The 56,731-nt window shown below is 58.5% G+C and carries 53 protein-coding genes and 1 other RNA gene (1 of these 54 cut by a window edge); 28 read left to right on the top strand and 26 right to left on the bottom strand.

Annotated elements, in window-relative coordinates; translation table 11 throughout:
• Positions 1-50: 50 nt before the first annotated feature.
• Positions 51-1,166 carry a DNA replication/repair protein RecF gene (gene recF, locus BLW01_RS07305; protein WP_092568838.1) on the top strand — a complete coding sequence of 372 codons (1,116 nt, stop codon included), beginning with the start codon at positions 51-53 and terminating at the stop codon, positions 1,164-1,166.
• 3 nt (positions 1,167-1,169) lie between these two features.
• On the top strand, positions 1,170-3,590 hold the full coding sequence (gene gyrB, locus BLW01_RS07310) for a DNA topoisomerase (ATP-hydrolyzing) subunit B (RefSeq protein ID WP_092568839.1): 2,421 nt from the start codon (positions 1,170-1,172) through the stop codon (positions 3,588-3,590).
• Between the two features lie 122 nt (positions 3,591-3,712).
• Here gyrB and gmhB read toward each other — a convergent pair whose 3' ends face one another.
• The 3 genes from gmhB to glyQ all read right to left on the bottom strand — a co-directional run bounded on the left by gmhB (position 3,713) and on the right by glyQ (position 7,523).
• Positions 3,713-4,282, bottom strand: coding sequence for a D-glycero-beta-D-manno-heptose 1,7-bisphosphate 7-phosphatase (gmhB, locus tag BLW01_RS07315; RefSeq protein ID WP_092568840.1), 570 nt, complete (start codon positions 4,280-4,282; stop codon positions 3,713-3,715).
• A gap of 218 nt (positions 4,283-4,500) precedes the next feature.
• Positions 4,501-6,573 (bottom strand): glycine--tRNA ligase subunit beta, encoded by a 2,073-nt coding sequence (gene glyS, locus BLW01_RS07320; RefSeq protein ID WP_092568841.1) that lies wholly within the window; start codon positions 6,571-6,573, stop codon positions 4,501-4,503.
• 2 nt (positions 6,574-6,575) lie between these two features.
• Positions 6,576-7,523 (bottom strand): glycine--tRNA ligase subunit alpha, encoded by a 948-nt coding sequence (gene glyQ, locus BLW01_RS07325; protein ID WP_092568842.1) that lies wholly within the window; start codon positions 7,521-7,523, stop codon positions 6,576-6,578.
• A gap of 124 nt (positions 7,524-7,647) precedes the next feature.
• Here glyQ and rfaD point away from each other — a divergent pair, with 124 nt between their 5' ends.
• Together rfaD and waaF are read left to right on the top strand one after the other, a co-directional pair.
• The gene (rfaD, locus tag BLW01_RS07330) at positions 7,648-8,604 is read left to right on the top strand and encodes an ADP-glyceromanno-heptose 6-epimerase (RefSeq protein ID WP_092568843.1); all 957 of its coding nucleotides are present in this window, start codon (positions 7,648-7,650) and stop codon (positions 8,602-8,604) included.
• On the top strand, positions 8,597-9,631 hold the full coding sequence (waaF, locus tag BLW01_RS07335; protein ID WP_092568844.1) for a lipopolysaccharide heptosyltransferase II: 1,035 nt from the start codon (positions 8,597-8,599) through the stop codon (positions 9,629-9,631). Before rfaD ends, waaF begins: the two co-directional genes overlap by 8 nt.
• On the opposite strand, the gene BLW01_RS07340 is transcribed toward waaF, so the two are convergent.
• The 4 genes from BLW01_RS07340 to BLW01_RS07355 form a co-directional block, all read right to left on the bottom strand.
• Entirely contained in the window at positions 9,621-11,105 is a 1,485-nt protein-coding gene (locus BLW01_RS07340; protein WP_092568845.1) for a sulfatase-like hydrolase/transferase, read from the bottom strand. The genes waaF and BLW01_RS07340 overlap by 11 nt on opposite strands.
• A 235-nt stretch (positions 11,106-11,340) precedes the next feature.
• Positions 11,341-12,399: a glycosyltransferase family 4 protein gene (locus BLW01_RS07345; RefSeq protein WP_092568846.1), complete on the bottom strand. Its 1,059-nt coding sequence runs from the start codon at positions 12,397-12,399 to the stop codon at positions 11,341-11,343.
• Between the two features lie 3 nt (positions 12,400-12,402).
• Complete coding sequence (locus tag BLW01_RS07350) at positions 12,403-13,191, bottom strand: glycosyltransferase family 2 protein (protein ID WP_092568847.1); 789 nt, start codon at positions 13,189-13,191, stop codon at positions 12,403-12,405.
• On the bottom strand, positions 13,192-13,908 hold the full coding sequence (locus BLW01_RS07355) for a 3-deoxy-D-manno-octulosonic acid kinase (protein WP_092568848.1): 717 nt from the start codon (positions 13,906-13,908) through the stop codon (positions 13,192-13,194). It abuts the gene before it with no gap.
• Between BLW01_RS07355 and BLW01_RS07360 the strand changes: the two genes are divergently transcribed.
• From BLW01_RS07360 to waaA, 3 genes are read left to right on the top strand one after another with little or no spacing between them, the layout of a single operon-like run.
• Complete coding sequence (locus BLW01_RS07360) at positions 13,907-15,004, top strand: glycosyltransferase family 9 protein (RefSeq protein ID WP_092568849.1); 1,098 nt, start codon at positions 13,907-13,909, stop codon at positions 15,002-15,004. The genes BLW01_RS07355 and BLW01_RS07360 overlap by 2 nt on opposite strands.
• Positions 14,994-16,424 (top strand): bifunctional D-glycero-beta-D-manno-heptose-7-phosphate kinase/D-glycero-beta-D-manno-heptose 1-phosphate adenylyltransferase HldE, encoded by a 1,431-nt coding sequence (hldE, locus tag BLW01_RS07365; RefSeq protein ID WP_092568850.1) that lies wholly within the window; start codon positions 14,994-14,996, stop codon positions 16,422-16,424. Before BLW01_RS07360 ends, hldE begins: the two co-directional genes overlap by 11 nt.
• The gene (waaA, locus tag BLW01_RS07370) at positions 16,424-17,749 is read left to right on the top strand and encodes a lipid IV(A) 3-deoxy-D-manno-octulosonic acid transferase (RefSeq protein ID WP_092568851.1); all 1,326 of its coding nucleotides are present in this window, start codon (positions 16,424-16,426) and stop codon (positions 17,747-17,749) included. Before hldE ends, waaA begins: the two co-directional genes overlap by 1 nt.
• An 8-nt stretch (positions 17,750-17,757) precedes the next feature.
• On the opposite strand, the gene rpiA is transcribed toward waaA, so the two are convergent.
• Positions 17,758-18,432 (bottom strand): ribose-5-phosphate isomerase RpiA, encoded by a 675-nt coding sequence (gene rpiA, locus BLW01_RS07375; protein ID WP_092568852.1) that lies wholly within the window; start codon positions 18,430-18,432, stop codon positions 17,758-17,760.
• 153 nt (positions 18,433-18,585) lie between these two features.
• On the opposite strand from rpiA, the gene ilvA reads away from it, so the two are divergent.
• Entirely contained in the window at positions 18,586-20,100 is a 1,515-nt protein-coding gene (gene ilvA / locus BLW01_RS07380) for a threonine ammonia-lyase, biosynthetic (protein WP_092568853.1), read from the top strand.
• Positions 20,101-20,353: 253 nt separating this feature from the next.
• Here the strand turns inward: ilvA and BLW01_RS07385 are convergent, their stop codons facing one another.
• The 3 genes from BLW01_RS07385 to BLW01_RS07395 all read right to left on the bottom strand — a co-directional run bounded on the left by BLW01_RS07385 (position 20,354) and on the right by BLW01_RS07395 (position 21,552).
• Complete coding sequence (locus BLW01_RS07385) at positions 20,354-20,989, bottom strand: 5-formyltetrahydrofolate cyclo-ligase (RefSeq protein ID WP_092568854.1); 636 nt, start codon at positions 20,987-20,989, stop codon at positions 20,354-20,356.
• Between the two features lie 35 nt (positions 20,990-21,024).
• Positions 21,025-21,209: non-coding RNA, 6S RNA (gene ssrS, locus BLW01_RS07390), on the bottom strand.
• A 46-nt stretch (positions 21,210-21,255) separates the two neighbouring features.
• Positions 21,256-21,552 (bottom strand): cell division protein ZapA, encoded by a 297-nt coding sequence (locus tag BLW01_RS07395; protein WP_092568855.1) that lies wholly within the window; start codon positions 21,550-21,552, stop codon positions 21,256-21,258.
• A gap of 130 nt (positions 21,553-21,682) precedes the next feature.
• On the opposite strand from BLW01_RS07395, the gene BLW01_RS07400 reads away from it, so the two are divergent.
• Genes BLW01_RS07400 through BLW01_RS07415 form a run of 4 tightly spaced genes read left to right on the top strand, consistent with a single transcriptional unit; the run spans position 21,683 to position 26,069 of the window.
• Positions 21,683-22,276, top strand: a complete 594-nt coding sequence (locus BLW01_RS07400; protein WP_092568856.1) for a UPF0149 family protein — start codon at positions 21,683-21,685, stop codon at positions 22,274-22,276.
• Between the two features lie 5 nt (positions 22,277-22,281).
• Positions 22,282-23,613 (top strand): Xaa-Pro aminopeptidase, encoded by a 1,332-nt coding sequence (pepP, locus tag BLW01_RS07405; protein WP_373294178.1) that lies wholly within the window; start codon positions 22,282-22,284, stop codon positions 23,611-23,613.
• Positions 23,606-24,817: a 2-octaprenyl-6-methoxyphenyl hydroxylase gene (gene ubiH, locus BLW01_RS07410; RefSeq protein WP_092568858.1), complete on the top strand. Its 1,212-nt coding sequence runs from the start codon at positions 23,606-23,608 to the stop codon at positions 24,815-24,817. Before pepP ends, ubiH begins: the two co-directional genes overlap by 8 nt.
• A 10-nt stretch (positions 24,818-24,827) precedes the next feature.
• The gene (locus tag BLW01_RS07415) at positions 24,828-26,069 is read left to right on the top strand and encodes a UbiH/UbiF/VisC/COQ6 family ubiquinone biosynthesis hydroxylase (RefSeq protein WP_092569028.1); all 1,242 of its coding nucleotides are present in this window, start codon (positions 24,828-24,830) and stop codon (positions 26,067-26,069) included.
• Here BLW01_RS07415 and BLW01_RS07420 read toward each other — a convergent pair.
• The 3 genes from BLW01_RS07420 to gpmI all read right to left on the bottom strand — a co-directional run bounded on the left by BLW01_RS07420 (position 26,066) and on the right by gpmI (position 30,226).
• Positions 26,066-27,358, bottom strand: a complete 1,293-nt coding sequence (locus tag BLW01_RS07420; RefSeq protein ID WP_092568859.1) for a S41 family peptidase — start codon at positions 27,356-27,358, stop codon at positions 26,066-26,068. The genes BLW01_RS07415 and BLW01_RS07420 overlap by 4 nt on opposite strands.
• A 116-nt stretch (positions 27,359-27,474) precedes the next feature.
• Positions 27,475-28,623 (bottom strand): murein hydrolase activator EnvC family protein, encoded by a 1,149-nt coding sequence (locus tag BLW01_RS07425; protein ID WP_229806446.1) that lies wholly within the window; start codon positions 28,621-28,623, stop codon positions 27,475-27,477.
• A gap of 22 nt (positions 28,624-28,645) precedes the next feature.
• Entirely contained in the window at positions 28,646-30,226 is a 1,581-nt protein-coding gene (gene gpmI / locus BLW01_RS07430) for a 2,3-bisphosphoglycerate-independent phosphoglycerate mutase (RefSeq protein WP_092568860.1), read from the bottom strand.
• A 220-nt stretch (positions 30,227-30,446) separates the two neighbouring features.
• Between gpmI and BLW01_RS07435 the strand changes: the two genes are divergently transcribed.
• The 6 genes from BLW01_RS07435 (at position 30,447) to ruvX (ending at position 34,365) form a co-directional block, all read left to right on the top strand.
• Positions 30,447-30,869: a rhodanese-like domain-containing protein gene (locus BLW01_RS07435; RefSeq protein WP_092569030.1), complete on the top strand. Its 423-nt coding sequence runs from the start codon at positions 30,447-30,449 to the stop codon at positions 30,867-30,869.
• Positions 30,870-30,932: 63 nt separating this feature from the next.
• Positions 30,933-31,454 carry a protein-export chaperone SecB gene (gene secB / locus BLW01_RS07440; protein ID WP_092568861.1) on the top strand — a complete coding sequence of 174 codons (522 nt, stop codon included), beginning with the start codon at positions 30,933-30,935 and terminating at the stop codon, positions 31,452-31,454.
• A gap of 9 nt (positions 31,455-31,463) precedes the next feature.
• The gene (locus BLW01_RS07445) at positions 31,464-32,201 is read left to right on the top strand and encodes a 16S rRNA (uracil(1498)-N(3))-methyltransferase (RefSeq protein ID WP_092568862.1); all 738 of its coding nucleotides are present in this window, start codon (positions 31,464-31,466) and stop codon (positions 32,199-32,201) included.
• 87 nt (positions 32,202-32,288) lie between these two features.
• Positions 32,289-33,272: a glutathione synthase gene (gshB, locus tag BLW01_RS07450; protein ID WP_092568863.1), complete on the top strand. Its 984-nt coding sequence runs from the start codon at positions 32,289-32,291 to the stop codon at positions 33,270-33,272.
• A 76-nt stretch (positions 33,273-33,348) separates the two neighbouring features.
• Positions 33,349-33,906, top strand: a complete 558-nt coding sequence (locus tag BLW01_RS07455) for a YqgE/AlgH family protein (protein WP_092568864.1) — start codon at positions 33,349-33,351, stop codon at positions 33,904-33,906.
• A 3-nt stretch (positions 33,907-33,909) separates the two neighbouring features.
• On the top strand, positions 33,910-34,365 hold the full coding sequence (gene ruvX, locus BLW01_RS07460) for a Holliday junction resolvase RuvX (protein ID WP_092568865.1): 456 nt from the start codon (positions 33,910-33,912) through the stop codon (positions 34,363-34,365).
• Positions 34,366-34,381: 16 nt separating this feature from the next.
• Here ruvX and BLW01_RS07465 read toward each other — a convergent pair whose 3' ends face one another.
• The 4 genes from BLW01_RS07465 to uraD all read right to left on the bottom strand — a co-directional run bounded on the left by BLW01_RS07465 (position 34,382) and on the right by uraD (position 37,745).
• Positions 34,382-35,029 carry a hypothetical protein gene (locus BLW01_RS07465; protein WP_229806448.1) on the bottom strand — a complete coding sequence of 216 codons (648 nt, stop codon included), beginning with the start codon at positions 35,027-35,029 and terminating at the stop codon, positions 34,382-34,384.
• Between the two features lie 134 nt (positions 35,030-35,163).
• Positions 35,164-36,195 (bottom strand): aspartate carbamoyltransferase, encoded by a 1,032-nt coding sequence (locus BLW01_RS07470; protein ID WP_092568867.1) that lies wholly within the window; start codon positions 36,193-36,195, stop codon positions 35,164-35,166.
• Positions 36,196-36,289: 94 nt separating this feature from the next.
• Positions 36,290-37,129, bottom strand: coding sequence for an IclR family transcriptional regulator (locus BLW01_RS07475; RefSeq protein ID WP_092569031.1), 840 nt, complete (start codon positions 37,127-37,129; stop codon positions 36,290-36,292).
• Between the two features lie 88 nt (positions 37,130-37,217).
• Positions 37,218-37,745 (bottom strand): 2-oxo-4-hydroxy-4-carboxy-5-ureidoimidazoline decarboxylase, encoded by a 528-nt coding sequence (gene uraD / locus BLW01_RS07480; RefSeq protein WP_092568868.1) that lies wholly within the window; start codon positions 37,743-37,745, stop codon positions 37,218-37,220.
• A 197-nt stretch (positions 37,746-37,942) separates the two neighbouring features.
• Between uraD and uraH the strand changes: the two genes are divergently transcribed.
• From uraH to BLW01_RS07495, 3 genes are all read left to right on the top strand, one after another.
• Positions 37,943-38,296, top strand: a complete 354-nt coding sequence (gene uraH, locus BLW01_RS07485; RefSeq protein WP_092568869.1) for a hydroxyisourate hydrolase — start codon at positions 37,943-37,945, stop codon at positions 38,294-38,296.
• Between the two features lie 55 nt (positions 38,297-38,351).
• Positions 38,352-39,557, top strand: a complete 1,206-nt coding sequence (locus BLW01_RS07490; protein ID WP_092568870.1) for a urate hydroxylase PuuD — start codon at positions 38,352-38,354, stop codon at positions 39,555-39,557.
• 82 nt (positions 39,558-39,639) lie between these two features.
• Positions 39,640-40,380 carry a GntR family transcriptional regulator gene (locus BLW01_RS07495; RefSeq protein WP_092568871.1) on the top strand — a complete coding sequence of 247 codons (741 nt, stop codon included), beginning with the start codon at positions 39,640-39,642 and terminating at the stop codon, positions 40,378-40,380.
• Between the two features lie 50 nt (positions 40,381-40,430).
• On the opposite strand, the gene BLW01_RS07500 is transcribed toward BLW01_RS07495, so the two are convergent.
• The 3 genes from BLW01_RS07500 to BLW01_RS07510 all read right to left on the bottom strand — a co-directional run bounded on the left by BLW01_RS07500 (position 40,431) and on the right by BLW01_RS07510 (position 44,175).
• Complete coding sequence (locus BLW01_RS07500; RefSeq protein ID WP_092568872.1) at positions 40,431-41,882, bottom strand: NCS1 family nucleobase:cation symporter-1; 1,452 nt, start codon at positions 41,880-41,882, stop codon at positions 40,431-40,433.
• A 66-nt stretch (positions 41,883-41,948) separates the two neighbouring features.
• Positions 41,949-43,313: an NCS1 family transporter gene (locus BLW01_RS07505; RefSeq protein WP_092568873.1), complete on the bottom strand. Its 1,365-nt coding sequence runs from the start codon at positions 43,311-43,313 to the stop codon at positions 41,949-41,951.
• Positions 43,314-43,434: 121 nt separating this feature from the next.
• The gene (locus BLW01_RS07510; protein WP_092568874.1) at positions 43,435-44,175 is read right to left on the bottom strand and encodes an aspartate/glutamate racemase family protein; all 741 of its coding nucleotides are present in this window, start codon (positions 44,173-44,175) and stop codon (positions 43,435-43,437) included.
• Between the two features lie 272 nt (positions 44,176-44,447).
• Between BLW01_RS07510 and puuE the strand changes: the two genes are divergently transcribed.
• The 7 genes from puuE (at position 44,448) to BLW01_RS07545 (ending at position 52,123) form a co-directional block, all read left to right on the top strand.
• Entirely contained in the window at positions 44,448-45,386 is a 939-nt protein-coding gene (puuE, locus tag BLW01_RS07515) for an allantoinase PuuE (protein WP_092568875.1), read from the top strand.
• Positions 45,387-45,434: 48 nt separating this feature from the next.
• Positions 45,435-46,268: a bifunctional allantoicase/(S)-ureidoglycine aminohydrolase gene (locus tag BLW01_RS07520; RefSeq protein WP_092568876.1), complete on the top strand. Its 834-nt coding sequence runs from the start codon at positions 45,435-45,437 to the stop codon at positions 46,266-46,268.
• Between the two features lie 14 nt (positions 46,269-46,282).
• Positions 46,283-46,771 (top strand): ureidoglycolate lyase, encoded by a 489-nt coding sequence (locus BLW01_RS07525; RefSeq protein WP_092568877.1) that lies wholly within the window; start codon positions 46,283-46,285, stop codon positions 46,769-46,771.
• A gap of 198 nt (positions 46,772-46,969) precedes the next feature.
• On the top strand, positions 46,970-48,745 hold the full coding sequence (gene gcl / locus BLW01_RS07530; protein WP_092568878.1) for a glyoxylate carboligase: 1,776 nt from the start codon (positions 46,970-46,972) through the stop codon (positions 48,743-48,745).
• A gap of 57 nt (positions 48,746-48,802) precedes the next feature.
• Positions 48,803-49,573 (top strand): hydroxypyruvate isomerase, encoded by a 771-nt coding sequence (gene hyi, locus BLW01_RS07535; RefSeq protein WP_092568879.1) that lies wholly within the window; start codon positions 48,803-48,805, stop codon positions 49,571-49,573.
• A gap of 182 nt (positions 49,574-49,755) precedes the next feature.
• Entirely contained in the window at positions 49,756-50,643 is an 888-nt protein-coding gene (locus BLW01_RS07540; protein WP_092568880.1) for a 2-hydroxy-3-oxopropionate reductase, read from the top strand.
• A gap of 181 nt (positions 50,644-50,824) precedes the next feature.
• Positions 50,825-52,123, top strand: a complete 1,299-nt coding sequence (locus tag BLW01_RS07545; protein ID WP_092568881.1) for a glycerate kinase type-2 family protein — start codon at positions 50,825-50,827, stop codon at positions 52,121-52,123.
• A gap of 140 nt (positions 52,124-52,263) precedes the next feature.
• Here the strand turns inward: BLW01_RS07545 and BLW01_RS07550 are convergent, their stop codons facing one another.
• The 5 genes from BLW01_RS07550 to BLW01_RS07570 form a co-directional block, all read right to left on the bottom strand.
• Positions 52,264-52,491 (bottom strand): hypothetical protein, encoded by a 228-nt coding sequence (locus BLW01_RS07550; RefSeq protein ID WP_092568882.1) that lies wholly within the window; start codon positions 52,489-52,491, stop codon positions 52,264-52,266.
• A 126-nt stretch (positions 52,492-52,617) separates the two neighbouring features.
• Positions 52,618-53,574, bottom strand: coding sequence for an oxygen-dependent tRNA uridine(34) hydroxylase TrhO (gene trhO / locus BLW01_RS07555; protein ID WP_092568883.1), 957 nt, complete (start codon positions 53,572-53,574; stop codon positions 52,618-52,620).
• 157 nt (positions 53,575-53,731) lie between these two features.
• Complete coding sequence (locus BLW01_RS07560) at positions 53,732-55,177, bottom strand: sodium:solute symporter family protein (RefSeq protein ID WP_229806449.1); 1,446 nt, start codon at positions 55,175-55,177, stop codon at positions 53,732-53,734.
• Between the two features lie 203 nt (positions 55,178-55,380).
• A complete protein-coding gene (locus tag BLW01_RS07565) occupies positions 55,381-55,773 on the bottom strand; it encodes a RidA family protein (RefSeq protein WP_092568885.1) in 393 nt (130 codons plus the stop codon).
• A 45-nt stretch (positions 55,774-55,818) separates the two neighbouring features.
• Positions 55,819-56,731, bottom strand: the 3' portion of a protein-coding gene (locus BLW01_RS07570) for an N-acyl-D-amino-acid deacylase family protein (protein WP_092568886.1). The gene runs 587 nt beyond the window's last position; the window shows 913 of its 1,500 coding nt (coding positions 588-1,500); its start codon lies beyond the right edge, outside the window; it ends in the stop codon at positions 55,819-55,821.

Here is a 56,731-nt window from a genome sequence, read left to right on the forward strand (position 1 = left end):
TCATTTGACCCTTTATGGCGGCGTCTCTCAGGCGCCGTAGGATCCTGCGAATGCCTCTCGATCGTCTCGCCTTCATGGGGTTACGCAACCTGGTTGATGTCGATTTCACCCCCGGCACCGGTGTCAACCTGATCTCCGGCGCCAATGGCAGTGGCAAGACAGGCCTGCTTGAAGGAATTCATATTCTGGGTATGGGGCGTTCTTTCCGTACCCATCAGCTTAAACATGCCATCTCCCATTCCATGGAGGCGCTGGTTCTCCATGGCCGCCTCACCGGGGATCCCGCTGTCCCCATTGGGCTTCGACGGGCAAGAAATACGAGCGACCTTGAGATACGGATGGCAGGAGAGAGAGTGACGAGGGTGTCCCACCTCGTTGAATCGCTACCTTTACAGTTGATCAATCCTGATGCATTCCGTCTGCTCGAAGGCTCACCGACGACGCGTCGTGAGTTTCTCGACTGGGGAGTGTTTCACGTGGAACACGACTTTCTTACGACCTGGAAGCGCGTCCGACGTGCGTTGAAACATCGGAATGCGCTGCTCAGACATGATAGAATGGACCATCGTTCTCTGGATGCATGGGACCATGAGTTGGTGTGTTGGGGCGAGAAGCTCGACAAGCTGCGCGACGATTATATGCAGGCGCTTTCGCCGGTATTTGCGGAAACATTAAAAGAATTGCTGCCCATCGATGACCTGTCCTTGCGTTATTATCGCGGCTGGGATCGCCAACGCTCGTTGAGCGAGGTGCTGAGCCAGTCACGGGATACAGACCGGTCCATGGGATTCACCCAGCAAGGTCCCCAGCGGGCGGATTTACGTATTCGCCTCAAGCGCCGCCCGGCGGTGGAGGTGCTATCCCGAGGTCAACAAAAACTGGTTGTCAGTGCCTTGAAGCTCGCCCAGGGACGCCTGCTGGAAAACGCAACTGGACGCACCTGTGTCTATTTGATCGATGATCTGGCGGCAGAACTGGATGCTTATCACCGCCAAGCGTTCTGTCGATGGTTGGAAGTCATGGAATGCCAGGTATTTATCACCAGCGTTGATCAGGATGCTTTACCAGGTCTCTGGCGATCAGACACACCGGTCGATATGTTTCACGTGAAACAGGGTCGTCTGGCAGCATCACCACACGGAATGCAAGACTTCATGACGGAGTAGTCAATGAGCGAACAAGCTTACGACTCATCGAGCATCAAGGTACTCAAAGGGCTGGATGCGGTACGAAAGCGTCCGGGTATGTATATTGGGGATACCGACGACGGTACCGGCTTACATCACATGGTGTTCGAGTTGGTGGACAACTCCATCGATGAAGCCTTGGCAGGACACTGCAGTGAAATCCGTGTCATTATCCATCCCGATGAGTCGGTCACAGTCACCGATAATGGACGTGGGATTCCCACCGATATCCATGAAGGGGAAGGGGTATCGGCGGCGGAGGTCATAATGACGGTACTGCACGCCGGCGGGAAATTCGATGACAACTCCTATAAAGTCTCCGGGGGTCTCCACGGTGTAGGTGTTTCTGTTGTCAATGCCTTGTCGGAAGAGCTGAAACTGACGATCTGGCGTGCCGGTGATGTCTATGAACAGGTATATAGTCATGGTGTACCGCAATCGCCATTGCAGGTCGTTGGTCAGACGGAGCAGAGTGGTACCAAAGTCCACTTCAGGCCATCGACACAAACCTTCGCCAATATCGAATTCCACTATGATATCCTGGCGAAGCGGTTGCGCGAACTCTCATTCCTGAATTCCGGCGTCGCCATTCGGCTGATAGATGAGCGTTCCGGCAAGGAGGAGTTGTTCCACTATGAAGGTGGATTGCGCGCCTTTGTGGATCATCTCAACACTAATAAGACCATCCTGAATCCCGTCTTTCACTTCAATGTCGAGCGTGACGATGGGATTGGTGTTGAAGTTGCCATGCAATGGAATGACACCTTTTCCGAGAATATCTTCTGCTACACCAATAACATCCCCCAGCGTGATGGCGGAACACATCTGGCAGGATTTCGGGCTGCGCTGACACGCTCGCTGAATAGTTATATCGAGTCTGAAGGCGTACTGAAAAAATCCAAGGTGGCGACGTCAGGCGATGATGCAAGGGAAGGATTGACAGCCATTATCTCCGTCAAGGTGCCTGACCCCAAATTTTCAGCTCAGACCAAGGACAAGCTGGTCTCCTCAGAGGTGAAGACTGCAGTGGAGCAGGAGCTGGGCAGACAGTTCTCCGATTATCTGGTTGAACACCCCAATGAAGCCAAGAGCATTGTCAACAAGATGCTGGATGCTGCCAGGGCGCGTGAGGCGGCTCGAAAAGCGCGTGACATGACACGTCGCAAAGGCGCATTGGATATCGCTGGGCTGCCTGGAAAGTTGGCGGATTGCCAGGAAAAGGATCCCAGTCTTTCCGAGCTTTATCTCGTGGAGGGTGATTCAGCTGGTGGTAGCGCAAAACAGGGGCGCGATCGGCGTACTCAGGCGATATTGCCACTCAAAGGCAAGATCCTTAACGTCGAGAAGTCGCGTTTCGACAAGATGCTGTCTTCCGCCGAGGTGGGAACGCTGATAACGGCACTGGGTTGTGGTATTGGTCGTGAAGAGTTCAATCCGGACAAGTTGCGTTATCACTCCATCATTATCATGACCGATGCCGACGTCGATGGCTCTCATATACGTACGTTGTTGTTGACCTTTTTCTTCCGGCAGATGTCCCAGCTGATTGAGCGCGGTCACGTTTATATTGCACAGCCGCCCCTCTACAAGATCAAGAGGGGCAAACAGGAGCTTTATCTGAAGGACGAGCAGGCACTGCTGGATTATCTGACGACGACGGCTCTCGATGGCGCAAGGTTGTACGTCAATAAGGATGCCCCGGGGATTGCGGGTGCGCAGTTGGAGTCCCTGGTGAATCAGTATCGTGATGTGATGAACCGTATTGAACGCTTGTCACGTGTCTATCCTGAAGAGGTACTGCGGAAAATTGTGCATGCTGTAAAACTGGAAGGTGAGGACGCCCTCAAGGATCGTGCAGCCATGCAACAGTGGATCGATTTCCTGCAGACGGAAATGGATGCCATGGCGGCTTATGAGGGAGGACCACGTTATACCTTCAGTTTGCACGAGGACACGGAGCGTAATGTATTCCTTCCTGCAGTGTCTCTGACGGCCCATGGTGTGACGACGGATTATGTGTGGGGAATGGAGTTCTTCCGCAGCACGGATTATCGTGCCATGGCGGAGTTGGGAGAAACATTGGATGGGCTGCTTGAGGAAGGGGCCTATATTGCTCGTGGAGATCGCTCTCAGTCCGTGTCTTCGTTTTATGACGCCCTCGAGTGGCTAATGAAAGAGGCGCAGCGAGGGTTCTCCATTCAACGTTACAAGGGGCTGGGAGAGATGAATCCGGATCAGTTGTGGGAAACCACCATGAATCCGGAAACACGGCGGATGCTGCAGGTTTCAATCGAGGACGCTGTTGCAGCTGACATGATGTTCAACACGTTGATGGGGGATGAAGTCGAGCCTCGACGTGATTTCATAGAACGGTTTGCGCTAGTGGCGAATCTTGATATTTGAACCAGAGCCAAAACGACTCGCTGAATCGAAGCCAAATGTTTCACGTGAAACCTCGCTCGAGAAGAGTCTGAATTGATGCCGACAGGGCAAAAAGCTGGCCTATAGTATATGGCCAGCTTTTTTTATCGGCAGTTCAGCTCGTTCTGCTGTTCTAACAGAAGCCAATCCACAAACGATGCAAGGTCATCGAAGATGAGTGTGCCTTCCAGCCCTTCCCCTTGCGCTTCGGTTTTCAACCCCTTTCCCGTCCTGACCAATGCCAAGTGACACCCCATCGCTGCCCCCGTTTCCAGGTCACGCAAGCTGTCTCCAACCATCCAGCAGCCTTCGAAGTCGGTCAAGTGAAGCACATCCTGTATCTGTTCCAATAACCCTGGCTGCGGTTTTCGGCAATGGCAGAAATCATCGGGCCCGTGGGGACAATAAGCAATGTGGGCGAGTTCTCCACCGGCGATATTGACCCGTCGATGTAGTTCACGATGTATATTCTCCAATGTCGCTTTGGTGTAGAACCCTCGTGCAATGCCGGATTGGTTAGTTGCCACGGCCACCTGCCAGCCTGCCTGGTGGAGTCGGGCGATTGATTCAATGGATTGAGGATAGGGCACCCACTCATCGAGTGACTTGATGTACTCATCGGAGTCCTGATTGATGACGCCGTCACGGTCGAGTACCACTACTTTTTCAGACATACCGATAGGTCCCATTGCCATGAACGAGAGTCGAAGTGTAGAGCCGTGTTTCACGTGAAACAATGGGTGGCGTCTGCGGTTTCCAATCTAGTTTTATACGAGCAGATAGGATGTTTCACGTGAAACGCAGCAAATGACGACATCCGACTACGAAAAAACCGGCATACAGGTATGCCGGTTAGGTAAACTGGGCTAACGAGTAGCGTCAGAGCGTCAAATCATTGGGAGAGCTCCGATACATCGGCCACTTTGAGGAATAACGCTTGCAGACTCGCTAGCAGGGCCAATCGATTGGATCGAATGGCATCGTCATCTGCCATGACCATGACTTCATCGAAGAAATGATCCACGGGTTCGCGAAGGCTCGCCAGATTATCCAGGGCGGTATGATAGTCCGCTTGGGCAAAGAGCGGCTGTACCTTTGCATCGGAGGTCTTCAGTGCCTCTGCCAGTGCAATTTCCGCTGATTCTTGTAACAGCGAGGAATCGATCGTGTGGCTGCTTGCCACATCCAGCCCCTGTTTGGTGAGTATATTGGATACACGCTTGTTGGCTGAGGCCAGCGCCGCCGCTTCCTCTCGTTGGCTGAAGTGGTGCACCGCGCGCAAGCGACGGGCGAAGTCGAGGGGCTTCGTGACGGGGCGTGCTCTGACTGCCAGATAGACTTCTGCCGGAATGCCGGCATCCTGAGCCCAGGCGCGGAAGCGGTCCAGCATATATTCCAATACCTGGTCGACCAGGTCTTCCGGCTGGGGCACGTCCCGATGCTGGGCTGCAGATAGCGTCAATAACTCCTGTAGATCAAGATCCAATTCTCCCTTGATCAGGATATTAAGAACACCGATAGTGGCCCGCCGCAGGGCGAAAGGGTCCTTGCCACCCGTCGGACGGGCACCGATGGCAAAAATGCCGGTCAGTGTATCCAGTCGGTCGGCCAGGGCCAGCGCCAGACCTGCTTGGCTCTGCGGGATCTCGTCATCAGCAAAGCGGGGCAAATATTGTTCATAGAGAGCCTGAGCCACCTCATCGGCCTCGCCATCATGACGGGCATAGTAGCAACCCATGATGCCTTGCAACTCAGGAAATTCCTGAACCATTTCGGTCACCAGGTCGCATTTGGCGAGTTGGGCGGCCCGTTCAGCCTGGGAAACATCGCCATTAATGGCATTGGCAATATGTCCGGCAACCACGGCAATACGTTCGGTCTTGTCGGCGAGAGTCCCCAGTTGCTGTTGGAAAACAACATTCGACAGGCCCTCGCGTCGCGTTATCAATGGGGACTTGCGATCGACGTCGTAGAAAAAAGCCGCGTCGGACAGACGGGGCCGGATCACCTTCTCGTTTCCTTCGATCACCTGTTGAGGGTCGCGACTATCGATATTCGACACGGTGATGAATAACGGTTTCAGGTGATCATGGCGATCGAGCAAATGAAAGTATTTCTGGTTGGCCTTCATCGATGAGATCAGGCACTCCGGAGGGACTTCCAGAAAACGTTCATCGAAGCTTCCTGTCAGCGCAATTGGCCACTCAACCAGTCCACTGACCTCACTGAGCAATTCATCGTCGATAACCGCTTCGGCGTCGTGGACTTCAGCTTCAGCAAGAACCTGCTCGCGGATACGTTCTCGACGACGCTGACGGTCGGCAAGCACATACGCGGTTTCTAGTGCATCGAGATACTCATCGGCATGGGATAGCGCAATGCCATCGGGAGCGTGGAAACGGTGTCCATACGTCGTTCGCCCGGATTCAAGGTCGAACGCTTCGGTATCGATGACCTGGTTACCATACAGCACAACGAGCCAGTGGACCGGGCGTGAAAACTCGACACGTGACGTACCCCAGCGCATGTTCTTGGGTACCGGCAAGGCTGCGAGAGCCTGCGCTATGATGTCCGGCAACAACTGATCGATGGGTTGTCCCGGCTGCTGGACGCGATAACCTAGCCAGGTTCCCTTGTCAGTTTCCAGGTGAATCAGGTCAGCAACCGAAACACCGCAGGAGCGGGCGAAACCTTCTGCTGCCTTGGTAGGCTGCCCATCCTTGAAGGCTGCGGACAAGGATGGGCCGCGCCGCTCCACTTCACGATCAGGTTGCTTGGCAGCCAGGTCCGTGACACGGACGGCCAACCGGCGAGGGGTGGCATAGGCGTGAACATGAGTGAACGGGACATCAGCCTTGTTCAGTCCCTCAGCAATGCCCGAGGCCAGTGCATCTGACAGTGTATCAAGGGCGCCGGGAGGCAACTCTTCGGTGCCGAGTTCGAGCAATAGTGTATCGGTCGTCATGCTCAGGCTTCTCCCTGTTCGGCAAGCAGTTCGTGACGCAAGGCCTCGGGTGCCATGGGGAAGCCGGCCGCCTTGCGCGAGTCATAATAAGCATGGGCTACGTCACGCGCCATGGTTCGCACGCGCAGGATATAGCGCTGGCGTTCGGTCACCGAGATTGCGTGACGAGCATCGAGCAGGTTGAACGTGTGGGACGCCTTGAGAACCATTTCATAAGCCGGTAGGGGCAGTCCCGCCTCCAGCAGTTTGGTGCACTCGCTTTCTTGATGGTCGAAGGCATCGAATAATGCCGGTACATTGGCATATTCGAAATTATAGGCGGACTGCTCCTGTTCATTCTGCAGATAGACATCGCCATAGGTGACTTTGCTACCATCAGGGGCGATGGTCCACACCAGGTCGTAAACGCTATCGACATCCTGCAGGTACATGGCGATGCGTTCCAGGCCGTACGTGAGCTCTCCTGTCACCGGATAGCATTCGATGCCACCCGCTTGCTGAAAGTAGGTGAACTGGGTGACTTCCATGCCGTTGAGCCAGACTTCCCAACCCAGTCCCCAGGCGCCCAGAGTGGGAGATTCCCAGTTATCCTCGACAAAGCGGATATCATGTACCAGGGGATCGAGACCGAGTTGGGTCAGCGAACCCAGGTAGAGATCCTGCAGGTTGGCCGGTGACGGCTTCATGACCACTTGAAACTGATAATAGTGTTGTAACCGATTCGGATTTTCGCCATAGCGACCGTCGGTAGGGCGACGGGATGGCTGTACATATGCGGAGTTCCAGGTTTCCGGACCGATGGAGCGAAGGAAAGTGGCTGGATGGAACGTGCCGGCACCGACTTCCATATCCAGCGGTTGCATGATGACGCAGCCTTGCTCGGCCCAGTACCGCTGCAGGGCTAGAATCAGGCCCTGAAAGGTTTTCACGTCTGGCGTCGCCTGTGTCATTGGTGAAGTACCGTTGGCCCATGAATTCAAGAACCGCCAAGTATACAATTAGTGGGTAATTGGTTATAGGCACTTTTGAGGATCGACGCTCGGGTGACGGCCGAATGATGATGAGGATTCATAGATGATCGTAGTAACGGGCGGCGCCGGCTTCATCGGCGCGAATCTGGTCAAGGCATTCAATGCGCAAGGCCGCGAGGATGTCATGGTGGTCGACGACCTGAGTGACGGGACCAAATTCGTCAACCTGGTGGATTGCACGTTGGGGGACTATCTCGACAAGGAGGACTTCCGGCGGCGTATCGAGGCCGAGATGCGGGGTGAGCCTTCCGCGTTGCCGGAGATCGATGCGATCTTTCACGAGGGTGCCTGCTCGGATACAACCGAGTGGGACGGTCGGTTCATGCTCGACAATAATTTCGAGTACTCCAAGGTGTTGCTGCACTACTGTCAACGCAAGGGTATCCCCTTCCTGTATGCCTCATCCGCAGCCACTTATGGCGGCAGTGAGGTATTCGTCGAATCGCCGGAATACGAGCAGCCTCTCAATGTCTATGGCTACTCCAAGCTCTTGTTCGATCAGTACGTCCGGTCACGTTGGCAGGAATTCACCAGTCAGGTGGTCGGGTTTCGCTATTTCAATGTCTATGGTCCGCGCGAGCAGCATAAGGGCAAGATGGCCAGCGTCGCCTATCATCACCATGCCCAGGTAAGTGCCGGCGAGAATCCCAGACTGTTCGGCGCCTGGGACGGTTACGAGGCCGGCATGCAAAGCCGGGACTTTATCTACGTCGGTGATGTGGTGGATGTGAATCTCTGGTTTCTGGAGCATCCCGAGTGTTCAGGCATTTTCAACCTGGGAACGGGGCGTGCCGAGCCGTTCAAGGCCATTGCCGATAGCGTGATCGATTATTACGGTAAGGGCGAGATCGAATACATTCGCTTTCCCGACGAGCTCAAGGGGCGGTACCAAAGCTATACTCGTGCCGACATTTCACGACTTCGCCGTGCCGGATATCAGGGCGAGTTCCACACAGTGGCGGAAGGCGTCCGTGCGTACCTGGAGTGGTTGAATGGCTGATCGTTCCGCCACTGTCGGCGAGCGGATTCTGGTCGTCGGACCATCATGGGTGGGTGATATGGTGATGGCCCAGAGCGCTCTGATGACGCTCAAGATGCGGGATCCTCGTTGCCGTATCTCGGTGGTCGCGCCTCCCTGGTCCCGCCCCATACTCGAACGCATGAACGCCATCGACGAAGTGGTGCCTCTGGATGTCGGTCATGGGGAAGTCGCCTGGCAGACGCGCTATCGGACAGCCGTGACACTCAAGGGGCGTTTCGATCGAGCGATCGTGTTGCCACGCTCCTGGAAAGCCGCGCTGGTGCCGTTTCTGGCCCGGATACCTCACCGTGTTGGTTTCACGGGTGAGCAGCGCGTCATACTGCTCAATGAGCGTCGCGACCTCGATAAGTCGGTTCTCGATCAAACGGTGAAGCGTTTTGTGTCGTTAGCCTTGCCTGATGATGAAGCGAGACGGGGAGATTTCGATATTCCGCATCCTCGCCTGGAGATCGATAGCGACAATCTCATCAATTTGCGTCTATCGCTCGGACTCTCTTCACGTCCCGCGGTCGGCATGATGCCGGGGGCGGAGTACGGACCCGCAAAACAGTGGCCATTGGGTTATTTTCGGGAATTGGCGTGTGCCCTGGTCGAGTCCGGTCATGAAGTTCGCGTGCTAGGTGGGCCGAAAGATGTCGAAGCCGGCGACGCGATTTGTCGAGATGTGCCCCATAGCCACAATTTGTGCGGCAAGACCCGACTGGCGGATGCCGTCGATCTGCTTGCCGACTGCCATCAGGTGGTAACCAACGATTCCGGGTTAATGCATGTTGCCGCCGCTGTCGGTAGTCGGGTTCATGCCATCTATGGCTCGTCATCTCCTGCATATACGCCGCCCCTGACGGAGCGAGCCACGATTCATTACTTGGCGCTGTCCTGCTCGCCCTGTTTTCAACGGACGTGTCCGCTGGGTCACACCAATTGTCTCAATCAACTGAGACCTGCCCAGGTACTGGAAGCCATGACATCATCGGTCACTCCTTGAAGCGGACTTCTCGGTCGACCCCTTCCCACAGACGTTCTTGCAGGGCGTTCTCTTCAGTGAGGCGCTCATTGAGATAGGTCAAGCCGTGGCGTTCGACCAGATTCTGTGGCTCCGCCAATAGGGATACACCGAGACCGGCACGATGGGATTCCGTTTGATATCCCATCGTTTCCAGAATGGTGGGAAAGATATCGAGTGTTGTACTCTCGCGCCGTATGCGTGCCGGCTCCAGGTCATCGCTGTATAACATCAAGGTGTTGTCGCGCTCACTGGCGACGAGCTTATCCCAGGCGGAGACTTTCATGCTCAGATGATCGCTGGCGATGACCACCAGAGTATTATCGAGCAGACCTTCGTCCTCCAGGCGGTCCAGAAACTGGCGTGTCAGCCAGCCGGAACATTCGACGGAATACAGGATGTCTTCGCCATCGAATTCGCCCTGACGTTCCTTGCAACTGTCGGCCGGGAAGCCGAAGGGGGCATGAGCACCCAATGTCAGTGCCACCATTCCCCATGGATCATCGCTCTCATCCAGCATCTTGAGCTCTTCCAGCATCATGTCGTATAGCGAATCATCGTAGAGCCCCCAGCTATTGACATAGTCAGGATCATCCAAGCGCGGCTCGAGCTCCTCCCGACCCAGGATACGGTCGAAGCCGTGGTCATTATAGAAGAGCCCCTTACCAGCGAAGTCGGTACTGGCACCACCGATGTACGTCAACTGATAATCCTGAGCACTGAGAATGTCGCCAAGACAATTGACGCCAGGCACGACGTGATCCAAGGGTTCGAACTGTTCATCGTGAAGAAGCCCGGCAGGCATCAAGGGAACGCCACATTGGCTGGCGATCATGCCGGCCATCGTCCAACCGGTATTGTCGAGTTGACGCACCCCCTCGAAGACGACGCTTTCCTCGCCAATCGCATTGAAATCCTCGTAGGCATCGTCGAAGCGTTCATTGTCATCATACGTACGTTCGATACTTTCGAGATAGATGTACAGGAGGTTGGGGGGATCAGCCGGTTCCTCGGTGATCTTCGGCTCGATATAGCGGCGATCCAGCCAGGCGCCGTCCTGGGTGACCATGGTGGCGCTGCGTTGCGTGATACCGAACAGCAGTGGATTGGTTGCCAACAAGAATAGTGCCAGGATGCGTTCCAGAAGTCGCCAGCGGTGGTCGTGCCGGACCAGCCAGACGAAGGCGACCAGGCTGAAAAAGGCCGATAGCGTGTAGACGATGGCTGTCAGGAAGCGTTTACCGCCTCCATGCCCCTCCATTCCCGCTTGCAGGTGGAAAAATATAGCGGCGATATCCACATCACCGTAGGTGTCGGCCATGTAGACGTAGAACCACCAGATGATCAAGGGCACCAGCGACCAGGGCCAGACGCGTTTTGGCGAGTGCGGGTGACGCGGATTTCCCCAACGGAAAAGCCAGGCCAGCGCTACCCAGCCGAGGGCCACTGCGAACATCCATCCTATTGGCAGCGTTAATGGCGTTATGACGGCATTGCCAAGACATAATCCGATAAACCCCAGCGCCCACCAGCGAGGTTGATGAACAACATGCTTGACTAGAGGTAGTTTCGACAGGAAATGTAACAAGACTAACCCCTCTTAGACTGAACGGATAGCTAGCAAGTCGTGACGCCGTCGAGAATCATCCCGGTACATGGGCCACCGTGCCTCACCTGACAGGCGTTTTGCATTATCGCATCTGGTTGAGCAATCGTTCATATAACGCCAAATAGGCATTTCCCATCGCTTCAGGTGTAAAAAGCGACAGTCGCTGATGGGCGCTTTCCGCCAAGTCGGCGGCTCTGTCAGGCGCATTGAGCAATGAGCGAATGGCCTCGGTGAGGGCATTGCCATCATTGGGTGGGATCAATATCCCTGTGTCGTCATGCGTCACAATATCCGGAATGCCATCGACATTGCTAGCGATCACCGGTACCTCGTAATCCATGGCGTCCAGCAGTATCGATCCTAGTCCCTCATTTCGTGAGGGAAAAACGAACAAATCCATGATAGCCAGATAGTCACCGATATTGGAGCGAAAGCCTTCCCAGACGATATTGTCCAGATCCGCGCTTTCGCGCTGCAACACGACCTTATCGTCGCCCTGGCCAAGAAAAAGGAAAATGGCGTCCGGAAACTCCCGGCGTAATTGTCTGGCCGCCTCGATCAGCAAGCGTTGTCCCTTGTGACGATCAACCAGAGCGCCGATATGACCTATGACACGCTTGCCGGCAAATCGGTCACGTAGTCTGGCAACATGCGATGCCTGTCGGGGCATATGCGATAGCGCACTAGGGATGCGTGAGATATTGCACCAGCCCCGTTCTTCAAGGTGTTGTTCGATGACGGATGAAATGGCCACTCCGTGGCGGGCCCGGCCATACGTCAACCGGTTGAATCCCGTCTGTTTCACCGGCTGCGGGACTCGACGCGTCAGCAAATAAGGTGTGTGGCGCAGGAGCGAATGCAGAAATGCCCAATGAATGGCCTTGGCTTCGTGCGCATGCACCAGATCGGCATGCGCTCCCTGGAAATGACCGGCAAACTGGTGATCGGCATCGATGAGGGTGATGTCGCTTCGTTCGACCAGTTCCGCACGCATTGGCGAGTCACGACGACAAACGAGGCTTTGTGTGATGCCACTGTGTTTGGCCAATGCATTGATCAACAGCACTGTCTGACGTTCGCCGCCACGAAATTGTCGAGCAAGATTGACATGGCGGATATGCAAGGTTTGTGCTGCCATCATTGACTACCAGATCTTGTCGAAATCTTCATTGTCCCTGATCCGTGAATCGCGCTGGAATTCGAGGAGCTTGGCGTACTTGAGATAGGAGTTGACGGCAGCGGACAACGACACCGACAGTCCATCGAGGCCAGCGGTAAAGCCTTTCTGGAACACGAATTTGCGCAGGAAGGCACTACTGCCGTGCAGAAACGGTGACCACCCATTGGCACGTTTGCCCCGGCGGTACATGATCTTGGCGGCGCGTTTGGAAAACCGCCCGCTTGCCTTGGTGAACAGTTCGCCGAGATCGGCAAACGAAAAATGCTGCAGGTCGGCGTCGAGTCTGGCCGGATGGCGAGCCTGAACCGATGCATGCTGCTGGGAATCGGAAAAACCGGTTCGATCGCGATCAAACAGGCGAATGCAGTAGTCGGGGTACCACCCACAGGCCTTGATCCAGCGTGAGCCCAGGTAGTTGCGCCGGCGCAGAGCGAATCCGTCGTGCGTTGTCGTCGACAGGTCGAGTGCAGTGATGCAATGAATCGCCTCCTCAGTGAGTCGCTCATCAGCATCGAGTGACAGTATCCAGCGATGCGTCGCATGGGTCGGCCCGACATTCTTCTGTGGGCCGTCACCCAGATAGGGCTGACGAATTACCCTGGCGCCGGCCCGTTCGGCCAATTTGCAGGTCTCATCATTCGACCCCGAGTCGACGACGATCAGTTCATCGCAGACGTGCGAGAGCGACTGCAGACAGGCCATGATATTGTCGGCTTCGTTGAGCGTGATGACCACGCCGGTAATGTTCACCATTCATCCCTCGATACGGTTATAACCGCGTTCGATAGCGATCATCGTCGCGCGGGTGTCGGCATGTAAAAACCGGCTCAATGACCGCTCCAATCGTTGCAGGTTAGCCTGTTTCCAGCGTCCCGGACGACGCAATCGGCAGCGATCAAGATCAATGAGCCAAACGTGGCCGGTATCGTCGATGAGAAGATTACGGGCGTTCAAGTCGACATGATCGAGGCCGGCGTCATGGAATTGCCGAAGTGTCGCACCGACATCATATAGTGTCGGTGCATCCAGCGTCGGCAAGCGATCGGCAAGGGAACGCACCCCGGCCAGACGTTCAGTGATCAAAGCGGCTTCGTAAGTGAGCCCATGATGCCAGACACAGCCCGCGATCGGTCGCGGTACCGGTAATCCCTGATGATAAAGCCGTTCGGTGAGTCGTAGTTCCCGGAATGCTCGGGTTCGTCCATGACCCGTCCAGAGATAGCGACGCTGACTGACACGGGCCGCCATGCCACCCCGACGGTAAGGTCGGAGCACCCATTCCCGGTCGCCTGCGAGAACGAACAGGCTGGTACCTCGACCGGTGGCTTGGCCCAGGATAGCGCCGGCTTCCTGCCAGAAATCGACGGTGAACCACGATGGTGCGATTTGTGGCGTCAGGCCTGCGTCACATAAACTATCGGCATCGTATAGAATGAATGCCTTTTCCATCGGGAATGTTGCCAACCGCATGAAGCATCCTCTGCCTGCCCGCCCAGAACACCTATGCGTGCTGCGGCTCTCCGCACTGGGCGATGTCTGCAATCTCGTACCCACCATTCGTGCACTGCAACGGCAGTGGCCTGATATCCGTATCACCTGGATTATCGGCAAGGGCGAATACAGTCTACTTTCCGGCCTGAGCGGGGTCGAGTTCGTTGTCTATGACAAGGCGACCGGGTTGGCGGGAATGCGTGATATCTGGCGTCGACTGGGCGATACCCGTTTCGATGTCCTGTTGCACATGCAGCAGGCCCTGCGGGCCAGTATTCTGTCACTGGGGCTCAAGGCGAATCTACGCATAGGCTATGACAAAGCCCGGGCCAAGGATTGGCAGCACTGGTTCACGCATCGCCAATTGGCACCGCATTCCAAAGCGCATGTGCTTGAGTCTTTCATGGATTTCGCCAGGCTGCTGGGTGTCGACGATACGCGTCTCGCATGGGAGCTGCCGATCCCGGATGCGGCTGCCGATGAAGCCCGGCAGTTGGCCGGCGACCAGCCCTATCTGTTGATGAGCCCCTGTGCCAATCCGCGATTGCGTAACTTTCGCAATTGGTCGGCGGAAGGTTATGCGGCAGTGATCGAACATGCCTGGTCACAGCACGGACTGAGAACCGTACTCAGTGGCGGCAACAGTCCCCAGGAGCGGGAAATGGGAACACGTATCATGTCACTGTCCGCACCGGACGCGGTGATCGACGCCATTGGCGCCACGTCACTGAAAGGCTTGCTGGCTTTGATCAACCAGGCGCGTGCTGTCATTGCCCCGGATTCGGGGCCGGTACATATGGCCAATGCCCTGCATACCCCTACAGTGGGCCTGTTCGCGACGACCAACCCGGTGCGGGCGGCGCCCTACTGCTGGCGCGATTATGTCGTTAATCGTTATCCCGAGGCCGTACGAACCTTCATGCACAAGTCGCCGGACGACATTACCTGGGGGCAGCGAGTGCGTCATCCGGATGCCATGTCGCTGATCAGTGCGGATGATGTCATCGAACGACTGGAGGCGCTTTTGACCGACTATCCTTTTTCTCCCGTCCTGGAGCCGCGTCATGAAGCTTGATCTGACCGCGCTGGAACAGGCTCGCCTGCTGGTAGTGGGCGATGTCATGCTGGATCGATACTGGCAAGGGGGCACCTGGCGCATTTCGCCGGAGGCGCCGGTCCCGGTGGTCAAGGTCGGCGATGCCGAAGACCGTCCCGGCGGGGCAGCCAACGTCGCCTTGAATATTGCCTCTCTGGGCGCCCATGCCGCGCTGGCGGGCCTGGTGGGCGACGATGGTAATGCCGATCTGCTCGAAGCCCGGTTGAAAGATGCCGAAGTAAGCACTCACTTTCAGCGCAGCGGCGAGGTCCCGACGATCACCAAGCTGCGAGTGATGAGCCGCAATCAGCAATTGATCCGACTCGACTTCGAGGAGGGGCTGATCGATGTCGATACGACGGCTTTGTTGGCCCAGGTCGAGCGTGTCATGGAGTCGGCAGACCTTGTGATTCTGTCGGATTACGGCAAAGGGACCCTGAATCAGGTCGAAACGCTGATAGCGCGGGTGCGTGCTACCGGTAAACGTGTGCTGGTCGACCCCAAGGGGAGCGATTTCCGCAAGTATCGCGGGGCCAGCGTGATGACGCCCAATCTCATAGAATTCGAGGCAGTCATGGGTCCTTGCCCCGATGATGAGACACTGGCAATCAAGGGGGAGGCGCTACGTGCCGAACTGGAACTCGAAGCGCTGTTGATTACCCGCAGTGAAAAGGGTATGACACTGATCCGCGGTGACCACGCGCCGCTCCACTTGCCGACCCGGGCGCGCGAAGTCTACGACGTGACGGGGGCCGGGGACACCGTGATCGGCGTGTTGGGTTTGGCGCTGGCGGCCGGGCATGGTTTCCCCGAGGCCATGACATTGGCCAACCTGGCGGCGGGGCTGGTGGTGGCCAAACCGGGAACGGCGACCCTGTCCATCGCCGAGCTTTATACGGCCCTGCAGGGCGACAAACTGGCCGAATTCGGTGTGATCGAAGAAGTACCGCTGGTTGATGCCGTGCGTGCGGCACAGGCGCGCGGTGAACGTGTGGTCATGACCAATGGCTGTTTCGATATTCTGCATGCCGGCCACGTGGCTTACCTCGAGCATGCGCACCAGCTCGGCGACCGCCTGATCGTAGCAGTCAACGACGATGCATCCATTGCTCGCCTCAAGGGGCCCAAGCGGCCGATCAACCCCTTGGCCAGGCGTATGCAGGTGCTTTCCGGACTGGGCTCGGTGGATTGGGTGGTGCCCTTTTCGGAAGATACGCCTCAGCGCTTGATCGAAGCCGTGCTGCCCGATGTATTGGTCAAGGGGGGCGACTATCGACCGGAAGAGATCGCCGGAGGAGAGGCGGTAATCGCCAATGGCGGCGAGGTGCGGGTACTGGACTTCGAGGACGGTGTATCGACAACGGCGATGATCGCCACCATTCTCGACCGTGAACGCTGATGATACCTCGATCACTTTCCAGGGCAGTGCGCTGGCTCTATAGTCTGGCACTGTACGGTCTGTCACCACTGATCTGGCAACGCATATGGCGTGAACACCTCCCGGGGGAGTCGCGCCGCCAGCGATTGGGGTGTCTCCCATTCCCGGTCGATGGCGGGGCGACACTGTGGCTGCATTGTGCCTCAGTGGGTGAAGTGATGGCGGCCAGACCGTTGATCGAGGCCCTGACCGAGCAGTGTCCCGGCCACCGCCTGGTGGTGACGACCATGACCGCTACGGGGGCGGAACGGGTACGTTCGTTGCTGGGCTCATTGGCGGTCAAGCATCCGTCACGGGACCTGCAGCACTGCTTCATTCCATTGGATTTTCCGGGCGCTGCAAGGCGTTTCGTGGCAAATCTTCGGCCGGCATTGGCCATCTTCTTCGAAACTGAATTGTGGCCGAATTTGTTGCATGCCTGCGCTCGATACGGCGTGCCGGTTGCCGTGGTCAATGGGAGATTGTCGCCACGCGCCTTCGAGCGTTATCGCCGCGTTCGTCCGTTATTGCGTGAATCGCTTGGTCATGTGGCTTGGCTGGGTGCCAAGTCAGCAGCCGATGCCGAGCGCTTCATTCAACTGGGTATGGCACCGGCTCGTACGACAGTAGTGGGCAGCCTGAAATACGATATTTCCCATGATCATAGTGTTCATGAGGAAAGTGAGCGCTTGCGTACCTGCCTGGGTCAGCGTCCGATCTGGGTTGCCGGATCGACACATCCCGATGAGGAAGAGCAACTGCTTGATGCACATCGGCGTCTGAGGTTGCAGCGACCCAAGGCCCTGCTGATCCTGGTTCCCCGCCACCCTCAGCGTTTCGATCAGGTGGCCGAGTTATGCCGAGAACATGACATGACGATGGCCCGTCGCTCCCGCGGAGAGTGGCCGAATGCCGGGACTGCCGTCTATCTGGCGGATACCATGGGGGAGCTGGCGACTCTGTATGCCGTGGCCGATATCGCTTTCGTCGGGGGCAGTCTGGTGCCTGTCGGGGGGCACAATCTGTTGGAGCCGGCCGCATTGGGGGTGCCGGTAATCACGGGGCCCCATCTTACCAACTTCAGCGATGTCGCGTCGGTCCTGCGCGATGCTGGCGCGCTGCTTGACATCGACGACGCGGTGTCCCTGGCATCAACGCTTGACCGGCTTTTCGCTGAGCCCGGGGAATGCCGGCGACTGGCAGAGGCCGGTCGAAACGTCGTCGAGGCGAACCGGGGGGCGCTTGAGTTCACCCTGCAGTGCCTGACAGGGCTGCTGCAGACGGGGAGCGCGACTGCGAGTGGATGAGCGGCCGGTCAGCCGGGCAGTATCCGTTCCACGCCCTGGTCGGTTCCCAACAGGAGACGGTCCGCTCCGCGGGCGGCGAACAAGCCATTGGTGACAACCCCGACAATGGCATTGAGACGGGCTTCCATGGTGAGCGGGTCATCGATCATGAAGTCGTGACAATCAATGATCTGGTTGCCGTTATCGGTCACGACACCCTGCCGATAGACGGGATCGGCGCCGAGCTTGACCAGTTCGCGGGCCACATAGGAGCGTGCCATGGGAATGACTTCCACGGGCAAGGGAAATGCGCCCAGGCGCTCGACCTGTTTGGACTGGTCAGCAATGCAGAAGAATCGCTCGGAGCAGGCGGCGACGATCTTCTCCCGCGTCAAGGCGGCTCCGCCTCCCTTGATCATCTGCAGTCGAGGGTTTATTTCGTCGGCGCCATCGACATAAACAGGTAATGTACCGGCTTCATTTAGCTCGAATACCTCGATACCATGACGCCTCAACCGCTCGGCTGTGGCTTCGGAGCTGGCTACCGCACCCTTGAAGTCATCCCGTAAAGCAGCCAGACGGTCGATGAATCTATCCGCTGTGGAGCCGGTGCCGACACCGATGACGGTATTACGTGCCAGCAGGGGTCGAATATCGTCGAGCGCGGCGGCAGCGACGGCATCCTTGAGTTCGTCTTGGGTCATGGCGGTCTCGCTATGTTGTCACGGAATGAGAAAAACGTCGGCCATTATAGGTGAGTCCCGCCGGTCTGTGGATGGGCAGATATTGCGTCATGCTGGACTCAGGGATGGCAATTCTGTTAACAATTGGAACTTTTCCCCGTTTGGGACATCAGGATGCTAGAAGACACCGTCAAGAAAATACTCAATGCCCGGGTCTATGATGCGGCCCGCGAAACCCCGATTTCACCGGCATCCTTCCTGTCTCGTCGATTGCACAACCAGATCCTCATCAAGCGCGAAGACTTGCAGCCGGTTCATTCGTTCAAGTTGCGTGGTGCCTATAACAAGATGGCGCAACTCAGCGATGAACAAAAAGCCAAGGGGGTAATTGCTGCATCGGCGGGCAATCACGCTCAAGGGCTTGCCATGTCGGCAAAATTGATGGGCGTCAAGGCGGTGATCGTGATGCCACGCATCACCCCGGATATCAAGGTGCAGGCGGTGCGTTCCTGGGGAGCCAAGGTCATACTCAAAGGCGATGCGTTCTCGGTTGCTGCCGATCATGCCAATGAGTTGATCGCCGAACATGGCTATACCTACATTCCCCCTTTCGATGACATTGATGTAATCGCTGGGCAGGGAACCATCGGCGTGGAGATACTACGCCAGCACAGTGGCCGTCTCGATGCCGTCTTCGTGCCCGTCGGGGGGGGCGGCTTGATCGCCGGTGTGGCTGCCTATATCAAGTATCTGCGTCCCGACATCAAGGTGATTGGTGTCGAATCCGAGGATAGTGCCTGTTTCAAGGCGGCGTTGGCGGCCAACAAGCGGGTCACCCTCGATCAGGTCGGTGTGTTTGCCGAAGGGGTCGCCGTGGCCCAGATCGGTAAGGTGCCTTTTGCCCTGGCCAAGGATCTGGTCGATGATGTCATCACGGTCAATGCCGATGAGATGTGCGCTGCGGTCAAGGATATCTTCGAGGATACGCGAGCCGTGTCCGAGACCTCGGGCGCGCTATCTCTGGCTGGTCTCAAGAAGTACATACAGCAGACGGGCGCCAGGGATGAAACCCTGCTCTGTATCAATTCCGGTGCCAATACCAATTTCGATCGGTTACAGCACATTGCCGAACGTACCGAGCTAGGTGAGCAACGGGAAGCCATACTGGCGGTCACGATTCCCGAGCACCCGGGCAGTTTCAAGAAATTCTGCAGGACGATCGGCAAACGTATGGTGACCGAGTTCAACTATCGTTATGCCGATCCCGAACAGGCCCATATTTTCGTGGGGGTGAAAGTCAAGCCGGGAGGCGAGGATCGCCAGGCCGTCATCGACAAACTCGAAACGTCGGGGTATCCCGTCGTGGATCTCACCGATGACGAATTGGCCAAGTTGCATATTCGCCATCTCGGTGGTGGACGACCCAAGGAGGTGTTCGAAGAAGAGGTCTATCGTTTCGAATTTCCCGAGCGGCCCGGGGCACTCATGAACTTCCTGACACACCTGCCGGCAGACTGGAATATCTCGTTATTCCATTATCGCAACCATGGTGCGGCCTATGGCCGTGTACTGGTGGGAATGCATGTGCCCAATGGCGACCGGACACATGTCGAAGAGTACTTCGATAAGATCGGTTATCGTTACTGGAAGGAGTCCGATAATCCGGCCTATCGGTTATTCATGGCCTGAAGTGAGTGATGACTTACGCTATGGTGACCGTATGCTCTGCATTTTGTTACAAGGAATTCAGCAACCAGACATTGCCATACTCCGGCATTAGGTCCTATAGTTCGCCCAGTCGTCAGGCACTTTTGCCTGGATGTTCAATAAAAACTGTTACGGGGTTGATAATGAAACGCAAGCCAGACTTGGTGATGTCACTGGCGTTGCTCTTTTGCATTGGTGTCGTAGCGACTGGCTACGCTCAAGCCGTCGGCGGAAGCTAACTTTTCTCTTTGTCATTCGCTGGCCAGAGCGTCTGTGTATCACTGACGATGGCGTCCAGCGGAACGTCCCAGTCCGCAGCCGGGAGATGTTCGACCTCCTGGCAGGTGTGGGCGACACCGATCAGCGTGGGCCGGGGGCGTCGCTGACGCGTGAAGGCCAGACTTCGATCATAGAAACCGCCCCCCATACCCAGGCGTTGGCCTTGGGCATCGAATCCCACCAGTGGCAGCAATATCAGATCCAGCACCCATGCCGGCCGACGCCGGGCCCGGTGCGCACCGTATCGGGTATCCGGTTCATGAATACCGAAGCGATTACGGCGCATGGGGGTATGGCGATGGTAGCGCACGAACCACAAGCAGTTATGTTCCAGCGGTCGTAACACCGGAAGGTAGACTTCCACCCGTCGACGGTGGAACCAGTCGATCAGCGGTGTCGGGTCGATTTCCCCATCGTTGGGAAGATACAACGCGACTCGCCGTGCCCGCCAGACCGCGGGTAAGCAACGTAGACGATGACATAGCGCTTGACTGGCTTCGCGTTGCTGGCGCGCGGAGAGTGCGCGTCGGCGTCGTCTAAGCTCCCGTCGGAGTTGTCGGCGAGAGGTCGAAAAAAACGGGATGTCATTCACGGTAAGCGCTGATCCAGGCGTGACAGTACATGAATGAGTTCCCCGGAGTGCCGTTGTCGTTCTGGCCCTTGAACCCATTGGTTCAAGGTGGGTGGCCGCAGACGAGCCGTCAGGCTTTCCGTCGCACGGACATGCACACGGGCCCGTCTAGCATTTGGCCCCCTAGGTACTGCGCATAGGCTCGAGGGACGATAACGACTGGCGAACACCCCAGGGAACGTTTCCCATCCTAGCAGAGCGTGGCGTTGTGCCAAAGTGAGGATTGCTCAACGTGAGGTCTCGTTCAGTGCTTTGTCGAGGCGTTCACCAAGCTGGCTGAGAGTTTCTTCACTCGCCTTGCGTTCTTCCAGTACACGCAGTAATTCATGGGTAATGTTGAGAGCTGCCATGATGGCGATCTTTTCATTACCCAGCACTTTGCCACGCGAGTGAATACCGTGCATGGCACGATCCAGATATCGCGCCGCACGCTCGAGATCTTCCTGTTCCTCGGGCGGACAGGCGATCACATAACTGCGTCCCAAAAGCGTGATTTCCGAGGTGGGCCGCGAATCGTCGGTCATGAGTCACTCCGGTACGGGCCAAGCGATGGCCCGATACGTTATTATGGGAGGCGTGAATTCACTATAAGAGAGCAACTCGCCAGCGGTCAACGCGCATTGAGCGGTATTGGCGAGGCTCAGGAAGTAAACGATGTCCTTGATCAACGAACGTCTCGATTTTTCCGCTATCGCCGATCTGTTTCTGCTGCATGGCAGCCTTCAATCGCCCGCCTTTCTCGATGGTCGGCTGGCTGCCAATCTGGGGCTGCACGACATATCCGCAGAGGCGTGGCTGGCTGAGGTCTGCGCCTCCCTGGGCGTCGAACAACCCCGTGATCCCGCCAGTGCGGAAGGGTTTCTGAACTGGCGGCGCCAGGCACTGGAGGCGTTGTCTGCCTCAGAGTTGAATTATGACCCGCTACTGCCCGACGAGTTGTTCTCATTGACCGAGCAGGCCCGTGGTCTCCAGGAGTGGAGTCAAGGGTTTCTCGAAGTCGTCGATGAAGTGGGCGTGGATAAACGCGAGACGTGGCCGGCGAACTTGCGAGAGGCGCTGGAAGATCTCGAGGCATTGACGGCCATGGAGGTCGAACTCGATGAGGATAGTGACAACGAGAACGACTTGTTCGCCTTGACCGAGCATGCCCGGATGGTTGCCATGCTGCTGTACACTGAACAACATCCCGGCCAGCCCCAGGTCGATCAAGTGGAAGATCCTTCCGGCGCCGCCAACGAGGAGCACTGATATCCATGGACAGGCTGTCCCGTCCCGAACCGATTGCACTGGAAGAGTACCGGCAACGTCGTGCCAGTTTGATGGCAACACTTCCGGAAGACAGTGCCATCCTCATGTCATCGGCCTCGCTGGTGACACGCAGTCATGACAGCGATTACCCCTTTCGCCAGGATAGTGATTTTCATTACCTTACCGGCTTTCCCGAACCGGAGGCATTGCTTGTGCTGCTGCCGGATCGGTGCGGAGGGCGAGCGGTGCTGTTCTGTCAGGACCGTGATCCGACGCAGGAAGCCTGGACAGGACGCCGATACGGAGCCGAAGGCGCCGTTACCGCTTTCGGACTCGATGAGGCCTTCGAGAATGCCGAACGTGAGTCACGACTTCCGGAACTGCTGGATGGCCGCCGTTCGCTTTATCTGCCCCTTGATGATAGCCGGACCCGAGCCCTGGCCGACATGAGCCGCACTCGGCTGCTGGCCAGACAGCGCCAGGGGGCCGTGGCGCCGGTTGCCTATCACGACGTCACGGCAACGCTTCATGAGACTCGCCTGATCAAGAGTGACGCCGAGTTGAAGCTGATGCGCCATGCCGCGACGATTTCCGCCCGGGCGCATTGTCGAGCCATGCGCGCCGCTCAGGCCGGACTACGGGAATACCATCTGCAGGCCGAAATCGAGCATGAGTTTCGTTGGCAAGGGGCTTCCGGACCGGCATACGATACGATCGTTGGTAGTGGTGACAATGCCTGTGTGCTGCATTACATCGAGAACGACGATGTCTTGAACGACGGTGATCTGGTATTGATCGATGCCGGTGCGGAATTCGATCTCTATGCTGGCGATATTACCCGGACCTTCCCGGTAAGTGGACGGTTCAGCGATGCCCAGCGGGCGCTCTACGAGGTGGTGCTCCACGCCCAACAGCGCGCCGTGGATGCAGTCCGACCGGATGCCACGCTCGCCGATATTCATGCGGGAGTTGTCCGTGACCTGACGGCCGGCCTGATCGAGCTGGGATTGTTGTCGGGTGAGCTACAAACCTGCATCGATGACGAGAGTTACCGGCGTTTCTACCTGCACTCGACCTCGCATTGGTTGGGATTGGATGTCCACGATGTCGGTAGCTATCGCCTCGCCGGAGAGCCTCGTCGACTCGAACCCGGGATGGTGCTGACGGTCGAGCCGGGGCTCTATATTCCGGATGCTGACGATATTCCCGTTCGCTATCGTGGTATCGGCATTCGCATCGAGGATGATGTGGTCGTCACGACCGAGGGTGGTGAGGTGTTGACCGCGGCCGTGCCCAAGCAGGTCAGTGACATCGAGGCATGGATGAGCGATGTCTGATTCCGTACAACGGTCTGTCGATATTGCCATCGTCGGGGGCGGCCTGGTCGGTGCCAGCCTGGCCTGTGCGTTGACTCCCTACATCGATCGCCATGGCCTCGAAGTGGCCGTCATTGAGGCGGCTCCTTTGCCCTCGACCTCCGCAACGCCTTATCAACCCAGTTTCGATGCCCGTGCCAGTGCGATTGCGTTGGGGTCGCAACAGCGATTCACGGCCTTTGGTCTATGGTCGGCCCTGGCTGAGCACGCCGAGCCGATTCGGACCATTCATGTCAGTGAGCGTGGACGCTGGGGCGCAGCGCGTCTCCATGCTCACGAATTGGGGGTCGATGCGCTGGGTCATGTGATTCCCAATGCCTGGATAGGTCGCGTGCTGCACCAGCACCTGGAACGGCTATCATTACAGTGGCACTGTCCGGCACGTGTCGAGTCGATCACAGCCCAAGCCGGTGGACACCGTCTCGTACTGTCGGACGGCTCCGACCTGACAGCGGCGTTGACCGTGCTGGCCGATGGGGGACGTTCGGGGCTCAAGGAAGCATTGGGAATCGACAGTCAGGCTTCGTCCTATGAGCAGACGGCAGTGATCACGACGGTGGAAGTCAGCCGACCGCATGGCGGTGTGGCCTATGAACGTTTCACTCCCGCAGGTCCCCTGGCACTCCTGCCCTTGCGCGGGCAGCGCATGGAACTCGTCTGGACGCATCCTCAGGGCAGCGAGCAAGGCCGGCTGGGATTGGCGGATGGTGATTTCCTTGCAGCACTGCAGCGTACTTTCGGTGATCGTGTCGGGCGGTTTCGTCGCCTCGGCCAGCGCCACCATTATCCATTGTCCCTGGTGACGGCGGAAGAACCGGTTCGCCCCGGCTTGGCAGTACTGGGTAACGCAGCTCACGCGCTGCACCCGGTGGCGGGTCAAGGCTTCAATCTCGCGTTGCGGGGGGTCACGGATCTCGTGGCAGCACTCGAACATGGGCTCGCTCGCGGGCAATCACCAGGCGATATTTCACTATTGAAGGATTTCGAGCATCGACGCATGGTGGATCGTCATAACGTGATCCGATTCAGTGATGGCTTGATTCGGCTCTTCGGTATCGACCATCCGCTGTTGTCGCATGCCCGGGCGGCAGGGCTGGTCGGTCTCAATATGGTTGGCCCGCTGCGGCGTACTCTGGCGCGTCGGGCCATGGGCATAGAACGTTAACGGGATGGTGATGAGACAAGAGACGGCCGTGCAGCGGACCGAAGTGATCGTCGTGGGGGGCGGAATGGTCGGTACGACGCTGACTGCCCTGCTGGGAGAAGCGGGTGTCTCCGTCGTCCGTATCGATGCCAGGGAAGCGCCCATCGAGACCGAGACTGCCGGGCGGGGCTCGCCTGCGTTACGCGTGAGTGCCCTGACTCCCGTGTCACAGCGGCTATTATCGCACCTCGGTGTCTGGCCTCGCATGGCAGGCAGACGGGTCACGCCCTATCACCGGATGCTGGTCTGGGACGGGGAAGGCAGCGGTCGCATCCGTTTCAGTGCCGATGAAGCCGGGGTCGAGTGTCTCGGGCATATCGTCGAGAATGATGTGACGTTGGCGGCCCTCGAGGCGTGTGTCGCCGACATGCCGAATGTTCACTCCTGTTTCGGTCATCGAGTGACTGCACTGGAGACGTCGGGCGAGAGGCAATATGTCACGCTCGACGACGATCGGTGTCTATCGGCTCCCTTGGTGGTGGCAGCGGATGGTGCCGGGTCACCATTGCGTGAGATGGCCGGTATCGACAACAAGGTCCATGAGACGGGTCATCATGCGTTGGTGACTAGCGTGCGTACGGAACGTCCGCATGGCGGCATGGCCCGGCAGGTCTTCCTTGCCGGTGGGCCGCTGGCTTTCCTGCCATTGACTGTGGATGACGTCCCCAGCTATTGCTCGATCGTCTGGTCGACGACACCGGACGAAGCGGCCCATTTGCAATCGCTATCTCCGTCGGCGTTGGGGGACGCTCTGGCACGCGACAGCGACGCCTGTCTCGGGCAGGTACAAGTGATCGATCGCGTCGTCAGTTTCCCGTTGGCACAGCGCCATGCCCGTCAATATGTGAAGCCGGGGTTCGCCCTGGTGGGGGATGCCGCTCACAGCCTGCACCCGTTGGCCGGCCAAGGCGTCAATCTGGGATTGATGGATGCGGCGGTACTGGCCGAGGAGTTGCTGGACGCGCGACGACGGGGGGCGGCATTGAGCGATCCCAGAATACTGTCACGCTACGAGCGACGCCGACGCCCCGACAATACGGCGATGCTGGCACTGATGGATGGCTTTCGGCTGCTGTTCGGTACGCGCCAACCGACGCTGCGGCTGGCACGCAATCTGGGCCTGTCCAGTGTTGACCGGTTCACGTCACTCAAGCGTTTGTTGATGCACCAAGCGACCGGTGAGCGTGGCCGGTTGCCGCGGACCTGCCGTTAGCCATCCTCCGCTGGGCGGCGTTCGAGCACATTGAGCGCTTTAAGCAGATTGAGGGCTTCGCCGAGCTGGTAATCCTCGCGTGTGCGTTCCCCGCTACGACGCCGTTCACTCTCTTCGTTGCCATTGATCAGATGGCCCTCGAGATCCGATTCTCGCAATTGCAGGCCACTGTCTTCGGCGACCTCCAGGCGGCCACGCACGACCTCGACATCCGGTTCGATACCACGTGCCTGAATAGAGCGCCCATCGGGGGTGTAGTAGAGTGCCGTCGTCAGTTTGAGGCCATCACCATTGCCCAATGGCATGACCTGTTGCACGGAGCCCTTGCCGAAGCTATCGGTACCCATGACCACCGCACGGCGCTGGTCCTGCAGGGCTCCGGCCACGATCTCCGCCGCCGAGGCACTGCCCCCGTTGATCAGAACGACCAGTGGGACATCGGCTGCCACCGTGTCTGAAGACGCGGAGAAACGCCGGTCGCTGTCTTCCAGGCGTCCCTCGGTGTAGACGATCAGACCGCTGTCGAGAAACGCATCGGCGACATCCACGGCCGATTGCAACACACCGCCCGGATTGTTGCGCAAATCCAGTACCAACCCCTCGAGCGGCGCGTCTTCCTGCATGTCCGTGATGGCTTCCTGGACTTGGCTGCCGGTTCGGTTCTGAAATTGACTGATACGAAGATAGCCGTAGCCTTCTTCGAGGATTTCGTGTTTGACGCTTTCCACACGAATGTTCTCGCGGGTCAGCGTGAGGGTCCGGGGAGAGTCCTCGCCGTTGCGCATGATGGTGATCTCGACATCCTCCCCGGGATCCCCGCGCATCAACTCCACGGCTTCCTGCAGTGAGAGGTTGTCGGTAGAGGTGTCATCGATCCGCAGAATGACATCGCGTGCCTGAATGCCGGCCTCCGAGGCGGGTGTGTCGTCGATTGGCGTGATGACCGTCAACTGACCGTCTTCCATCCCGACTTCAATACCGATGCCGCCGAATTCCCCTTCGGTGGATTCACGCAGGCTTTCGAACTCCTCCTCATCCAGATAGGCCGAATGCGGATCGAGTTCCCCCAACATGCCGCGCATGGCATTGCGAAGCAGCGTACTGTCATCGACCTCTTCGACATAGGCTCGCTTGATGCGCTCGAACACCTCGGCAAGTGTCTGGACATCCTCGATCGGCAGGTCGTCTTCGATCTCGACGGATGACGTGGTCTGAGCCTGGAGAGGAAGGGGGACCAGCGCTATCGTGAATAACCAGGGAATCATGGATTTGATGGTATTGATGGACATTCGAACTCCGCAGACGGACGAGTAAACAGGACTCAGCATAGCGTCTGAACCCAGCGATTATCCAGATCGTGGCGATCTGTCGGTAACCTCATTTCGTGGCCGGACAGGGCCGCATATCATCGATTGGCAACCCACCCCTGGGGATCGATCGGATCACCATCACGACGGACCTCGAAATACAAGGCCGGGGTATCGCGACCACCACTCGTGCCAACGATACCGATAGTCTCTCCCTGGGGGACATTGTCACCGAGCGTAACCGAAAAATGCTGCAAATGGGCATGGAGCGTCATCACGCCATCGCCATGATCGAGGATCAGCAAGTTGCCGAAGCCCCGCATCCAATCGGCGAACACGACGCGACCTTCATGGACGGCATGTACTGCAGTTCCCTCCTTGGCCTGAATGACCAAGCCGTTGCGAGCAATTCCCTCGCCAGCGCCGAATACGGAACTGACCTCTCCCTGTACCGGCCAGGGAAGATCCCCTTGTGTCCGTTCGATGTCAGTGGACGGTGCGGGTTCCTCGAGTCGAGCCATGGCTTCCTGGACTTCAGAGAGAAGTTGTTCGGCATCTTCTCGGTCACGCTCCAACGCATCGAGTCGTTCGCTTTCATTGGCATAGCGGGCATCGAGTTTGGCCACCAATGCCTCGCGTTCTTCCATTCGTTCCGCCAGTTCGGCGCTCCGTTCATCCAGCTCATCACGCAACGCCGACATTTCCTGATCTCGTTGCTGCAGTGTCTCCCGGTTGTCTGCGAGCTCCTCGTCCAGTTCGGCGATCTCCTCCAATCGCTCGGTACGGGCTCTGGCAAGATGGTTGAGATAGGTCTGTAGCCGGTCCAGGCGAGCCGGGTCATCCTGATTGAGCAGCAGCTTGAGCTCGGGAGAGGTGCCCAGCCGATAGAGAGCCCCGAACTGTTTGGCGAGTTCGGCCACCTGGTCGTCGCGTTCCGCCTGAAGGGCGTCCCGCTCCTCTTCCAATGTCCGGATCCGTTCATCGAGATCGCGACGTTCGGCCTGGAGTTCATCCAGACGCCGGTGGGTATCGGCCAGCGCGGTTTCAACGTCGCGTAGCGACTCGCTTGCCTCGTCTCGAGCCTCATCGGTGTCGGCAAGACGCTCGCCCAGCGTTCGTATCTCGTCACCGATGGTCTCGAGGCGCTCCTTGACTTCCTCTTCACTGGGCTGGCCGCTCGCCGGTGACCCCATGACGATCAGGGAGAGGGCAATGACAGCGATCAACGGCCATCGGAAAACGCTCAAGTCTGCTTTCGTCCCGGTCCGGTCAGTGGGCCTGCCAGTCGATCAGTGCGTGACCGGTCATTTCATCAGGGATCGCTTCTCCCATCATCGCCAACAGCGTCGGGGCGAGATCGCAGAGACGACCGCCTTCGCGTAGCTGAGCCGGACGCTCGCCGACATAGACCAAGGGCACTTCGAAGGTCGTGTGAGCGGTATGCGGTGCACCGGTTTCCGGATTGACCATTTGTTCGGCATTGCCGTGATCGGCCGTGACCAGACACTCACCGCCGGCCCGTTGTATCGCGTCGATGACACGGCCAAGGCACTGGTCGACAGTCTCGATCGCCTTGATAGCGGCATCCAGATCTCCCGTATGACCGACCATGTCGCCATTGGCATAGTTACAAACGATCAGGTCGAATCGGCCGGCATCGATGGCGTCCACCAGGGTATCGGTCACCTCGAAGGCGCTCATCTCGGGTTTTTCGTCATAGGTCTTGACGTCTCTGGGCGACTGGATCAATTCACGCGTCTCGCCGGTGAATTCGGCCTCACGCCCGCCGGAGAAGAAAAAGGTGACATGGGCGTATTTTTCCGTCTCGGCGATACGCAGCTGGGTCTTGCCTCGCGACTCCATGACTTCGCCGAGCGTGTTGCGCAGGTCGACCGGTGGGAAGGCGGCCGGTGCCGGTAGATCAGCAGCGTAACGGGTCAGCATCACCAGGCCGTCAGCGGCGAGTTGGGGCGTTGCTCGGCGTACGAAACCGCTGAAATCCGGGTCGACGAAGGCGCGAGTCAACTCGCGGGCACGATCAGCACGGAAGTTCGCGAAGATGGCGGCGTCGCCCTCCTCCATGGTGACCGCTGTGTCATTCGGTCGGATGCTGGTGGCGGATACGAATTCATCGGTCTCGTCACGTTCATAGGCCGCTTGAAGTCCGGCTTCAGCCGAGGCGGCAACGTGCTCGCCGATACCCTCGGTCGTCAAGCGATAGGCTTTTTCGATGCGCTCCCAGCGGTTGTCGCGATCCATGGCGTAGTAGCGGCCGATCAGAGAGGCGACGAAGGCGTTGTCGCTACCGAACAGGTCGGCCAGTCGTGCATTGGCCCGCTCGATCGATGCAAGAGCGCTCTTGGGAGCCGTGTCGCGGCCATCGAGGAAAGCATGAAGATAGAGCCGCTTGGCACCACGGCGTGCGGCCAGTTCGGCGAGTGCGAGAATATGATCCTCATGGCTGTGTACGCCGCCCGGTGACAGCAGACCAAGCAGATGCACCGCTTTATCGGCGCCGACAGCGGCGTCGATGGGGGCCGTCAGGACCTCGTTGGTGACGAGCTCATCGTCGTCGATCGCCTTGGTGATGCGAGTGAAATCCTGATAGACGATACGGCCGGCGCCCAGATTCATGTGACCGACTTCGGAATTGCCCATCTGTCCGTCGGGCAGGCCGACATGGCGACCGTCGGTATGTATCAGGGTGCTGGGATAGGTCTGCTGCAGACGATCCATCACCGGTGTAGCGGCAGCGGCCACGGCATTGGCTGTCGCCGTCGGATTATGGCCGTAGCCATCGAGAATGATCAGCGCAACCGGTCGTGGCGCTGACGAAGGGGCATCGGACATGCTGTTGGCCTCACTGTTGGACGTCGAACGTGCCGGTAGCCGGATAAGGGCTCCGGGGTCGCGACTCACGGCTCCTTCAGGCATCATATCGCAGAGCGGCATGGGGCGTCAGCCCGGCCTCGGATGCAGGCCCCCATCTGGTGTATACTATGGCGCGCTCGTCGCCTCTGGCCGCGACGTCAAGACATTTGCGTTTTTTCAACAAGAGTTATCCGACCTCATGATCGATCAGCTGTTTGAATTCGTGCAGAACCATCCCCTCCTGGTGGGTGCGTTCCTGTTGGTATTGGCTGCGTGGATTGCTTACGAAGTGAAAAACAGCACCAGCAACGGAGTCACCTCAAGCGAAGCGACCCAGTTGATCAATCGCGAAGACGCGGTCGTGATCGACATCCGGGACTCGGGGGATTTCAAGGCCGGACACATTGCGGGGGCGAAGAATATTCCGCAGAGCCAACTGGACAGCCGCCTCGATAAGCTGGAAAAGTTCAAGGAGACACCGGTGATCGTTGCCTGTAAGCACGGTCAGGCGTCCGGTGCGGCCCAAGCCAAGCTCGCCAAGGCCGGATTCACTCGAGCTTACAAGCTCAAGGGAGGCATGGCGCAGTGGCAAGCCGATAGCCTTCCGGTGGTCAAGAAATAGCCACATACAACGCGCGACGGCAACGTCAGTTTTTTCGTTTCAGACTCTTTCAAGGACTTCAGTATGGCGGAAGATAACAATCAGCCTGAAGACGGCAACCAGCAGGCCGCTGGCGGGCAACAGGACAAGCCGCAGTTACAGTTCTCGCTGCAGCGTATCTATGTCAAGGATATTTCGTTCGAATCGCCCAGCGCGCCTGAGGTGTTCAAGCAGCCGTTCAAGCCCAAGGTCGGTCTCGATCTCAACACCTTCAGTGAAAAGGTCAGCGATGATCAGTACGAAGTCGTGATCAAGGTCACCGCCCAGGTGTCACATAGCGAGAGTGGCAATACCTCGTTTCTCGCTGAAATTCAGCAGGCCGGACTGTTCCGCATCGGGGGGCTCGAAGGCGAGCAGTTGGAACACACGCTCGAGGCGTTCTGCCCCAATCTGCTCTTCCCCTATGCGCGGGAGTGCATCGACAATCTCGTCAATCGTGGCGGTTTCCCACCGTTGATGCTGGCGCCGGTCAACTTCGAAGCGATGTATGCCCGCAAGAAGAAACGGGCTGCTGAACAAGGACAAGGTACCGAAACCACTCAGTAAGGTTCGGCAATCGTGTCATTACCTCGCATCCATGTCGCCGCCGAGCTCGTTGCCGGCGGCGAACTCATTCTACCGGAAGCCGCGGCACGGCATGTGGCGCTGGTGTTGCGCATGCGTCGTGGCGATACGTTGACCTTGTTCGACGGGGCAGGTCACGAAGCGTGCGCGACGCTCGTCGACGTGGATCGCAAGCGTGTCGCGGTACAGATTGATGCTGTCGGTGCCGGTCAGGGCGAATCCCCTCTTGTCGTCCATCTCGGTCAGGCGATCTCCAAGGGGGACCGCATGGATTACGCCATCCAGAAAGCTGTCGAACTGGGAGTGGCGGCCATTACGCCTCTCTATACAGCCCATGGTGACGTGCGACTCAAGGGTGAGCGTCAGGCCAAGAAACTGGCACATTGGCAGGCGGTCGCCGCCAGTGCATGCGAACAGTGCGGTCGTGCCACCCTACCTCCTGTCCATGCGCCCTCGTCGCTGGCTGACTGGCTGACAGGGCGTGACGAGGCCTTGCGCCTCATGCTGCACCCCGCTGCCGAACATCACGGCCTCGATGGAGACATTCCCGCGTCGGCCGCGCTGTTGATCGGTCCTGAAGGAGGCCTCTCCCCCACCGAAGTCGATGCCGCCCGGGAAGCCGGATTCTCGGCGCTGTCGCTGGGACCGCGCATCCTGCGTACCGAAACCGCGCCCGTGGTAGCCCTCAGCCTGTTGCAGTTCCGGTTCGGCGACCTGCGCAGGGCCTGATCCTGTCCTGTGTCAACGGGGCGCTTGGTCTCCCCGATATGCTGGGTCATACTGCGCTCATCGTTGAAACATCTTGGAAAGGTCACGATGAGCGAACGCGCACTCAGGGTCGGAGTGGTGATGGATCCCATCGCCGACATCGCCTACAAGAAGGACTCGACATTGGCCATGCTGTGGGCCATCCAGGCTCGCGGCTGGTCGCTGTATTACATGGAGCCGGACGAGCTGTTTCTTCAGGATGGTCGGGCCTGGAGTCGGATGCGAGAGCTCGAGGCCTATCATGACTCCGAGCGCTGGTATGACCTGGGGACCCCTCAGGTCCAGCCGCTTGCCGAACTCGATGTCATCTTGATGCGCCAGGACCCGCCGGTAGATAGCCATTTTCTCAACGTCGTTCATCTGCTGGGTTTTGCCGAGCGTGAGGGCGTGCTGGTGGTCAACCCGACCCGGGCGTTGCTGGAGTGCAACGAGAAGCTCTTTGCCCAGCAGTTCCCGCACTGCTGTGCGCCGACCCAGGTATCATGCGATGAAAAGATCCTGCGGGCGTTTCATGGCGAACATGGCGACGTGATTTTCAAGCCGTTGGACGGCATGGGAGGCAGCGGGATCTTTCATGTCGGGCCGGAAGGCCGCAACCTGGGGGCGATCATCGAGACACTCACGGAGCGAGGCCGTCACCAGATCATGGCCCAACGCTATATCCCCGAGATTACCGAGGGCGATACCCGTATCCTGCTGATCGATGGGGAACCGGTACCCTACGGGTTGGCGAGGGTCCCGATGGCGGGGGAAACCCGTGGCAACCTGGCGGCCGGGGGGCGAGGAGTGAGCCGTGAACTCACGGATCGTGACCGCTGGCTGATTGCGCAGGTGCAGCCCACTCTGCGTGACAAGGGACTGTTGTTCGTGGGGCTCGACGTGATCGGGGATTATATTACCGAGATCAATGTCACCAGTCCGACGTGTATCCGCGAAATCGACGACCAGCGAGGCACCGACATTGCCGGAGATCTGATGGATGTCATCGCCCGACGTGTTGAGACCGGGCCCCGACAGGACATCAAGAAATGATACAATTCGAGATAGAGCCATAGGTAACAATGTCGGCGAGCAGTAGAGCTGATACCCGCTGCCGCCCGGGAGGCCCATGCAAACGTTGAAACACCATTTTCTGCTGGCGATGCCGCATCTCGAAGATCCCAATTTCGCCGGCAGCCTGAGTTATCTTTGCGATCATGACGACAACGGCACGATGGGCGTGATCGTCAATCGACCGCTGGATCTGACGCTGGATGCTCTGTTCGAACAACTCGATATCGATGACGAGGAGAGCCCTCATCGCGACGCACCGGTCTACTACGGTGGTCCCGTGCACAAGGATCGTGGATTCATCCTGCATCGTGGCAGTAGCCAGTCGTGGGATTCCAGTATCCAGGTGGCGGATGACATTGCGCTTACCACCTCCATGGATATGCTGCATGCCCTCGGGTCGGGGCGCGGCCCTGATGAGTTCCTGGTGTGTCTGGGGTGCTCCGGCTGGGAGGCCGGTCAGTTGGAGTCCGAAATCAAGGACAATGCCTGGCTGACCGTCGAAGGACGTGCCGATATCCTGTTCGAGGTGCCGCCGGAGCAACGCTTGAATGCGGCGGCCGGCATCCTTGGCATCGACCTGAACCTGATGAGCCGCGAGGCCGGCCATAGCTGATCCATGACGGCGACAGAGGGGCAGCGCCTGATCCTGGCGTTCGATTTCGGGACCCGTCGGATGGGCGTGGCCGTTGGTAATGAATGGATTCGGCGTGCCACGGCCCTGGATCCGATACCGGCCCGCGATGGTATTCCCGACTGGCAGCAGGTGACCCGGTTAGTCGAGGAATGGCAACCGGACCTGTTCGTGGTCGGATTGCCGCTCAACATGGACGGCTCGGAATCCGATATGAGCGTGCGGGCGCGCAAATTCGGCAATCGTCTGCATGGTCGCTATGGCAAGCCCTGCGAAATGACCGATGAACGGGGGTCCACACGTGAAGCCAAGGCGATTGCCCGTGAAGCCGGTCATAAAGGCAATTATCGCGATGAAGGGGTCGACGGCTTGTCCGCCCAGTTGATTCTCGAGGGGTACTTCGCCGCTCGGGAGGGCTTGCCGCCACGGTCACGGCCGTGACGGCTCGAGATGACATTCATGCCGTGGCGTCGGCGTAGGCTTCCCTGACATCGTCCACGGTGATGCAGGTGTATTTGTCCATGAAGAACGCCAGTGTCGAAGGACAGGCGAAACGCTCTTCGAATTCTTCTCGGTTGCCGTCACGTTCACGAACGACATGGGCACGATATTGGTCGCCGTCCCGGGCCACATGAACGGTTGCCTCAAGACCATAAACCTGCTTGTTGACGGTCAGTTCTCCGTGACGGGACAGCATGGCCTCCAACTGCTCCCCATCCTGAATCTCTTCCGACGTGGCCCAGAGGTCCTGATCGCGATCACCGTATTGGTAGAGGATGGAAATCAGCAAGGCCGAGAACACGATCCCGATCAACAACTGCGTGATCTGGGCATGCGACGGTGATGTCGTCAACAGCAGCAACGCCTGAATGATGGCACCGGCCGCCAGGAACATGGCCAATGGTCGCCAGATACGTGGGTTCATGACCCCCTTGTTGAGTGCATAACCCCATAGCCCGGCGACAGCCAAAGCACCGACGGCGACCTGGATCACGACCATCGCCGATCCGCCACCGACCATCAATGCGATCACCCCCAGGATGAGCAGCAGGCTGTATAGGGCGCCTAACATCATATAGGCTCGCTCCAGGTTCATAGGCGTCATGCCTCCCTTATCGTTCGCTCTTGTCATTGGTATCCGACCGGTTATCCGGCGATAGCTTCTCATATTCATCGCGCATGATCAGCCCTGCGAAGGTCTAGTCACGTCATGGACAGGGCTAACGACTGACCAGCGCGTCAGAAATCCGCATCATCCACGCCGATCTTGTGGGGGACAAACCAACGGACGTCACGGCGCTCCTTGTCGATCAGATGCTCGACACCCAACAGCGTCGCGAAAATCGCCATGCGTATCGGGATGCCATTGTCGGTCTGGCGAAATATTGCCAGGCGAGGATCTCCGTTAAGGTCGGGGTCGAGGTCATTGGCTTCGGACCGACTATCACGAGGCAATGGGTGCATGACGATCGTATCGCGGGCACAGTGACGGTCGAGGAACGACCGGTCAACGATGAAGTCTCGCGTAAGGCCGGTGAAACTCTCGGTCATCTCTTCAGTAAAGCGTTCCTTCTGGATTCGTGTCGTATAGATGACATCCAGATCATGAAAGTCACTGACCAGGTTATGCCGACGCTCGATACGGTGGCCGCGTGACACGGCCAGGTCGACCACATGATCCGGCATTTCCAGGCCGGGCGGTGAGACCAAGGTGATGCGCAGGGGATCGAAGAGCGACAACAGTTTGATCAGCGAGTGCACGGTGCGGCCGTACTTTAGATCGCCGGTCAGTAACAGATGAGCACCGGCCAGTGACTTGCCGAGCCGAGTGAATTCCTTGTCGATAGTATACAGGTCCAGCAATGCCTGGCTGGGATGCTCGCCGGGACCGTCGCCGCCATTGATCACCGGGACGTTGGTTGCCTGGGCGAACTCACTTACCGAGCCCTGTTCCGGGTGCCGCATGACGATGGCGTCGACATAGCCACTCATCACCCGGCTGGTATCGTAGAGTGACTCCCCCTTGGCCATCGAGGAAAAGGTGAAGCCGGTGGTATCGCAGACACTGCCTCCCAGGCGGCAGAAGGCGGTATTGAAACTGACGCGGGTTCTCGTGCTGGCCTCAAAGAACAGGTTGCCGAGCACGGCACCTTCCAGAACGCGCGTTACCTGGCGTCGTTGGGCGATGGGCTCGACCTGCCGAGCTACCTGAAAGAGATGTTCGACGCGTTCACGGGACAGGGAGTCGACTGACAACAGATGTGGCGTCATCGCGCTGGGCCTCGCAATGTGGTGTGACGAATGGCGGTGGATAGTGTAACCGCTGTCGGGTGTACGTCACGAGGCGCCTGCAAAGAAATGCGGTTCAGGCAGTGTATTCCGCTGCTTCCGGCAACCGCCCGCCCAATTGCTCCGTGATTTCACGCGCCGCGCGGCTGACCAGTCCACCGAGTTCCGCCAGGCGCGATTCGGAAATCCTGGCGACGGGGCCTGACACCGAAATGGCGGCCAATGGGCTACCCTGCTCGTCATGAATCGACGCGGCAACACAGTGCAAGCCCACAGCGTGCTCTTCACGATCGCAGGCATACCCCTGGCGCCGGATCTCGGCAAGACCTTGTCGAAGCCGGGCCGGTGTGTCGATGGTATTGTCGGTGACCCGAGGTAGGCCGCGAGCCTGCAGAATGCGTTCGATATCCTTGTCGGGAAGCCAGGCCAGCAAGGCCTTGCCCACGCCTGAGGCATGCATCGGCGCACGTGATCCCAGCGGCGTGATCATGCGCATCATCTGGGGGGATTCGCTCTGGGCCAGAAAGACTGCCATGCCATCATCGCGGATACCGAGATTGGCGGACTCACCCGTCTCTTCGGTCAGTCGGCGAAGATAAGGGCGCGCCGTCGCCACGAAATCGCGCGCTTCCAGAAAGGTATTACCGATCTGGAATGTCTTCACGCCGATTTTCCACAGACCGAGTTCGGTATCCTGTGTGATGAATCCCTGTTTGTGCAGAGCCTGTAATAATCGGTGCGTGGTCGAGGGGGCCAGACCCACGATCTGGGCGATGTCGGACAAGGCGAGGCCGAGCGGCGCTGCTGCCAGCCCCTCGAGGATATTCAAGCCACGCACCAGTGACTGGCTATGCCCGCCACTGCCCTTGCCAGAGCCGGCAGGCCGCCCCACCGTTTTGCGTTTGGTCTCCGTCACGCCTGCTTCTCCGTCACCCGTGCGTTCATTTCGCGCCATAGCATACACCTTCATGACGGTTCTGTCGTGGTGACGGAAATCGATTCCATTATCGTTCGGCGCGGGCCTCCAGGCGCAGTTGAGCAATACGGTTGATTTGATCGATGGCGGTGCGTCGTTCGTCATCCGGTGTATTGTTCAGGCGCGATTCGAAGGCCGCCAGAATCGTGTGCCGATCATTACCTTTGACGGCCATCACGAACGGGAATTCGAAGCGTTTCTTATAGGCGTCGTTGAGGCGCTCGAAACGGGCCAACTCCTCTGGCGTGCATTGATCCAGCCCCGCCCCTGCCTGTTCAAGGGTCGAATCGTCGGTCAGGTCACCCGCCACAGCGGCTTTACCCGCAAGATCGGGGTGTGCACGGATCACTGCCAGCTGTTGTTCCGGGCTCGCTTCGGACAGTACGGCGGCCATGGCGGAAGCCAAACCCGCCGGTGAGTCGTGTGCTTCGGTCAGACCTCTCTCCCAGGCGCCTTCGGCTACCCAGGGTGAATGTTCGTAAACATCGCCATAGTGGGCCACGAACGCTGTCCTATCGAGCTGACTGGGGCGCGGTGAGAGCAGTGGCGTCGTCATTATGGATTATCTCCTGCTAGTGAGTTGGCGTACTCGATACAATAACTGTATACAAAAAATCTTTGAAATGTACTCTATTAAGAGCTAAAAATGTTTTCATAGGAGTAGGGATCAGCCTAGCGGCTGTCGTTCAACCTGTCAGCGTCGTGAACGTAATGCCGCCTATCATCAATCGATAATGTTCGAGGAGAATTCCCATGGGTTACCTGACAACGCATGTATTGGACACTGCCCGTGGTCGTCCCGGCGAGGGCATCCGTATCGAAATTTTCCGTCTCGAGGGAGAACGCCGCGAGTACCTGGGCGAGGTCGTGACCAATGACGATGGACGTTGCGATGCCCCGCTTCTGGAGGGCAGCGCCTTCACCGTCGGTGAGTACGAATTGCTGTTCCATGCCGGTGATTATCTCGATCGTCATCAGGCGCCAGGGATGTCACCCCGTTTCCTTAATCGCATCCCTCTACGGTTCGGTGTCGCTGATGCCGGTGAGCACTATCACGTGCCACTGCTGTTGTCGCCGTTCGGCTATTCCTCGTATCGCGGCAGCTGAAGAGCGCACGACACGCCATCAATGAACAACAACGACATTTGCCGAGGATCTGTTCATGCCCTCATATTTGCTGGATTTCATTAACTTCATGCTGCGATGGCTGCATGTCATTGCGGCCATCGCCTGGATCGGGGAATCGATCTATTTCGTGATGCTGGATAACAGCCTGAAAACGCCCGAGGACGAGAGCAGCCGACGCAAGGGCGTTTTCGGCGAAATGTGGGCCGTACATGGTGGCGGCTTCTACCACAACCAGAAATACGCCACGAGCCCCGAAAAACTGCCGGATGACCTGCACTGGTCGTATTGGAAGTCCTATACGACCTGGTTGTCGGGATTTGCTCTGTTCGTCTTGCTCTATATGGCGAACCCGGGTTTCTATCTGGTCGATTCCGGTAACGACTGGGAATGGGCGGCGAACATGAACGGAGCGGAAGCCAATATCCTGGCGCTCGCATTCCTGTTCGGCGGCTGGGTCGTTTACAACCAGATGTGCAAGCGCATCAGCCCCAATATGGAGCGGGATGGCCTGCTTAGCCTGGCAGTGGCCGTCCTGATGGTCTTTGTCGCTTACTTGAGTACCCAACTCTTTGCCGGACGCGCCGCCTTCCTGTTGACCGGTGCCGTGATGGCGACCGCCATGTCGGCCAATGTGTTCTACTGGATCATTCCCGGACAGCGTCGCATGGTCGAGGCGATGAAGGCCGGTGAGGAGCCCGATCCGCTCGATGGCAAGCGAGGCAAGCAGCGCTCGGTACACAATACCTATTTCACTCTACCCGTGGTTCTGTTGATGATCAGCAATCATTACTCGTTCGTGTATTCCCACGAGTATGCCTGGTTGCTCATGTCGCTGTTCATCTTCGCGGGTGCCCTGATTCGTCAGTTCTTCGTACTGATGCATGCGGGATCGATTCGTCCGGCCTATCCGGCTGCCGGGGTGGCTCTGATATTGCTGGCATTCTGGATTGCGGCCCCAGCTGGCAGTTCCTCTGGGGACGAGAGCGCCGACGCTGATGGGCCGACACTGGATGAAGTCCATGCCATCGTCGAGGATCGCTGCGTCCAGTGTCACTCGTCCGACCCGAGTGAGGATGGCTACTCCTCGGCGCCCGCGGGTATTGAATACGATACCAAGGAGCAGTTGCAGAAGATGATGGCTGATACCAAGGAGGTAGTGGCCAGCGAATACATGCCGTTGGGTAACGTGACCGAAATGACCGAGGAAGAGCGGGAGGTCATCGCCGACTGGCGTGAATAAGGAGGCGTGGGTCGCTTCGTCAACGAAAGCGTATACAATGGGGTCAGACGTGATTTACAGCTGATGTGGAGCCTTGTTGACCATGACGGAGCGACAATCACAACCGGTGTCCAGTCCCTCTTCCCCTCAGCGTCGCCGGGGCAAGAACGGTGATGGTGACAAGCGTCATGATGCCATCTATCGCGCGATCAGTGACGCCATCATCGAGCATCGTCTCAAACCCGGTGCCCGTTTGAGGGAAGACGCGTTGTCCGACGTGTTTGGTGTCAGCCGCACCGGGATTCGCAAGATTCTCCAGCGCCTGGCCCTGGAACAGATCGTGACCTTGACGCCACGTCGCGGTGCGAGTGTGACACGGCCTACGGCGGATGAAGCCAAGGATGTATTCGATGCCCGTCAGATGATCGAATGCGGGCTGATGGAGGCCGTGGCGCGTCGCATCACGGCAGCGGATATCGACGAGCTGCGGGACATGGCCAAGCGGGAGCGCGACGCCTTGCGGGTGGGGGAACAGAGTACCGCCATCAAATTATCGGCAGCGTTCCATGAGCGCCTGGCACAGCTTTCAGGCAACGCCACGCTGGCCGATTTCGTCGCACGGTTGTGCTCGCGCTCCTCATTGATTCTGGCCGTGTATGGCAGTTCCGGCCACCTGGGATGCGAGTCCCATGATCATGACGAACTGGTCCGTCATCTGGAAGCCGGAGATGGCGAGCGGGCTAAAACGTTCATGAGTCGTCACCTCAAAACGATCGAGTCTTCCTTGTCGATCGTCGAAGAGGAAGATCAGACCCCCGATCTGTATCGCATCTTTGCCGAGTGACCCGGTGTCAGGACACCGGGTCGGTTGGCATGGATGGCGTGAAATTCCGTTCAAGGGGCAGGGGCGACAGCGGTGTGGCGTGACATGAAACCATAGTAGAACAGCCCGCCGAGGCCCGCGCCGATCAACCAGGCATACCCACCCAGTGCTTCGAGTGCCGGTACCCATACCGATGAAATCGAGAACAGCGCAGCCAGACCGAAGGCGGCGAGCGCCCGCTGATTCCATCCCTTGGTGTAGTAATAGGCGCTGTCCGGGGCGGAGGAGAACATGGCTTCCAGGTCCAGGTTCTGACGTTTCACGAGGTAATAATCGACCACGATGATGCCGTAGAACGGCGCGACGACGGCACCCAGGGCATTGACGAAGCCGGGAACGCCGATACGACTGATCACGGTGACCCACAGGGCGCCGATGAAGAAAGCGATGATCGCTGTGATCAACCCGCCGACACGAAAGCTGATCTTGCGGGGAAAGAGGTTGGCCAAGTCATAGGCCGGTGGAATGAAGTTGGCGACCAGATTGATCCCGACCGTGGCAGCAAAGAAGGTGATGGCGGCAATGATCGTCAGCGGGAGTGCATCGACGCGTTCGACGATATCCGAGGGGTTGGTCAGGGTTTCGCCGAATATCACCAGCGTACCGGCGGTGATGATCAATGCGATGAACGAAAAGAACGCGACATTGAGCGGCAGGCCGAGCAGGTTGCCAAGCTTCATCTCGCGTTCGCTGCGAACGAAGCGCGTGAAATCGCCGAAATTGATCACGACCGCGGCGAAGTAGGCGATCATGGTTCCGGTGATGGCCAGAAAAGCCGTAATGGGGTTACCTCCGCCGTCGCCTTCTTCACCACTGAAAATGGTGCCGATGGCAGGGAGCAGCTCGCTGCCGGCCTGAATCCATACCACGCCCATCAATGCAATCATGACCAGGTAGACCAGCGGCCCGGCCCAATTGAGGAAGTGCTTGATGCGCTCGATCCCGGACCAGAAGATGGCGATCTGAAAGGCCCAGACGATCACGAACGAGATCCAGTCGATCGTCGATAATCCCAGCAGTGTGCCGCCGGGGTCGCCAAACAGCGCTGTCAGGAGCAATGCCATGGCGGTTGAGGCGAAATAGGTTTGTACGCCGTACCAGAAAATGCCAATGATGGCGCGCAGCATGGCTGGGAAGTTGGCGCCGTGAACCCCCATGCTGGCCCGTACCATGACGGGAAAAGGGATACCGTACTTGACGCTGGGTTTGCCGGTGAGATTCACCAGAAACATCACCACCACACCAGCCAGGATGATGGCTGCCATCACCGCCCAGCCGTTGAGACCATACGAGAGAAAGAGCGAGGCGGCCAGGGTATAGCCGAACAGGCTCTGGATGTCATTGGACCAGACATTGAAAATCTCGAAGGCGCCCCATCGGCGTTCAGTTTTCTTGATCGGGGCCAGGTCGGCATTGTAAAGCGCCGGGTCCCGGCTCGCGATATCGAGTTCGTTATCGTTCATTGGCCACTCCTGCAAGCGCGTGAAGAGGACCGCCGAGGGCAGCGGTCCTGCCGTATGGTGGGTAAGTCAGTTGGTGAAACGTTGGCAGGGAGACCAGTAGCGCATCAGCACATAATAGGCCACTCCCGCCGGGATCAGACTGGCGTACCAGGAGATATCCGATACCGTGAAAGCCACGACAACGCCAATGCCGGTCGCGATAAGGGCCGCATAGTTGACCCCCTGATACGGACCGTTCTGATCATAGAGTTTGTCGAGATCCAACTGGCGGCGACGGATCAAGTAATAATCCACTACCAGAATCGCGAAAATCGGGCCGAGGAAAGCCGAGTAGGTCTGTACGAACACCTGGAGGCCCGCCGCCGAGCCGTCCTTGACCAGCTCCCAGGGGAAAGTGGCAAAGGCCAGGAAACCGACGATGACGGTGGCGGTTCGGTACTTCAGCTTGAAGACATCCATCAACACATAGGTGGGTGGCACCACGTTGTTGAGCACATTGGTGGTCACCTGGGCAAACGCAATGAACAGCAGGGTGGTCATCAACAGCGGCGTATTGTCCACGGCATTGGCGAAGACATCGATGGGGTCGGCGACGCCGGTTGCCTCGGACACCATGAACCCGATGAGTCCCATGAAAATGGTGCAGGGCAGGATGGACATGGAGTAAATGGTGGTCAGCATGCCGGGGCCGCTGCCATGCTTGAGCTCACGGGCATAGTCACTGACATTGAGGATCATGGTGCTGTAGATCCCCAGGAACAGCATGGTGGCCCCCCAGAACGGCAGCCCCCAGGAGCCTTCCATGGTGATCAGGCTTGCCGAGAGCTCGTCGCCATAGCGCTGAATGGTGCTGTAGAACATATAGACCAGCGAGGCGAGAATGAAAGCACTGCCGATATTTTCCAGCCACTTGATGCCCTGGAAACCGAAAACCGAAAGCAGGATTTGCAGTAGTTGGAAGGTGATGAAGAAAAAGACGATGTTGCTGAAGCCGAATAGCGTTTCCGAGACAGCGTTCAGTGCACCGGCACCGATCCAGCTCTGGAAGCCGTACCAGACGATGGCGGGCAAGGCGCGTACCAGCCCGGGCAGGCGGGTGCCGGAGAAGCCGAATGCACTGCGTGCCTGAACCATGAAGGGAATGCCGTATTTGTAGCCGGCGGCGCCATTGAGTGCCAGAGCGACGCCGATCACGAAACAGCCGATGGCGATGGCCAGGGTCGCCTGGATCAGATTCAGAGTACCCACCACGCTGGAGCCCATGGCGAAGGTGCCGATGGAGACGCAGCCACCGAACCAGGCCAGAAAATAGGAGGCACGCCCCATGATGCGAACCTTCTGTGGTGCCAGATTCTCGTCACCTGGGGCTTTATCGTTGACGGCTGCGGGATGCGGCGTAACGGCGTCGGGTTGGGGGATGTCTTGTTGCATGTTGTTGTCCTCGCAAGAGTATCTCGGGGTTGTTGTTGTCAGCCACCGCGCCCATCAGGGCTGAGTGTGTGAGTCTTGCGGCGTGCGGCTCGTTGTTGTGTCGGTTTGGTGCCACCTCGCCTCAGGGCGTTTCGCGCGACAGGTGTTCGAAGCGACCGGTGAAAGCCTTCGGTCGCGGAAAAGCAAGATCGCCGTACTTGCTGGTGCCGAGTCCCAGACCCACGAGCGCCTCGGCCAGTTTGACCGCGGATGTGACGCCCTCCACGACCGGTAGTCCGACAGCGTCACTGATGGTATCCGTCAGTTCGGCCATGCCGCCGCACCCCAGGACGATGGAGCCGATGTTGTCCTCATCCCTGGCCCGCCGACACTCATCGATGATGCGCCCGAGAGCGGCCTCGCCCTCCTCTTCCAGATCCAGTACCGGAATGTCGGCGGCACGCACTCGCCGGCAGTGATGGCGGAAGCCGTACTGTTCCAGCAAATGTTCGGCGATGATGGTGGTGCGACCGAGCGTTGTCACGATGGAGAAGCGGGTACTGATCAGGGTCGCCATGTGAAATGCCGCCTCGGCGATACCGATGACCGGTGCCCGGGTCAGTTCACGAGCGGCCAGCAGGCCTGGGTCGCCGAAGCAGGCAATGACATAGGCATCGGTGGCATCATTTTCACCGGCCCGGATTTCCTCGGTTACCCCGACGGCACTGATGGTTTCATCGAAGTGGCTTTCGATCGAGACGGGGCCGCCGCTGGGCTGACTTGCCGTGATGCGTGTGCCGGGGGCGGCAATACGCCGAGCGGCTTCACCGATCGTCTCGGTCATCGCCGAGGTCGTATTGGGATTGATGACTCGGATATGCATGGCATGCGTCCTGACCAATTGGGCAACTTTTGTGAACAAAATAGTAGCTATTTGTACACAAAATAGAAGCCGCTTTCACCGAACGCAAGAGCGACGTTGAAAAACGCTTGACGTATCCATATCGGGCGGCTTCTTCCAGGAACCGTGCGCACATTGTGCTTGCAGGATCAGTCCGGGATCAGGCATGGCTTGCATCTAATATGGATACACTCTACATTTTTATTGTATACATAAATGGGTCGATGACTCCGAACAATCAAAGGAAAGACATCATGAGTCCCTCCACGAACGCTGAATATCCTCGTGATCTGAAAGGTTACGGACGCACGCCGCCCCATGCCGATTGGCCGGGCAAGGCCCGGATCGCTGTCCAGTTCGTTCTCAATTACGAGGAAGGTGGTGAGAACTGTGTTCTGCATGGCGACAGCCACTCAGAAAAATTCCTGTCCGAGATCGTGGGTGCCGAGGCGTATCCCGAACGACACATGAGTATGGAGTCGATTTATGAATACGGCTCCCGCGTTGGCGTCTGGCGGGTACTCAATGAGTTTGAGCGTCGCGGCTTGCCATTGACGGTCTTCGGCGTGGCCATGGCCCTGGAGCGTCATCCCGACGTGGCTCAGGCATTCAAGGAGCTGGGACACGAAGTGGCTTGTCATGGCTGGCGCTGGATTCATTACCAGGGCGTGCCGGAGAGTGTCGAACGCGAACACATGCGTCGCGCCATCGAGATCTTCCAGGAGCTCTACGGGGAAAAACCCTTGGGTTGGTATACCGGACGGGACAGCCCCAATACCCGTCGCCTGGTCCTCGACGAGGGATCCTTCCTCTACGACAGCGATTACTATGGGGATGACCTGCCGTTCTGGACACAGGCGAAGGACAGCGAGGGAGACATGCATGATCATCTGATCGTGCCCTATACCCTGGACTCCAACGACATGCGCTTCGCCTCTCCGCAAGGATTCAACACTGCCGAGCACTTCTTCACCTATCTCCGCGACGCCTTCGATGTCCTTTATGCTGAAGGCGAGGAGACCCCAAAGATGCTGTCGGTTGGCTTGCACTGCCGGTTGATCGGTCGTCCCGGACGCTTCCGGGCCCTGCAGCGCTTTCTCGATCACATCGAGGCCCATGACCGTGTCTGGGTCACGCGACGGATCGATATCGCCAGGCACTGGGCCGAGAGACATCCCGTGCGAAATGGTTGATGAGCGATTCCATCAAATAAATGGAAAATATTTCCATAAAGGTTTCTTATGACGCAGCGTCAATACTATGCACCGACTGGTGGCCTGCCGCCCCAGACCCAGTTGTTGACCGATCGGGCGGTATTCACCGAGGCCTATGCGGTGATTCCCAAGGGGGTCATGTGCGACATCGTGACCAGCTATCTCCCCTTCTGGGACAACACCCGACTGTGGATGCTGTCGCGTCCCTTGTCGGGATTCGCCGAGACGTTCTCCCAGTACATCATGGAGGTGTCGCCTGGAGGGGGGAGCGACAAGCCGGAACCGGATGCCGCTGCCGAGGCCGTTCTGTTCGTCGTCGAGGGTGAAATGACGCTGACGATCGATGGAGAAAACCATGTCATGGGGCCCGGGGGTTATGCGTATCTACCGCCAGCGTGCCCATGGCAGGTACGCAACCATGCCTCGGCAGCAGTACGGTTCCATTGGATCCGCAAGGCCTATGAGCATGTCGAGGGGTTGGACGTGCCGCCCCCCTTCGTGACCAATGAAAACGATATCGAACCGACACCGATGCCCGAGACGGATGGCCGTTGGGCAACGACACGCTTCGTCGATCCCGAAGATCTGCGGCATGACATGCATGTGACGATCGTGACCTTTCAGCCGGGCGGTGTGATTCCCTTCGATGAAACGCACGTGATGGAGCACGGGCTCTACGTACTGGAAGGTAAGGGCGTTTATCATCTCAACCAGGACTGGGTGGAAGTTGAAGCCGGCGATTTCATGTGGCTGCGCGCTTTTTGCCCTCAGGCTTGTTATGCCGGGGGGCCCGGGCCATTCCGGTATCTGCTGTATAAGGACGTGAACCGTCATGCATCGTTGCGACCCGGCCCCCGCTAGCCAGAGGAGTACTTATGCTGGAATTGACAGCCGAACCATTGACCCCGGAGGCCTTCGCACCGTTCGGTGACGTCATCGACACACGAACGGCCGATTATTTCCACATCAATGCCGGACGCACGCGTCGTTACCACGATCTGGCCATGGTCGAGCTATTGGGGGACGAGGCACGCCCCTTGATCAGCATCTTCGCCAGCCAGCCGGTGGCGATTCCCCTGACACTGGACTTCCTGGAGTGTCATCCCCTCGGCAGCCAGGCCTTCATGCCACTTCATGGGGAACGTTTCCTGATCGTGGTGGCGCCCCCGGGGGAGACAATCGATCCGGCAACGGTGCGCGCTTTCGTTACCGATGGTCGCCAGGGAGTGAACTATCGGGCGGGAACCTGGCACGCGATTCAATCGGTGCTGGATCGCGAGGGCGAATTCCTGGTTGTCGACCGAGGGGGGCCGGGTGACAACTGTGAGGAGTATTCATTGGACCTGCGGGTCACGCTGGAGTGATACACCCGCTTCCCACATGGTGAGTCAGCATTCCGATGCGTGGGCTGATGGCCGGCAATTGATTTGCCGGTCTTTTTTGTGTCATTTTGCCCTTATAAATTTTTTATGGAAAATATTTCCATAAATATTGACAGAGTCGTCGTTGAGACCTAGCTTTATATACAACAACAAAGCGAACGCCATCGAGGAGGATTCGTCGTGGCTAAAATGACAGCAGCAGAAGCCGCCGTTCACGTACTCAAGAAGGAAGGTGTCGAGGTTGCCTTCGGGCTGCCGGGTGCCGCCATCAACCCGTTCTATGCCGCTATGCGTCGCGTTGGTGGTGTCGATCACGTGCTGGCGCGCCACGTCGAAGGTGCCTCGCACATGGCCGAGGGGTATACCCGCACCCAGGCCGGCAATATCGGCGTTTGCATCGGCACGTCCGGACCAGCGGGAACCGACATGGTCACGGGACTGTATTCGGCCAGTGCCGATTCCATCCCGATCCTCTGCATCACCGGACAGGCGCCCAGCGCCAAGCTTCACAAGGAAGATTTTCAGGCGGTCAATATTCGTGAGATTGCCGGCCCGGTGACCAAGTGGGCGGTCACGGTACTGGAACCGGCCCAGGTACCCCGGGCATTTCAGCAGGCCTTCCAGTTGATGCGTTCATCGCGTCCCGGTCCGGTATTGATCGATCTGCCGATCGATGTGCAGATGAGTGAAATCGAGTTCGATCCCGACACCTACGAGCCGTTACCGGCTTACAAGCCGAGTGCGACACGCGCCCAGATCGAGAAGGCCTTGGCCATGCTCAATGACGCGGAGCGTCCTTTGCTGGTGGCGGGCGGAGGCATCATCAATGCCGATGCCAGCGACAAGCTCGTTGAATTAGCCGAGCTCACCGGGGTACCGGTCATTCCCACTCTGATGGGCTGGGGGACGATCCCCGACGATCATCCCTTGATGGCAGGAATGGCGGGGTTGCAGACAGCGCATCGTTACGGCAATGCTACGCTGCTGGCTTCCGATTTCGTCATGGGTATCGGCAACCGCTGGGCCAACCGACACACCGGCAGCCTCGATACGTATACTCAGGGACGCACGTTCGTCCATGTCGATATCGAGCCGACCCAGATCGGCCGGATCTTCGGGCCGGATTACGGGATCGTCTCCGATGCCGGCGCCGCGCTCGAGCTGTTCGTCGAGGTGGCCCGACAGTGGCAGGCCGAAGGCCGGCTCAAGGATCGCAGTGACTGGGCCGAAACATGCCAGGAGCGCAAGCGGACCTTGCTGCGCAAGACACATTTCGACGATGTGCCGGTCAAGCCGCAGCGTGTGTACGAAGAGATGAACAAGGCCTTCGGGCGAAACACGCGCTATGTCAGCACCATCGGCCTGTCGCAGATAGCCGGCGCTCAGTTCCTGCATGTCTATCAGCCCCGTCATTGGATCAACTGTGGTCAGGCCGGCCCTTTGGGGTGGACGATTCCTGCCGCCCTTGGGGTCTGCCGAGCGGATCCGGAAGCGGAGGTGGTGGCGTTGTCGGGCGACTATGACTTTCAGTTCATGGTCGAGGAACTGGCTGTCGGTGCCCAATTCAACTTGCCCTATATTCACGTTCTGGTGAATAACTCCTACCTGGGACTGATTCGCCAGGCGCAACGCGGTTTTGACATGGACTACTGTGTACAACTGGCGTTCGAGAATATTAACTGTCCCGAGATCAATGGGTACGGTGTGGATCACGTCTCGGTGGTCGAAGGCCTGGGCTGTAAGGCCCTGCGGGTCACCCGTCCCGAGGCGATCGGTGCGGCATTCTCCGAGGCGCGTGAATTGATGCAACAGTATCGAGTGCCCGTCGTTGTCGAGATCATTCTCGAGCGGGTGACTAATATTTCCATGGGGACCGATCTCGACGGGGTCAACGAGTTCGAGGCGCTGGCCGAAAACACCACCGAAGCACCGACATCCATCGCTGCCCTGACTTGAGGCTGACCGGACGTCGGCGGATCGTCACGAGAATCGATAACAAGCGAGGAGACCGTTATGCCAAAATTTGCCGCCAATCTCAGTATGCTGTTTACCGAGATGGATTTCCTGGATCGCTTCCAGGCCGCCGCCGATGCCGGATTCAAGGGGGTAGAGTACCTTTTTCCCTATGACTATCCGGCTGAGGACATCAAGCAGCGACTCGATGCCAATGGCTTGACCCAGGTGCTGCACAACCTGCCGGCAGGTGATTGGAGTGCAGGCGAGCGGGGGATCGCCTGCCACCCCGATCGGATCGATGAGTTCCGTGACAGTGTCGATACGGCGATCAAGTATGCGACGACGCTTGGCTGCAAGCAGGTCAATTGCCTGGCCGGCATTCAGCCGCAAGGTGTCAGTCATGATGAAGCACGCAAGACGTTGATCGGAAATCTGCGTTACGCCGCCGACAAGCTCAAGGACGCCGGCGTCCTGCTGATCGCCGAACCGATCAACACCCGAGATATTCCCGGCTTCTTCCTCAATCGGACCGAGCAGGCTCTCGGTGTCTTCGACGAGGTGGGAAGTGACAATCTCAAGTTGCAGTACGACATCTATCACATGCAGATCATGGAAGGGGACCTGGCTCCAACGCTGGAGAAGCACCAGTCGCGAATCGCTCACATCCAGATTGCCGATACGCCTGGACGTCATGAGCCTGGCACCGGAGAGATCAACTATCCGTTTCTGTTTGCTCACCTCGATCGTCTCGGCTACGACGGCTGGGTCGGGTGCGAGTACAAACCCCGGACGACAACGCGTGAAGGGCTCGGCTGGCTGGATCGGTGAAACGCTGTTGCGCTCGGCATCTTGGCCGCCGGCGGTGTCGAGGCGTCGAACCGTCGCAATCCTCATTGAGCACCCAGTCAACTCCGGTGACTGCGTGCCGGCGGTGGCCGACCTGCCTGCGCTCACGACGCGTTTCAGAAGTTTGCCAACGATCATGAAGACAAGCTGAAAGGAGAAACATCATGAGCAAGATCGGTTTTATTGGATTGGGTATCATGGGGCGTCCCATGGCAGGACACTTGCTGGATGCCGGTCACGACGTCACGACCGTTGAACATCGCAAGCCTCTTCCCCAGGAGTTGGCGGACAAGGGGGCTCAGGTGGTAGCCAGCCCCAAGGCGGTCGCCGAGGTATCCGAGATCGTCATTACCATGGTGCCGGATACACCGGACGTGGAGGCGGTCCTGTTCGGTGAGAACGGTGTCGTAGAGGGCCTGAAGCCAGGTACCTTGGTGATCGACATGAGTTCCATTGCGCCCTTGGCGACACAGGATTTTGCCAAGCGTATTCACGATGCTGGTGGTGAATACGTCGACGCGCCGGTCTCCGGTGGTGAAGGAGGCGCGATCAATGCAGCGTTGACCATCATGGTCGGTGGAACCAAGGAGGGATTCGAACGCGCCCTGCCGCTGTTCGAGGTCATGGGCAAGACCATCACGCATATCGGCGGTCATGGCGACGGCCAGACCTGCAAGGTCGCCAACCAGATCGTTGTGGCATTGACCATCGAGGCCGTCTCCGAAGGGCTGCTGTTCGCCTCCAAGGCGGGCGCCGACGTGGCCAAGGTGCGTGAGTCGCTGCTCGGTGGGTTGGCACAGTCGAAGATTCTTGATGTCCACGGCGAGCGCATGATCAACCGTACCTTCGAGCCCGGTTTCAAGGTGCATCTGCACCAGAAGGATCTCAATCTGGCGCTGGAGGGAGCGCGCAGTCTCAACCTTTCCTTGCCCGGTACCGCCAATGCGCAGCAACTGTTCCAGGCTTGTGCGGCGCATGGTGGAGAAGAGTGGGACCATTCCGGCATGTTGAAAGCGTTGGAAGCTCTCGCCAATCACGAGGTCAACCGCTGAATCGAGGCGGTTGCACATCTGCCGCTTTTCCCTACGTTTCCTGATTTGGCGGGCGCGGGGTCGTCGCCCGCCATTCGCCACGACATGTGGCCCTCCGCCGGCAATGGGTAGCTTTGAGTTGACCCGCTGCCGGTTTTTTTCCGTCGTAACGCGTGTCGTCTTTCCAGCGAGGACTTCGTCGATGAATGCCTATGTGCCTTTCACCAGCCATGACGCTTCTCGGCAGTGGTTGACTCATCTAGCCCAGTCGGCTGTCTCGGCTGTGTATCCCGATCGCCTGTTTGGCGACTGCCTTCCCAATTCGCCCGATGGACGGACTGTGGTGGTCGGGGCCGGCAAGGCCGCCGCCGCCATGGCCAAGGCACTTGAATCCGCCTGGGAGGCGCATTGTCCGACTGCTCCGCTTGAAGGGATGGTCGTCACACGTTATGGACATAGTGAACCCTGTCGCCATATCGAAGTACTGGAAGCGTCTCATCCCATGCCGGATGATCTCGGCATCGAGGCGGCCCAACGCATACTTGATCGGGTCGGGCCGTTGACAGCCGATGACTTGGTGATCGTACTGGTGTCAGGGGGCGGGTCGGCTCTATTGACATTGCCGGCTCCGGGACTCGAGCTGGCTGACAAGCAAGCCGTGAACCAGGCGCTCCTGCGCTGTGGTGCGCCAATCCAGGATATCAATACCGTGCGTCGACACTTGTCGGCAATCAAGGGGGGACGTCTGGCATTTCACGCTCATCCGGCCCGGGTCGTCACGTATCTGGTGTCCGATGTGCCCGGTGATGAACCGAGTCTGGTCGCTTCCGGCCCCACGCTTCCCGATGACTCGACAGCGGCGGATGCCCTGGCGCTTATCGAGCATTATGGTATCGAGATCCCTGATAGCGTGTATCACCACCTGACGAAACATGACAACGCCCCACGCCGTGATGATCCCGGTTTCGCTCGTGATGAGGCACTGATACTGGCTCGTGCTCGTGATGCCCTGGAGGCAGCACGCGAACGAGCCGAGCGCAGCGGGGTGGATGTCAGGATCCTCGGTGACGATCTGGAAGGAGAGGCTCGTGAACTCGGCCAGGCACAGGGCCGGTTGGCGCTCGAGTGCCAGAGTGAAATCGACCGGCCGCTGTTGATCCTGTCGGGAGGTGAAACCAGCGTCACGGTGCATGGTGATGGTCGAGGCGGACGCAACGTCGAATATCTGCTGGGCCTGTTTGCTTACCTCAAGGGGGCCGCAGGCATTTATGCCCTGGCCATCGATACTGATGGTATCGATGGCTCCGAGGATAATGCCGGTGCCATGTTCGGCCCCACGTGCTGGGACCGCGCCAGAGCAGCAAGGATCTCGCCAGTCGACTACCTGGACAACAACGATGCCTATCATTTTTTCGCCGAGCTCGATGGCCTGATCGTGACCGGTCCGACCCGGACCAATGTCAACGATTTCCGTGCCATCCTGGTTCTGCCGAAGGCCTGACAATATGCGCGCGACACATCACAATAGTCGCCCTGACGGCGATGAGGAGCGCAACAGCCATGCGATGCAATTGTCTCTCGATAAAGGGCGCTGAGGAAATGGCAACCTGCTTCTGACCTCCGTGGTCGCCTCAGTGCGCTCTACCAGGCAATTCCATTGTCCTTCAATTGCTTGGCCAGCTTGTTTGCCACGCCGTTGAGTTGATCTTCATCGACACCTGGCAGCAGCTTGCGGGCTTCCGCCAGCAGTGGTTCGGCATGGCTGTGACGTCCCGAATAGATCAACAGCACCAGCATGCCCTCGATATCCTTGTCGCTATAGATTTTCTCAGGCTTCTGAGAGCGCTGTCGGCTTCGCGAAATGCGCACGGTATCAGTTCTCCAGGATAGCTAGTCGATAATGGGGTATGAATATGGGATGTCATCAACACTATCGGCCAGACCGGTGAAAACTTGAGGGCATGCAAAGGCACTGCTTCGCTTATCAGCCTCCCATCAGGCCTCCGATCTCTCCTTGCGGGGGTCATGACCGATCGGATGCGGTTCGCCCCGGGCCCTGGCCAGTTCGATCTGACGTTGACGTTCACGGGCGGCGGCACGCGTTTTCTCGGGTAATGAATCGTAGCAGTGGGGACAGCTGACCCCGGGCTCGTAAGATTCGGAACGCTGGTCCTCGGCAGAGATCGGCATACGGCAGGCGTGGCATTGGTCATATTCCCCTTCGCTGAGGTCGTGACGCACCGTGACACGGTTGTCGAACACGAAACATTGACCGCGCCAGAGCGATTCATTTTCGGGGACATGCTGCAGATAATTGAGGATGCCTCCCTTGAGGTGATAAACCTCCTCGAATCCCTGCTCGAGCATGAAACTGGAGGCTTTCTCGCAGCGGATTCCGCCTGTGCAGAACATGGCGACCTTCTTGTGCCGGGAAGGGTCGTAGCGCTCTTTGACGTAATCCGGAAATTCGCGGAAAGACTTGGTCCTGGGGTCGATGGCGCCTTCGAATGAGCCGATGGCAACTTCATAGTCGTTGCGTGTATCGATCACCAGTACCTCGGGATCGGTAATGACCTCATTCCAGTCTTCCGGCTCGACATAGGTACCGGCCTGCTGATTGGGATCGATCCCCTCTATGCCCATGGTCACGATCTCGCGCTTGAGCTTGACCTTGGTGCGGTAGAAGGGAGGATGGTCGCAATAGGACTCCTTGTAATCGACATCGGCGAGGCGCGAGTCGGCCTGTAACCAGTCGAACAAGGCCTGGATACCCGCTCGCTGGCCGGCCACGGTGCCATTGATGCCTTCACGGGCCAATAACAGCGTGCCTTTGACGTCGTTGTCGAGCATGACTTGCCGAAGCGGCTCGCGCAGGGCTTCATGGTCTTCGAGCGTGACGAACTTGTACAACGCCACGACGACGATTCGTGGAGAATCGCTGGGATGATTCATGCCTTGTCTCCTGGTTGTCGTCCTCGCAAAGGGCGGACCGGGATAATGTGATGGTGTCGCTGAAAGCGGGTATTTTACGCAATGCCTCACGGTGATGCATCTGCGTCATGATGCCGCCCCACCTGTTGGTTAGGGCGGCCAGGGACTAACGGGAAACTCAGGTCGCTGAATCGGCCTGAGGTGTCAATGCAGGATTGATATCGCTTTCCATGCGCTGGCGCTCCTCGTTGATACGTTGCAGGGCATGTTCTGACGACACCTTGGAGGCGGGTGTGACCAGGCTGACCACGACGCCCACGATGAGTGCGACCAGAACGGCGGGGATGCTGGGGTTGCCCCAGAAGGCCGTCCAGCTGTCCACGTTGATCACCGCCAGCGAGGTCGCCGACGCGGCGATCAGGGTGGCGATGGCGCCCTGCCAGTTGTAGCGCGGCCAGAAGCGTCCCAGCACGCCGCACACGAACATCCCGGCCATGACCGTGGCGATCATGCTGGTGATGTAATCGATGACATTGTCGGAGATCAGCGCGAACAACAGCGCCAAGCCGATGGTGGCGACCAGCGCCAGGCGCGAGAGGATGACGACCTTGTGCCCAGCGGGTGTGTGCCCGGTGAACAGCACGTAGACATCGCGCAGCAGGATCGAGACGCCGGCGATAGCATCCGAACTGGCGCTCGACATAGTCGCCGAGAGTCCGGCAACGAGTAACAGCAAGCCGAGCCATAGCGGCAGGATTTCGGTCGCCAGGAAGGGGAAGGCGAAGTTGCTGTTGTCCAGGCCGGGGTTCAGCGCGTGGGTGGCCATACCGATGATCGCCGGGATGATCGAGAAGATCATATAAAGAATGCCGGTGATCACGAATGACTTGCGGACGGAATGGACCGAGTTGCCGGAGTAGATGCGCTGTCGATAGGAGGGCGTTGCCAGCACGCCGACGGCGATGACCGCTGCCAGAGACAACGCTGGTATCACGCCGATCTTGTCGATGCCGAGGAAACTGGTGGTTGCGACATCCATGTCAGCGCCCAGGCCGGAGAATCCGCCGACCTCGAACAATGCGATGATGGCCATCACGATGAAGCCGATAAACAGCACTACTGCCTGGATGGTGTCGGTCCATACCACGGCCATATAGCCGCCGATCACGCAGTAGATGCCGAAGCCCAACGCCACCAGGATGCGCGCGGTAGTCAGGTCGATGTCGGCCATCCATGATAGATAGAGTCCACCACCGAGAATGTGCGCGCCGAGCCAGCCAATACAGGCGATGTAGATCAGCACAGCGACGATGTTGCGCACCAGGCGACTGGCGCCAACATAGTAGGAAAGCTCCTCGCTCATGGTCATGAAACGCAGCTCGCGTACCGGTGCGAACCACGCCGCCAGCAGCAGCACACCGATTGAGCCGCCGATACCGTAGAGGGCCCCGGCCCAGCCGTTGGCATAGCCGAAGCCGACCGCGCCCATGCTGGAGCCGGTGCCGACCATGGTGGCAACGGTGGTGCCGATCGTCAGGAAGATCGGAATACTGCGGCCTCCCAACAGGAAATCGTCGCCGCTGCTGCGGCTATGGCGGGATACCCACCAGCCGAATGCGATCATGGCGACCACATAAGCGATGAATGACCCGAGGAAAACGTGACTGTTCATAATAACCTCTTATAATTGTTGTCCCGGCCGTTGCCGCGGCCGGGGCAGTGTGGAATGTCATAGCCAATGGGGTTTTACGCTGTCGGTCGCGCCCTTGCCGGGGCGCGACCTCCTTCTCTTGCCCGAACGGCACCATGCGCCTTCTCGGTGTGGGTTCAGGCCTTGTCCGCGCGATAGCACTTCACATCGACCTCCACCTTGCAGTCGACCACCAGGTCCTGAACGCTGCAGATGCGCGCCGGGGGATGCTCGCCGAACACCTCCTTGAATACCTTGTTGAATGAGCTGAAGTAGCGTGCGTCGGTCAGCACTGCAGTGACATGCACGACGTGCTCCACGCCATAGCCGGCGTCTTCCATGATCTTCAGGCAGTTGGCGAAGGCCAGTCGGGATTGTTCGACGATGCTGCCTTCGACGACTTCACCGTCCGTCATGGGGGTCTGCCCCGAGACGAACAGCCAGCCGCCCGCTTCGGTGGCGCGAGCGAAAGGGAGTGTCTGGCCGCCGGTGCCGATGCCCCCTTCGACGCCATAACGTTTGATGCTCATGATTTGCCCTCCTGTATTGCTGGTTGCCGACTTTTCGGATGCGACTTAGTGGGATAAGGCGTTGTCACGCCCGTTGGAAATGTCCGCGGAGGCCGGGGCTGGAGAAAGCCGGACGTCACGGCGCAACAGCCGTCCGGCTCGCATTCCTCTTGCCTCGCCGTGGCGATAACTGATCATGCCGTTGACGACGACCAGCTCAATGCCGCTGGCGAGTGAAACCGGGACGCTGTAGGTGGCGGTATCCTGAAGTCGTGCAAGCCCGAACAGCACCAGATCGGCGAAGGCGCCGACGCGGATGACGCCACGGTCCGTTAGCCCGAAGTTGGTCGCCGAGAGCCCGGTCATCTTGCGCACGGCCTCGCTCAGCGGCAGCAGCTTCAGGTCGCGACTATAGTGGGCGAGCACGCGCGGGAAGGTACCCCACAGACGGGGATGTGGGTGCGGGTCGTTGGGCAGGCCGTCGGAGCCGACCATCGACAGCGGATGCGATAGCACTAGGCGCATGTCCGCCTCGCTCATGTTGTGATAGACCGCGCCGGCTGGTTGCAGGCGTTTGGCGGCGTCCATCAGCGATAGATCCCAGGCCTCGGCAATCGCCTGCAGCGGCTGGCGAGCCATCTCCGGGTGCGGGTCGGACCAGGTGATGAAGATATCGATCTCATCGGTGACCTGGCCCAGATCCAGCGTCGAGGAGCCAGCGGTATACGGGTAGCAGTCGCAATGCACACCATGGGAGCGTGCGGCATCGTCGAGCTTTACTAACGCCTTGGGCGCGTTGCCCCAGTTGCCGGCGCCGGCGCACTTGAGATGCGAGATCACCAAGGGCGCCTGACCGTGCCGCGCGGTGGCGACGGCTTCGTCCATGGCCTCGATCAGCCCGGCGAATTCGTCGCGCAGATGTGTGGTATAGACGCCGCCGGCGCGGCCTACCGCCTCGACCAGAGCGTTCATCTCGGTG

Origin of the sequence: Aidingimonas halophila, assembly GCF_900106955.1 — a bacterium.
Taxonomy (GTDB): domain Bacteria; phylum Pseudomonadota; class Gammaproteobacteria; order Pseudomonadales; family Halomonadaceae; genus Aidingimonas; species Aidingimonas halophila.

What these genes read in the sequence shown, in the direction of transcription:
- recF (WP_092568838.1), top strand. Translation starts at nt 51, where the DNA reads ATGCCTCTCGATCGTCTCGCCTTCATGGGGTTACGCAACCTGGTTGAT.
- gyrB (WP_092568839.1), top strand. Translation starts at nt 1,170, where the DNA reads ATGAGCGAACAAGCTTACGACTCATCGAGCATCAAGGTACTCAAAGGG.
- gmhB (WP_092568840.1), bottom strand. Translation starts at nt 4,282, where the DNA reads ATGTCTGAAAAAGTAGTGGTACTCGACCGTGACGGCGTCATCAATCAG.
- glyS (WP_092568841.1), bottom strand. Translation starts at nt 6,573, where the DNA reads ATGACGACCGATACACTATTGCTCGAACTCGGCACCGAAGAGTTGCCT.
- glyQ (WP_092568842.1), bottom strand. Translation starts at nt 7,523, where the DNA reads ATGACACAGGCGACGCCAGACGTGAAAACCTTTCAGGGCCTGATTCTA.
- rfaD (WP_092568843.1), top strand. Translation starts at nt 7,648, where the DNA reads ATGATCGTAGTAACGGGCGGCGCCGGCTTCATCGGCGCGAATCTGGTC.
- waaF (WP_092568844.1), top strand. Translation starts at nt 8,597, where the DNA reads ATGGCTGATCGTTCCGCCACTGTCGGCGAGCGGATTCTGGTCGTCGGA.
- BLW01_RS07340 (WP_092568845.1), bottom strand. Translation starts at nt 11,105, where the DNA reads ATGTTCGCAGTGGCCCTCGGCTGGGTAGCGCTGGCCTGGCTTTTCCGT.
- BLW01_RS07345 (WP_092568846.1), bottom strand. Translation starts at nt 12,399, where the DNA reads ATGATGGCAGCACAAACCTTGCATATCCGCCATGTCAATCTTGCTCGA.
- BLW01_RS07350 (WP_092568847.1), bottom strand. Translation starts at nt 13,191, where the DNA reads ATGGTGAACATTACCGGCGTGGTCATCACGCTCAACGAAGCCGACAAT.
- BLW01_RS07360 (WP_092568849.1), top strand. Translation starts at nt 13,907, where the DNA reads ATGAAGCATCCTCTGCCTGCCCGCCCAGAACACCTATGCGTGCTGCGG.
- BLW01_RS07355 (WP_092568848.1), bottom strand. Translation starts at nt 13,908, where the DNA reads ATGCGGTTGGCAACATTCCCGATGGAAAAGGCATTCATTCTATACGAT.
- hldE (WP_092568850.1), top strand. Translation starts at nt 14,994, where the DNA reads ATGAAGCTTGATCTGACCGCGCTGGAACAGGCTCGCCTGCTGGTAGTG.
- waaA (WP_092568851.1), top strand. Translation starts at nt 16,424, where the DNA reads ATGATACCTCGATCACTTTCCAGGGCAGTGCGCTGGCTCTATAGTCTG.
- rpiA (WP_092568852.1), bottom strand. Translation starts at nt 18,432, where the DNA reads ATGACCCAAGACGAACTCAAGGATGCCGTCGCTGCCGCCGCGCTCGAC.
- ilvA (WP_092568853.1), top strand. Translation starts at nt 18,586, where the DNA reads ATGCTAGAAGACACCGTCAAGAAAATACTCAATGCCCGGGTCTATGAT.
- BLW01_RS07395 (WP_092568855.1), bottom strand. Translation starts at nt 21,552, where the DNA reads ATGACCGACGATTCGCGGCCCACCTCGGAAATCACGCTTTTGGGACGC.
- BLW01_RS07400 (WP_092568856.1), top strand. Translation starts at nt 21,683, where the DNA reads ATGTCCTTGATCAACGAACGTCTCGATTTTTCCGCTATCGCCGATCTG.
- pepP (WP_373294178.1), top strand. Translation starts at nt 22,282, where the DNA reads ATGGACAGGCTGTCCCGTCCCGAACCGATTGCACTGGAAGAGTACCGG.
- ubiH (WP_092568858.1), top strand. Translation starts at nt 23,606, where the DNA reads ATGTCTGATTCCGTACAACGGTCTGTCGATATTGCCATCGTCGGGGGC.
- BLW01_RS07415 (WP_092569028.1), top strand. Translation starts at nt 24,828, where the DNA reads ATGAGACAAGAGACGGCCGTGCAGCGGACCGAAGTGATCGTCGTGGGG.
- BLW01_RS07420 (WP_092568859.1), bottom strand. Translation starts at nt 27,358, where the DNA reads ATGTCCATCAATACCATCAAATCCATGATTCCCTGGTTATTCACGATA.
- gpmI (WP_092568860.1), bottom strand. Translation starts at nt 30,226, where the DNA reads ATGTCCGATGCCCCTTCGTCAGCGCCACGACCGGTTGCGCTGATCATT.
- BLW01_RS07435 (WP_092569030.1), top strand. Translation starts at nt 30,447, where the DNA reads ATGATCGATCAGCTGTTTGAATTCGTGCAGAACCATCCCCTCCTGGTG.
- secB (WP_092568861.1), top strand. Translation starts at nt 30,933, where the DNA reads ATGGCGGAAGATAACAATCAGCCTGAAGACGGCAACCAGCAGGCCGCT.
- gshB (WP_092568863.1), top strand. Translation starts at nt 32,289, where the DNA reads ATGAGCGAACGCGCACTCAGGGTCGGAGTGGTGATGGATCCCATCGCC.
- BLW01_RS07455 (WP_092568864.1), top strand. Translation starts at nt 33,349, where the DNA reads ATGCAAACGTTGAAACACCATTTTCTGCTGGCGATGCCGCATCTCGAA.
- ruvX (WP_092568865.1), top strand. Translation starts at nt 33,910, where the DNA reads ATGACGGCGACAGAGGGGCAGCGCCTGATCCTGGCGTTCGATTTCGGG.
- BLW01_RS07465 (WP_229806448.1), bottom strand. Translation starts at nt 35,029, where the DNA reads ATGACGCCTATGAACCTGGAGCGAGCCTATATGATGTTAGGCGCCCTA.
- BLW01_RS07470 (WP_092568867.1), bottom strand. Translation starts at nt 36,195, where the DNA reads ATGACGCCACATCTGTTGTCAGTCGACTCCCTGTCCCGTGAACGCGTC.
- uraD (WP_092568868.1), bottom strand. Translation starts at nt 37,745, where the DNA reads ATGACGACGCCACTGCTCTCACCGCGCCCCAGTCAGCTCGATAGGACA.
- uraH (WP_092568869.1), top strand. Translation starts at nt 37,943, where the DNA reads ATGGGTTACCTGACAACGCATGTATTGGACACTGCCCGTGGTCGTCCC.
- BLW01_RS07490 (WP_092568870.1), top strand. Translation starts at nt 38,352, where the DNA reads ATGCCCTCATATTTGCTGGATTTCATTAACTTCATGCTGCGATGGCTG.
- BLW01_RS07495 (WP_092568871.1), top strand. Translation starts at nt 39,640, where the DNA reads ATGACGGAGCGACAATCACAACCGGTGTCCAGTCCCTCTTCCCCTCAG.
- BLW01_RS07500 (WP_092568872.1), bottom strand. Translation starts at nt 41,882, where the DNA reads ATGAACGATAACGAACTCGATATCGCGAGCCGGGACCCGGCGCTTTAC.
- BLW01_RS07505 (WP_092568873.1), bottom strand. Translation starts at nt 43,313, where the DNA reads ATGCAACAAGACATCCCCCAACCCGACGCCGTTACGCCGCATCCCGCA.
- BLW01_RS07510 (WP_092568874.1), bottom strand. Translation starts at nt 44,175, where the DNA reads ATGCATATCCGAGTCATCAATCCCAATACGACCTCGGCGATGACCGAG.
- puuE (WP_092568875.1), top strand. Translation starts at nt 44,448, where the DNA reads ATGAGTCCCTCCACGAACGCTGAATATCCTCGTGATCTGAAAGGTTAC.
- BLW01_RS07520 (WP_092568876.1), top strand. Translation starts at nt 45,435, where the DNA reads ATGACGCAGCGTCAATACTATGCACCGACTGGTGGCCTGCCGCCCCAG.
- BLW01_RS07525 (WP_092568877.1), top strand. Translation starts at nt 46,283, where the DNA reads ATGCTGGAATTGACAGCCGAACCATTGACCCCGGAGGCCTTCGCACCG.
- hyi (WP_092568879.1), top strand. Translation starts at nt 48,803, where the DNA reads ATGCCAAAATTTGCCGCCAATCTCAGTATGCTGTTTACCGAGATGGAT.
- BLW01_RS07540 (WP_092568880.1), top strand. Translation starts at nt 49,756, where the DNA reads ATGAGCAAGATCGGTTTTATTGGATTGGGTATCATGGGGCGTCCCATG.
- BLW01_RS07545 (WP_092568881.1), top strand. Translation starts at nt 50,825, where the DNA reads ATGAATGCCTATGTGCCTTTCACCAGCCATGACGCTTCTCGGCAGTGG.
- trhO (WP_092568883.1), bottom strand. Translation starts at nt 53,574, where the DNA reads ATGAATCATCCCAGCGATTCTCCACGAATCGTCGTCGTGGCGTTGTAC.
- BLW01_RS07560 (WP_229806449.1), bottom strand. Translation starts at nt 55,177, where the DNA reads ATGATCGCATTCGGCTGGTGGGTATCCCGCCATAGCCGCAGCAGCGGC.
- BLW01_RS07565 (WP_092568885.1), bottom strand. Translation starts at nt 55,773, where the DNA reads ATGAGCATCAAACGTTATGGCGTCGAAGGGGGCATCGGCACCGGCGGC.